Source organism: Enterobacter sp. SM3 (genome assembly GCF_009811935.2).
Lineage (GTDB): Bacteria > Pseudomonadota > Gammaproteobacteria > Enterobacterales > Enterobacteriaceae > Enterobacter > Enterobacter asburiae_D.
In genome coordinates this window covers 1,497,367-1,554,565 of the sequence record NZ_CP099971.1, presented here as the reverse complement: position 1 = coordinate 1,554,565, position 57,199 = coordinate 1,497,367, and the positions used below count along the sequence as shown (strand labels likewise).

General features: G+C 56.7%; 56 protein-coding genes and 3 pseudogenes (2 of these 59 running past the window's edge). 24 read left to right on the top strand and 35 right to left on the bottom strand.

Annotated features, from left to right (window positions below):
* Together hcp and hcr are read left to right on the top strand one after the other, a co-directional pair.
* Positions 1–1,635: the 3' portion of a hydroxylamine reductase gene (hcp, locus tag GVO84_RS07225; protein WP_159513760.1), read on the top strand. It extends 18 nt beyond the left edge of the window; 1,635 of the gene's 1,653 nt are visible here — the last part of the coding sequence; the start codon falls outside the window, past its left edge; its stop codon occupies positions 1,633–1,635.
* 10 nt (positions 1,636–1,645) lie between these two features.
* Positions 1,646–2,614 (top strand): NADH oxidoreductase, encoded by a 969-nt coding sequence (gene hcr, locus GVO84_RS07220; RefSeq protein WP_159513759.1) that lies wholly within the window; start codon positions 1,646–1,648, stop codon positions 2,612–2,614.
* Between the two features lie 114 nt (positions 2,615–2,728).
* On the opposite strand, the gene GVO84_RS07215 is transcribed toward hcr, so the two are convergent.
* Positions 2,729–3,163 (bottom strand): DoxX family protein, encoded by a 435-nt coding sequence (locus GVO84_RS07215; RefSeq protein WP_159513758.1) that lies wholly within the window; start codon positions 3,161–3,163, stop codon positions 2,729–2,731.
* A gap of 151 nt (positions 3,164–3,314) precedes the next feature.
* Between GVO84_RS07215 and poxB the strand changes: the two genes are divergently transcribed.
* The 4 genes from poxB (at position 3,315) to GVO84_RS07195 (ending at position 8,740) form a co-directional block, all read left to right on the top strand.
* A complete protein-coding gene (gene poxB / locus GVO84_RS07210; protein ID WP_047346936.1) occupies positions 3,315–5,033 on the top strand; it encodes a ubiquinone-dependent pyruvate dehydrogenase in 1,719 nt (572 codons plus the stop codon).
* 153 nt (positions 5,034–5,186) lie between these two features.
* Entirely contained in the window at positions 5,187–6,188 is a 1,002-nt protein-coding gene (gene ltaE, locus GVO84_RS07205; RefSeq protein ID WP_159513757.1) for a low-specificity L-threonine aldolase, read from the top strand.
* A 10-nt stretch (positions 6,189–6,198) separates the two neighbouring features.
* Positions 6,199–7,635 carry an SDR family oxidoreductase gene (locus GVO84_RS07200; RefSeq protein ID WP_159513756.1) on the top strand — a complete coding sequence of 479 codons (1,437 nt, stop codon included), beginning with the start codon at positions 6,199–6,201 and terminating at the stop codon, positions 7,633–7,635.
* Positions 7,636–7,726: 91 nt separating this feature from the next.
* Entirely contained in the window at positions 7,727–8,740 is a 1,014-nt protein-coding gene (locus GVO84_RS07195; RefSeq protein ID WP_121425722.1) for an NAD-dependent epimerase/dehydratase family protein, read from the top strand.
* 138 nt (positions 8,741–8,878) lie between these two features.
* On the opposite strand, the gene GVO84_RS07190 is transcribed toward GVO84_RS07195, so the two are convergent.
* The 15 genes from GVO84_RS07190 to gspC form a co-directional block, all read right to left on the bottom strand.
* Positions 8,879–10,705 (bottom strand): glycoside hydrolase family 19 protein, encoded by a 1,827-nt coding sequence (locus tag GVO84_RS07190; RefSeq protein WP_159513755.1) that lies wholly within the window; start codon positions 10,703–10,705, stop codon positions 8,879–8,881.
* A 131-nt stretch (positions 10,706–10,836) separates the two neighbouring features.
* Positions 10,837–11,232, bottom strand: a complete 396-nt coding sequence (iagB, locus tag GVO84_RS07185; RefSeq protein ID WP_236545928.1) for a type III secretion system invasion protein IagB — start codon at positions 11,230–11,232, stop codon at positions 10,837–10,839.
* 155 nt (positions 11,233–11,387) lie between these two features.
* Positions 11,388–14,093, bottom strand: coding sequence for a glycosyl hydrolase family 18 protein (locus GVO84_RS07180; RefSeq protein ID WP_159513754.1), 2,706 nt, complete (start codon positions 14,091–14,093; stop codon positions 11,388–11,390).
* A gap of 255 nt (positions 14,094–14,348) precedes the next feature.
* A complete protein-coding gene (locus GVO84_RS07175) occupies positions 14,349–15,146 on the bottom strand; it encodes a prepilin peptidase (protein ID WP_159513753.1) in 798 nt (265 codons plus the stop codon).
* Positions 15,143–15,628, bottom strand: a complete 486-nt coding sequence (gene gspM, locus GVO84_RS07170; RefSeq protein WP_159513752.1) for a type II secretion system protein GspM — start codon at positions 15,626–15,628, stop codon at positions 15,143–15,145. The genes GVO84_RS07175 and gspM overlap by 4 nt, the downstream gene beginning before the upstream one ends.
* On the bottom strand, positions 15,625–16,758 hold the full coding sequence (gene gspL / locus GVO84_RS07165) for a type II secretion system protein GspL (protein ID WP_159513751.1): 1,134 nt from the start codon (positions 16,756–16,758) through the stop codon (positions 15,625–15,627). Before gspL ends, gspM begins: the two co-directional genes overlap by 4 nt.
* Positions 16,759–16,773: 15 nt before the next feature.
* Positions 16,774–17,784, bottom strand: a complete 1,011-nt coding sequence (gene gspK / locus GVO84_RS07160) for a type II secretion system minor pseudopilin GspK (protein WP_159513750.1) — start codon at positions 17,782–17,784, stop codon at positions 16,774–16,776.
* A complete protein-coding gene (gene gspJ / locus GVO84_RS07155; RefSeq protein ID WP_159513749.1) occupies positions 17,781–18,416 on the bottom strand; it encodes a type II secretion system minor pseudopilin GspJ in 636 nt (211 codons plus the stop codon). The genes gspK and gspJ overlap by 4 nt, the downstream gene beginning before the upstream one ends.
* Complete coding sequence (gene gspI, locus GVO84_RS07150; RefSeq protein WP_159513748.1) at positions 18,413–18,793, bottom strand: type II secretion system minor pseudopilin GspI; 381 nt, start codon at positions 18,791–18,793, stop codon at positions 18,413–18,415. Before gspI ends, gspJ begins: the two co-directional genes overlap by 4 nt.
* On the bottom strand, positions 18,786–19,271 hold the full coding sequence (gene gspH, locus GVO84_RS07145) for a type II secretion system minor pseudopilin GspH (protein WP_159513747.1): 486 nt from the start codon (positions 19,269–19,271) through the stop codon (positions 18,786–18,788). Before gspH ends, gspI begins: the two co-directional genes overlap by 8 nt.
* Complete coding sequence (gene gspG / locus GVO84_RS07140; RefSeq protein ID WP_014169334.1) at positions 19,271–19,720, bottom strand: type II secretion system major pseudopilin GspG; 450 nt, start codon at positions 19,718–19,720, stop codon at positions 19,271–19,273. The genes gspH and gspG overlap by 1 nt, the downstream gene beginning before the upstream one ends.
* Positions 19,721–19,723: 3 nt before the next feature.
* A complete protein-coding gene (gspF, locus tag GVO84_RS07135) occupies positions 19,724–20,932 on the bottom strand; it encodes a type II secretion system inner membrane protein GspF (RefSeq protein ID WP_159513746.1) in 1,209 nt (402 codons plus the stop codon).
* A complete protein-coding gene (gene gspE, locus GVO84_RS07130) occupies positions 20,932–22,410 on the bottom strand; it encodes a type II secretion system ATPase GspE (RefSeq protein WP_121425710.1) in 1,479 nt (492 codons plus the stop codon). Before gspE ends, gspF begins: the two co-directional genes overlap by 1 nt.
* A 15-nt stretch (positions 22,411–22,425) precedes the next feature.
* On the bottom strand, positions 22,426–24,351 hold the full coding sequence (gspD, locus tag GVO84_RS07125) for a type II secretion system secretin GspD (RefSeq protein WP_159513745.1): 1,926 nt from the start codon (positions 24,349–24,351) through the stop codon (positions 22,426–22,428).
* Between the two features lie 13 nt (positions 24,352–24,364).
* Positions 24,365–25,096 carry a type II secretion system protein GspC gene (gspC, locus tag GVO84_RS07120; RefSeq protein ID WP_159513744.1) on the bottom strand — a complete coding sequence of 244 codons (732 nt, stop codon included), beginning with the start codon at positions 25,094–25,096 and terminating at the stop codon, positions 24,365–24,367.
* Positions 25,097–25,396: 300 nt separating this feature from the next.
* On the opposite strand from gspC, the gene GVO84_RS07115 reads away from it, so the two are divergent.
* Together GVO84_RS07115 and GVO84_RS07110 are read left to right on the top strand one after the other, a co-directional pair.
* Positions 25,397–26,962, top strand: coding sequence for an ExeA family protein (locus GVO84_RS07115; protein ID WP_159513743.1), 1,566 nt, complete (start codon positions 25,397–25,399; stop codon positions 26,960–26,962).
* Complete coding sequence (locus GVO84_RS07110) at positions 26,962–27,591, top strand: hypothetical protein (RefSeq protein WP_159513742.1); 630 nt, start codon at positions 26,962–26,964, stop codon at positions 27,589–27,591. The genes GVO84_RS07115 and GVO84_RS07110 overlap by 1 nt, the downstream gene beginning before the upstream one ends.
* Here the strand turns inward: GVO84_RS07110 and GVO84_RS07105 are convergent, their stop codons facing one another.
* From GVO84_RS07105 to GVO84_RS07095, 3 genes are all read right to left on the bottom strand, one after another.
* The gene (locus tag GVO84_RS07105; protein WP_159513741.1) at positions 27,592–28,215 is read right to left on the bottom strand and encodes a helix-turn-helix domain-containing protein; all 624 of its coding nucleotides are present in this window, start codon (positions 28,213–28,215) and stop codon (positions 27,592–27,594) included.
* 270 nt (positions 28,216–28,485) lie between these two features.
* On the bottom strand, positions 28,486–29,316 hold the full coding sequence (locus GVO84_RS07100; protein ID WP_159513740.1) for an N-acetylmuramoyl-L-alanine amidase: 831 nt from the start codon (positions 29,314–29,316) through the stop codon (positions 28,486–28,488).
* Positions 29,313–29,636, bottom strand: coding sequence for a heavy metal-binding domain-containing protein (locus GVO84_RS07095; protein ID WP_023310944.1), 324 nt, complete (start codon positions 29,634–29,636; stop codon positions 29,313–29,315). The genes GVO84_RS07100 and GVO84_RS07095 overlap by 4 nt, the downstream gene beginning before the upstream one ends.
* Positions 29,637–29,733: 97 nt before the next feature.
* Between GVO84_RS07095 and GVO84_RS07090 the strand changes: the two genes are divergently transcribed.
* From GVO84_RS07090 to artJ, 6 genes are all read left to right on the top strand, one after another.
* Complete coding sequence (locus GVO84_RS07090; RefSeq protein WP_159513739.1) at positions 29,734–30,252, top strand: lipoprotein; 519 nt, start codon at positions 29,734–29,736, stop codon at positions 30,250–30,252.
* A gap of 226 nt (positions 30,253–30,478) precedes the next feature.
* Positions 30,479–31,207 carry an arginine ABC transporter ATP-binding protein ArtP gene (gene artP / locus GVO84_RS07085; protein ID WP_023310942.1) on the top strand — a complete coding sequence of 243 codons (729 nt, stop codon included), beginning with the start codon at positions 30,479–30,481 and terminating at the stop codon, positions 31,205–31,207.
* A 19-nt stretch (positions 31,208–31,226) separates the two neighbouring features.
* Entirely contained in the window at positions 31,227–31,958 is a 732-nt protein-coding gene (gene artI, locus GVO84_RS07080; RefSeq protein WP_008500032.1) for an arginine ABC transporter substrate-binding protein ArtI, read from the top strand.
* 6 nt (positions 31,959–31,964) lie between these two features.
* Positions 31,965–32,681, top strand: a complete 717-nt coding sequence (gene artQ / locus GVO84_RS07075; RefSeq protein ID WP_025756069.1) for an arginine ABC transporter permease ArtQ — start codon at positions 31,965–31,967, stop codon at positions 32,679–32,681.
* Positions 32,681–33,349, top strand: coding sequence for an arginine ABC transporter permease ArtM (gene artM / locus GVO84_RS07070; protein WP_023310940.1), 669 nt, complete (start codon positions 32,681–32,683; stop codon positions 33,347–33,349). Before artQ ends, artM begins: the two co-directional genes overlap by 1 nt.
* Before the next feature lie 173 nt (positions 33,350–33,522).
* Complete coding sequence (gene artJ, locus GVO84_RS07065; RefSeq protein ID WP_021240923.1) at positions 33,523–34,254, top strand: arginine ABC transporter substrate-binding protein ArtJ; 732 nt, start codon at positions 33,523–33,525, stop codon at positions 34,252–34,254.
* Between the two features lie 79 nt (positions 34,255–34,333).
* On the opposite strand, the gene GVO84_RS07060 is transcribed toward artJ, so the two are convergent.
* The 11 genes from GVO84_RS07060 to nfsA all read right to left on the bottom strand — a co-directional run bounded on the left by GVO84_RS07060 (position 34,334) and on the right by nfsA (position 45,159).
* Positions 34,334–35,803 (bottom strand): sensor histidine kinase, encoded by a 1,470-nt coding sequence (locus GVO84_RS07060; protein WP_159513738.1) that lies wholly within the window; start codon positions 35,801–35,803, stop codon positions 34,334–34,336.
* Positions 35,787–36,494: a response regulator transcription factor gene (locus GVO84_RS07055; protein ID WP_159513737.1), complete on the bottom strand. Its 708-nt coding sequence runs from the start codon at positions 36,492–36,494 to the stop codon at positions 35,787–35,789. The genes GVO84_RS07060 and GVO84_RS07055 overlap by 17 nt, the downstream gene beginning before the upstream one ends.
* A gap of 174 nt (positions 36,495–36,668) precedes the next feature.
* Positions 36,669–37,799 (bottom strand): 23S rRNA (uracil(747)-C(5))-methyltransferase RlmC, encoded by a 1,131-nt coding sequence (rlmC, locus tag GVO84_RS07050; RefSeq protein ID WP_159513736.1) that lies wholly within the window; start codon positions 37,797–37,799, stop codon positions 36,669–36,671.
* A 40-nt stretch (positions 37,800–37,839) separates the two neighbouring features.
* On the bottom strand, positions 37,840–38,313 hold the full coding sequence (locus GVO84_RS07045; RefSeq protein WP_029739448.1) for a YbjO family protein: 474 nt from the start codon (positions 38,311–38,313) through the stop codon (positions 37,840–37,842).
* 65 nt (positions 38,314–38,378) lie between these two features.
* The gene (gene potI / locus GVO84_RS07040; protein ID WP_047648224.1) at positions 38,379–39,224 is read right to left on the bottom strand and encodes a putrescine ABC transporter permease PotI; all 846 of its coding nucleotides are present in this window, start codon (positions 39,222–39,224) and stop codon (positions 38,379–38,381) included.
* A complete protein-coding gene (gene potH / locus GVO84_RS07035; RefSeq protein WP_023335064.1) occupies positions 39,221–40,174 on the bottom strand; it encodes a putrescine ABC transporter permease PotH in 954 nt (317 codons plus the stop codon). The genes potI and potH overlap by 4 nt, the downstream gene beginning before the upstream one ends.
* Before the next feature lie 9 nt (positions 40,175–40,183).
* Positions 40,184–41,317, bottom strand: coding sequence for a putrescine ABC transporter ATP-binding subunit PotG (potG, locus tag GVO84_RS07030; RefSeq protein ID WP_024907855.1), 1,134 nt, complete (start codon positions 41,315–41,317; stop codon positions 40,184–40,186).
* A gap of 143 nt (positions 41,318–41,460) precedes the next feature.
* Entirely contained in the window at positions 41,461–42,573 is a 1,113-nt protein-coding gene (gene potF, locus GVO84_RS07025; protein WP_159513735.1) for a spermidine/putrescine ABC transporter substrate-binding protein PotF, read from the bottom strand.
* A gap of 351 nt (positions 42,574–42,924) precedes the next feature.
* The gene (locus tag GVO84_RS07020) at positions 42,925–43,401 is read right to left on the bottom strand and encodes a YbjN domain-containing protein (RefSeq protein ID WP_032658273.1); all 477 of its coding nucleotides are present in this window, start codon (positions 43,399–43,401) and stop codon (positions 42,925–42,927) included.
* A 63-nt stretch (positions 43,402–43,464) separates the two neighbouring features.
* Positions 43,465–44,367, bottom strand: coding sequence for a 30S ribosomal protein S6--L-glutamate ligase (rimK, locus tag GVO84_RS07015; RefSeq protein WP_159513734.1), 903 nt, complete (start codon positions 44,365–44,367; stop codon positions 43,465–43,467).
* A gap of 69 nt (positions 44,368–44,436) precedes the next feature.
* A complete protein-coding gene (gene nfsA, locus GVO84_RS07010) occupies positions 44,437–45,159 on the bottom strand; it encodes a nitroreductase NfsA (RefSeq protein ID WP_159513733.1) in 723 nt (240 codons plus the stop codon).
* A 184-nt stretch (positions 45,160–45,343) separates the two neighbouring features.
* Between nfsA and GVO84_RS07005 the strand changes: the two genes are divergently transcribed.
* Positions 45,344–45,613 (top strand): GrxA family glutaredoxin, encoded by a 270-nt coding sequence (locus GVO84_RS07005; RefSeq protein WP_006809455.1) that lies wholly within the window; start codon positions 45,344–45,346, stop codon positions 45,611–45,613.
* A gap of 30 nt (positions 45,614–45,643) precedes the next feature.
* Here GVO84_RS07005 and GVO84_RS07000 read toward each other — a convergent pair whose 3' ends face one another.
* Positions 45,644–46,018: an inner membrane protein YbjM gene (locus GVO84_RS07000; RefSeq protein WP_121425695.1), complete on the bottom strand. Its 375-nt coding sequence runs from the start codon at positions 46,016–46,018 to the stop codon at positions 45,644–45,646.
* A 274-nt stretch (positions 46,019–46,292) separates the two neighbouring features.
* Here GVO84_RS07000 and GVO84_RS06995 point away from each other — a divergent pair, with 274 nt between their 5' ends.
* Positions 46,293–47,978, top strand: a complete 1,686-nt coding sequence (locus GVO84_RS06995) for an aspartate:alanine antiporter (RefSeq protein ID WP_014169303.1) — start codon at positions 46,293–46,295, stop codon at positions 47,976–47,978.
* A 255-nt stretch (positions 47,979–48,233) separates the two neighbouring features.
* Here the strand turns inward: GVO84_RS06995 and GVO84_RS06990 are convergent.
* A pseudogene (locus GVO84_RS06990) lies at positions 48,234–48,443 on the bottom strand (hypothetical protein); the annotation flags it as partial.
* Between the two features lie 387 nt (positions 48,444–48,830).
* Here GVO84_RS06990 and GVO84_RS06985 point away from each other — a divergent pair.
* Positions 48,831–49,844, top strand: coding sequence for a GTP pyrophosphokinase (locus GVO84_RS06985; protein WP_159513732.1), 1,014 nt, complete (start codon positions 48,831–48,833; stop codon positions 49,842–49,844).
* Positions 49,845–49,884: 40 nt separating this feature from the next.
* Here GVO84_RS06985 and GVO84_RS06980 read toward each other — a convergent pair.
* Positions 49,885–50,052 (bottom strand): annotated as a pseudogene (locus GVO84_RS06980) (capsid portal protein); the annotation flags it as partial.
* Positions 50,053–50,142: 90 nt separating this feature from the next.
* Between GVO84_RS06980 and GVO84_RS06975 the strand changes: the two are divergent.
* The 5 genes and pseudogenes from GVO84_RS06975 to GVO84_RS06955 form a co-directional block, all read left to right on the top strand.
* Positions 50,143–50,485: pseudogene (locus GVO84_RS06975) on the top strand (tyrosine-type recombinase/integrase); the annotation flags it as partial.
* 184 nt (positions 50,486–50,669) lie between these two features.
* The gene (locus GVO84_RS06970; protein WP_159513731.1) at positions 50,670–50,990 is read left to right on the top strand and encodes a metalloregulator ArsR/SmtB family transcription factor; all 321 of its coding nucleotides are present in this window, start codon (positions 50,670–50,672) and stop codon (positions 50,988–50,990) included.
* Positions 50,991–51,030: 40 nt separating this feature from the next.
* Positions 51,031–52,320, top strand: a complete 1,290-nt coding sequence (locus tag GVO84_RS06965) for an arsenic transporter (protein ID WP_159513730.1) — start codon at positions 51,031–51,033, stop codon at positions 52,318–52,320.
* A 12-nt stretch (positions 52,321–52,332) separates the two neighbouring features.
* A complete protein-coding gene (gene arsC / locus GVO84_RS06960; protein ID WP_159513729.1) occupies positions 52,333–52,764 on the top strand; it encodes a glutaredoxin-dependent arsenate reductase in 432 nt (143 codons plus the stop codon).
* 118 nt (positions 52,765–52,882) lie between these two features.
* Positions 52,883–53,653 carry an SDR family NAD(P)-dependent oxidoreductase gene (locus GVO84_RS06955; RefSeq protein ID WP_159513728.1) on the top strand — a complete coding sequence of 257 codons (771 nt, stop codon included), beginning with the start codon at positions 52,883–52,885 and terminating at the stop codon, positions 53,651–53,653.
* Here the strand turns inward: GVO84_RS06955 and GVO84_RS06950 are convergent.
* On the bottom strand, positions 53,650–54,201 hold the full coding sequence (locus GVO84_RS06950; RefSeq protein WP_047061468.1) for a TetR/AcrR family transcriptional regulator: 552 nt from the start codon (positions 54,199–54,201) through the stop codon (positions 53,650–53,652). The two genes, GVO84_RS06955 and GVO84_RS06950, sit on opposite strands and share 4 nt — an antisense overlap.
* A gap of 81 nt (positions 54,202–54,282) precedes the next feature.
* On the opposite strand from GVO84_RS06950, the gene GVO84_RS06945 reads away from it, so the two are divergent.
* Both GVO84_RS06945 and GVO84_RS06940 read left to right on the top strand, forming a co-directional pair.
* Entirely contained in the window at positions 54,283–55,497 is a 1,215-nt protein-coding gene (locus tag GVO84_RS06945; protein ID WP_159513727.1) for an MFS transporter, read from the top strand.
* Complete coding sequence (locus GVO84_RS06940; RefSeq protein WP_121425689.1) at positions 55,487–56,299, top strand: Cof-type HAD-IIB family hydrolase; 813 nt, start codon at positions 55,487–55,489, stop codon at positions 56,297–56,299. Before GVO84_RS06945 ends, GVO84_RS06940 begins: the two co-directional genes overlap by 11 nt.
* Positions 56,300–56,366: 67 nt before the next feature.
* Here GVO84_RS06940 and GVO84_RS06935 read toward each other — a convergent pair whose 3' ends face one another.
* Positions 56,367–57,199, bottom strand: the 3' portion of a protein-coding gene (locus tag GVO84_RS06935) for an MFS transporter (protein ID WP_159513726.1). Its footprint extends 400 nt past the window's final position; the window shows 833 of its 1,233 coding nt (coding positions 401–1,233); the start codon falls outside the window, past its right edge; the stop codon is at positions 56,367–56,369.

Here is a 57,199-nt window from a genome sequence, read left to right as displayed (position 1 = left end):
GAACAAACCATCCGTACCCCGGCAGGCAATGGCTGCTCTTACGCACAGGGTATGTGCGGCAAAACCGCAGAAACATCTGACCTGCAGGACCTGCTGATTGCCGCCCTGCAAGGCCTTTCCGCATGGGCGTTCAAAGCCCGCGAATACGGCATTGTTGACCACTACGTCGACAGCTTCGCCCCGCGCGCGTTTTTCTCCACGCTGACCAACGTTAACTTCGACTCCCCGCGCATTGTCGGCTATGCCCGCGAAGCGATTGCCCTGCGTGAAGCGCTGAAAGCACAGTGCCTGAAGGCAGACGCCAGCGCCCGCGTGGAAAACCCGATGTCTGAACTTCAGCTGGCCAGCGACGATTTGGGCGACCTCCAGCGTCAGGCGGCAGAATTCACCCCGAATAAAGACAAAGCGGCGATTGGCGAGAACATTCTCGGCCTGCGCCTGCTGTGCCTGTACGGCCTGAAAGGCGCTGCGGCCTATATGGAACACGCGCACGTGCTCGGGAAGTCAGACAACGACATCTACGCCCAGTACCACAAAATCATGGCGTGGCTGGGCACCTGGCCTGCCGATATGAACGCGCTGCTGGAATGCTCAATGGAAATCGGTCAGATGAACTTCCGCGTGATGAGCATTCTGGATGCCGGTGAAACCAGCACCTACGGCCACCCGACGCCGACTCAGGTCAACGTCAAGGCGACCGAAGGCAAGTGCATCCTGATTTCCGGTCACGACCTGAAAGATCTCTACAACCTGCTGAAGCAAACCGAAGGTACCGGCGTTAACGTCTATACCCACGGTGAAATGCTCCCGGCGCACGGCTACCCGGAGCTGCGTAAATTTAAGCATCTGATCGGCAACTACGGCAGCGGCTGGCAGAACCAGCAGGTGGAGTTCGCCCGCTTCCCTGGCCCTATCGTGATGACCTCTAACTGCATCATCGACCCTACCGTGGGCGCGTATGACGACCGCATCTGGACCCGCAGCATCGTCGGCTGGCCGGGAGTGAGCCATCTTGAAGGCGACGATTTCGGTCCGGTTATCGCCCAGGCGCAGCAGATGGCGGGCTTCCCGTACAGCGAAATCCCGCACCTGATCACCGTCGGCTTTGGTCGTGAAACCCTGCTCGGCGCCGCTGATTCGCTGATCGATCTCGTCAGCCGTGAAAAGCTGCGCCACATCTTCCTCGTCGGCGGCTGCGACGGCGCGCGCGGCGAGCGTAACTACTTCACCGATTTCGCCACCAGCGTGCCGGAAGACTGCCTGATCCTGACCCTGGCGTGCGGCAAATACCGTTTCAACAAGCTGGACTTCGGCGACATCGAAGGTCTGCCGCGCCTGATCGATGCGGGCCAGTGTAACGATGCTTACTCGGCCATCATTCTGGCGGTCACGCTGGCGGAGAAACTGGGCTGCGGCGTGAACGACCTGCCGCTGTCTCTGGTGCTGTCGTGGTTTGAGCAGAAAGCGATCGTCATCCTGCTGACCCTGCTCTCATTGGGCGTGACCAACATCGTGACCGGCCCGACCGCGCCAGGCTTCCTGACGCCGGACCTGCTGGCGGTGCTGAACGAGAAATTCGGTCTGCGTTCCGTGACCAACGTTGAAGATGATATGAAGCAGCTGCTGAGCGCGTAAGGAGGTATTCATGACCATGCCAACCTCACAATGTCCGTGGCGGATGCAGGTTCATCACATCCATCAGGAGACGCCGGATGTGTGGACGCTGTCGCTGCTGTGCCATGACTACTATCCGTACCGTGCAGGTCAGTATGCGCTGGTTAGCGTTCGCAACTCGGCAGACACCCTGCGCGCCTACACGATCTCCTCAACGCCGGGCGTGAGCGAGTACATTACGCTCACCGTCCGCCGCATTGATGACGGCGCGGGCTCGCAGTGGCTGACGCGGGACGTGAAGCGCGGGGATTATATCTGGCTGTCCGACGCGCAGGGGGAATTCACCTGTGACGACAAGGCAGACGATAAATTCCTGCTGCTGGCGGCGGGCTGTGGCGTGACGCCGATCATGTCGATGCGCCGCTGGCTGGCGAAGAACCGCCCGCAGGCGGACGTGCAGGTGATTTTCAGCGTACGTTCACCCGAGGATGTGATTTTTGCCGATGAGTGGCGTGATTATCTGGTGACGCTGGTGGCGGAGCACAACGCGACCCACGGCTTTGTGCCCGGTCGCCTGAGCCGCGAGCTGCTGCAAAGCGTGCCGGATATCGCAAACCGCACCGTGATGACCTGCGGCCCGGCGCCTTACATGGATATCGTCGAGAAAGAAGTGAAGGCGCTTGGCGTGACCCGCTTCTTCAAAGAGCAGTTCTTCACGCCGGTGGCGGAAGCGGCAACCAGCGGCGTTAAGTTCACCAGGCTGCAGCCAGCGCAGACCTTCTTTGGCCGCGTGGGTACCACGCTGCTGGAGGCGCTGGAAAGCAACAAGGTGCCGGTAGCGGCGGCCTGCCGCGCTGGCGTGTGCGGCTGCTGTAAGACGAAGGTGGTTTCCGGGGAGTATACCGTCACCAGCACGATGACGCTGTCCGACGCGGAAATTGCCGAGGGTTACGTGCTGGCGTGCTCGTGCCACCCGCAGGGCGATCTGGTGCTGGCGTAATGTGATGCGGTGCCACCATTTTTGCCGGGTGGCACTGCGTTTACCCGGCCTACGTTGTACGTGCGGCTCTTCGTAGGCCCGGTAAGCGCTAGCGCCACCGGGCTTTTGTTATCCTCACCGCCACGCAGGACCTTTCCCTACCGCAAACCGCCCTGCGCCTAAAAACGCGATAGCCAGCGAGCCGATAAAGAAGTACACCAGGCTTTCAATCGCCCATGCGCCTACCTTATCGAGGGCGAGCGTTTCACCCATTCCCACCATCAGCCACGCCACGATCATCGTAAACGCCAGCACCAGCGCGGCCGGGCGCGTAAAGAGCCCAACAATAATCAGGATCGGTGCCACCACTTCGCCAACCAATACGCCGTAGGCGATAGACCCCGGCAACCCTTTCTCCACCAGCATGCCGCTGATAAAGCCCACGCCGCCAAAAAGCTTGTGCAAACCGTGAAAGAGCATCAGTCCGCCGACGGCAAGTCGTAACAAGAGTTTGCCAAGATCGTCGCACGATAGCTTTTCATTAACAGCAATTAACAATGATTTAACCATTTGAAATGAATCCTGTTTTCACCGAGGTATAGCCACATTATGCCGAATAATTGCGCGTGAAAAGCACCTTTTAATTAGGGGGAGATAACGGGCAATACGGAGACTTTCTTCTAAGCTTGTAAGCGATATCACAAAAAGGAGACGGACAACCATGAAACAAACCGTGGCTGCATATATTGCGAAAACGCTCGAACAGGCTGGCGTGAAACGTATCTGGGGCGTAACCGGCGATTCCCTGAACGGACTCAGCGACAGCCTCAACAAGATGAAGACTATCGAATGGATGCCCACCCGCCATGAAGAGGTTGCCGCCTTCGCTGCAGGCGCGGAAGCACAGCTCACGGGGGAACTGGCCGTGTGTGCGGGCTCGTGCGGTCCCGGCAACCTGCATCTGATCAACGGACTGTTCGACTGTCACCGTAACCACGTGCCGGTGCTGGCCATCGCCGCCCATATCCCCTCTTCCGAAATCGGCAGCGGCTATTTTCAGGAGACGCATCCGCAGGAGCTGTTCCGTGAATGCAGCCACTATTGCGAGCTGGTTTCATCCCCGGAGCAGATCCCGCAGGTGCTGGCGATCGCCATGCGCAAGGCCGTGCTGAACCGCGGCGTTTCTGTGGTCGTTATCCCGGGCGATGTGGCCCTCAAGGCCGCGCCGGAAGGGGCCAGCACCCACTGGTATCACGCCCCACAGCCCGTGGTGACGCCTGCTGAAGAGGAGCTGAAAAAACTGGCGCAGCTGCTGCGGTACTCCAGCAATATCGCCCTGATGTGCGGCAGCGGCTGCGCGGGCGCGCACAAGGAGCTGCTTGAATTTGCCGGTAAGCTGAAATCGCCGATTGTCCACGCCCTGCGCGGCAAAGAGCACGTCGAGTACGACAACCCTTACGACGTGGGGATGACCGGGCTGATCGGTTTTTCTTCCGGCTTCCACACCATGATGAACGCCGACACGCTGATCCTGCTCGGCACCCAGTTCCCGTATCGTCCGTTCTATCCAGCGGATGCCAAAATCATTCAGATTGATATCAACCCGGCCAGCATCGGCGCGCACAGCAAGGTCGATATGGCGCTGGTGGGCGACATTAAATCGACCCTTGCCGCCCTGCTGCCGCTGCTGGAAGAAAAAACGGATCGCAAGTTCCTTGATAAGGCGTTGAGCGACTATCGCGATGCCCGCAAGGGGCTGGACGATCTAGCCAAACCGAGCGACAAAGCCATTCACCCGCAGTATCTGGCGCAGCAGATCAGCCATTTCGCTGACGACGATGCCATCTTTACCTGCGACGTGGGCACGCCAACCGTCTGGGCGGCCCGCTATCTGAAGATGAACGGCAAGCGCCGCCTGCTCGGCTCGTTCAACCACGGCTCGATGGCCAACGCCATGCCGCAGGCGCTGGGTGCAAAAGCGACGGCGCCGGAGCGTCAGGTGGTGGCAATGTGCGGCGACGGCGGGTTCAGCATGCTGATGGGGGATTTCCTCTCGGTGGTGCAGATGAAGCTCCCGCTGAAAATCGTGGTCTTTAACAACAGCGTGCTGGGCTTCGTGGCAATGGAGATGAAGGCCGGTGGTTACCTGACGGACGGCACTGAGTTGCACGACACCAACTTCGCGCGCATTGCCGAGGCCTGCGGCATCACCGGCATTCGCGTGGAGAAAGCTTCAGAGGTGGATGAAGCCCTGCAGCGCGCCTTCTCCATTGACGGACCGGTGCTGGTGGATGTCGTCGTCGCCAAAGAGGAGCTGGCGATCCCGCCGCAGATCAAGCTCGAGCAGGCCAAAGGCTTTAGCCTGTATATGCTGCGCGCCATCATCAGTGGGCGCGGCGATGAAGTGATCGAACTGGCAAAAACCAACTGGCTCAGGTAAAAATATCCTTTTAAAGTCATACGCAAAACCATTCATGTCGCATCAAGGCGGCAAGTCCGAAATCCCCAGGAGCATAGATAACTATGTGACTGGGGTTTGAGGGCGAAGCCAACGCCGAGGCGGCGTGAAGGGTGAAGCGTATAAGGATATGACGTGATTGATTTACGTAGTGATACCGTAACACGCCCGAGCCGTGCCATGCTCGAAGAGATGATGGCCGCCCCGGTCGGGGACGACGTCTACGGCGATGACCCGACGGTCAACGAACTGCAGCGCTACGCGGCGGAACTGAGCGGCAAGGAGGCCGCCCTGTTCCTGCCAACCGGCACGCAGGCCAACCTGGTCGCGCTGCTCAGCCACTGCGAGCGCGGGGAAGAGTATATCGTCGGCCAGGGCGCGCATAACTATCTGTATGAAGCAGGCGGTGCCGCGGTGCTCGGCAGCATTCAGCCGCAGCCGATTGACGCCGCGCCAGACGGCTCCCTGCCGCTCGATAAGGTCGCGGCGAAAATCAAAGCCGACGATATTCACTTCGCCCGCACCAGGCTGCTCAGCCTCGAAAACACCCACAACGGCAAAGTGCTGCCGCGCGAGTACCTGAAAGCAGCGTGGGAATTCACCCGCGAGCGCGGGCTCGGCCTGCACGTGGACGGCGCGCGTATCTTCAACGCCGTGGTGGAGTACGGCTGCGAGCTGAAAGAGATTACGCAATACTGCGACTCGTTCACCATTTGCCTCTCTAAAGGTCTGGGCACGCCGGTCGGCTCTCTGCTGGTCGGTAACGCAGACTACATCAAGCGCGCCAACCGCTGGCGTAAGATGACCGGCGGCGGCATGCGCCAGGCGGGTATTCTGGCAGCTGCCGGGCTGTATGCCCTGAAAAACAACGTGGCGCGCCTGAAGGACGACCACGACAACGCCGCGTGGATGGCTACGCAGCTGCGCGAAATTGGCGCCGAAGTGATGCGTCACGACACCAACATGCTGTTTGTTCGCGTGGGCGATGACCACGCCGCCGCGCTGGGTGAATGTATGAAATCATGTGGCGTGCTGATCAACGCCTCACCTGTCGTGCGCCTGGTCATGCACCTTGACGTGAGTCGCGAACAGCTGGCGGACGTGGTGAAACACTGGCAGGCGTTTTTACAGCGATAAGGAGCATCACGTGCCGCAACGCATTCTGGTGCTCGGCGCCAGCGGGTATATCGGTCAGCATCTTACCGCGGCGTTAAGCCAGCAGGGACACCGGGTGCTGGCTGCGGCACGTAACACCGAACGGCTGCAAAAACTCAGTTTGCCAGGCGTCACCTGCCACAGCGTTGACCTCAACTGGCCGAAGGAGCTTCCCGCGCTGCTCGAAGGGGTCGACACGCTTTACTACCTTGTGCACAGCATGGGTGAAGGCGGAGATTTTATCGCCCACGAGCGTCAGGTGGCGATGAACGTCCGCGATGTTCTGCTGCAAACGCCGGTGAAGCAGGTGATTTTTTTAAGCTCGCTCCAGGCGCCCGAGCATGAGCAGTCCGATCACCTGCGCGCCCGCCAGCTGACGGGGGACACCCTGCGCGACGCCGCTATCCCTGTTACCGAACTGCGCGCCGGCATTATCGTCGGCGCGGGTTCCGCCGCCTTCGAAGTGATGCGCGATATGGTCTACAACCTGCCGGTACTCACGCCGCCGCGCTGGGTTCGTTCGCGCACCACGCCGATTGCGCTGGAGAATTTACTGCATTATCTGGTGGCCCTGCTGGAACATCCGGCGGAGCAACACCGCGTGCTGGACGCTGCGGGCCCTGAAGTCCTGAGCTATCAGGAGCAGTTCGAACATTTCATGCGCGTCAGCGGCCGCCGCCGCTGGCTGATCCCCATCCCCTTTCCAACCCGCTGGATTTCGGTGTGGTTTTTGAACGTCATTACGTCAGTGCCGCCAACCACGGCAAAAGCGCTGATTCAGGGGCTAAAACACGATCTGCTGGCGGACGATCGCGAGCTGCGGGCGCTCATTCCCCAGGACCTGATCCGCTTTGACGACGCCGTGCGCAATACGCTGAAAGAGGAAGAGCAACTGGTGAACTCCAGCGACTGGGGTTACGACGCCCAGGCGTTTGCCCGCTGGCGGCCGGAGTACGGCTATTACCCGAAACAGGCGGGCTGCACGGTGAAGACCTCCGCCAGCCTTGCAGATTTGTGGGAGGTGGTGAACCAGATTGGCGGCAAGGACGGTTATTTCTTCGGTAATATCCTCTGGCAAACGCGCGGGGCGATGGATCTGCTGGTGGGGCACAGGCTGGCGAAAGGTCGTCCGGCACGCCCGTATCTTGAGGTGGGCGATGCGGTCGACAGCTGGAAGGTGATCATCGTCGAGCCGGAAAAACAGCTGGCGATGCTGTTCGGTATGAAGGCCCCGGGGCTGGGCCGGCTCTGCTTTACCCTCAAAAACAAAGGCGATCATCGTGAACTGGACGTTCGCGCCTGGTGGCATCCCCACGGAATGCCGGGTCTGTTCTACTGGCTGTTGATGATCCCCGCCCACCTGTTTATCTTTCGGGGGATGGCGAAACGCATTGCGCAACGGGCAGAACAAAAGATGAAAATTAGTTAATAAAACCCTTTTTCTTTCACCTTTCCCATTGCATAGCGTCGTAATTCACGAAAGAATGCGCACGAAATTCTTTTCAACACAGTGGATAGATATGAAGGTACTGGTTACCGGGGCGACCAGCGGCTTAGGCCGAAATGCGGTCGAATTTCTGCGCAACAAGGGCATCAGCGTCAGGGCTACCGGTCGCAACGAAGCGATGGGAAAACTGCTGCAAAAAATGGGCGCAGAGTTCGTCCATGCTGACCTGACGGAGCTGGTTTCCTCTCAGGCGAAAGTGATGCTCGCCGGTATCGACACGCTGTGGCACTGCTCCAGTTTTACCTCCCCGTGGGGTACCCAGGAAGCCTTCGATCTCGCCAACGTGCGGGCCACCCGCCGTCTGGGCGAATGGGCCGTCGCCTGGGGCGTGCGTAACTTTATTCATATCTCGTCACCGTCTCTCTATTTTGACTATCACCACCATCGTGACGTGCAGGAAGATTTCCGCCCTGCTCGCTTTGCCTGTGAGTTTGCCCGCAGCAAGGCGGCCAGCGAAGAGGTGATTGACCTGCTGGCACAGTCGAACCCGCATACCCGCTTTACCGTGCTGCGTCCGCAGAGCCTGTTCGGGCCGCACGACAAAGTGTTTATTCCGCGCCTGGCGCAGATGATGCACCACTACGGCAGCGTGCTGCTGCCGCGCGGCGGCGATGCGCTGGTGGATATGACCTATTACGAAAACGCCGTTCACGCCATGTGGCTGGCGAGCCAGCCGGACTGCGATAAGCTCATTTCCGGTCGCGCCTACAACATCACTAACGGCGAACCGTGCACGTTGCGCAGCATTGTGCAGCGGCTGATCGACGAGCTGCAGATCGACTGCCGTATCCGTTCCGTGCCCTACCCGATGCTGGACATGATTGCCCGCAGCATGGAGCGTTTTGGCAGTAAATCGGCCAAAGAGCCTGCGCTGACGCATTACGGCGTATCGAAGCTTAACTTTGATTTCACGCTGGATATTTCGCGGGCGGAGAACGAACTGGGGTATAAACCGGTTGTGACGCTGGATGAAGGGATTGAGCGCACGGCGGCGTGGTTACGGGATCACGGGAAGCTTCATCGCTAGCCTTTTTGCCCGGTGTCGGCTTCGCCTTACCGGGCCTACAACTGCACCGTACTGTTCCCTCGCCCCTTTGGGGAGAGGGTTAGGGTGAGGGGAAAGAGCAAACACTAAAACGGCAACCTTTCGGTTGCCGTTTGCTGTTTATAATGCCGTCCAGGCGTCAGACCATGCCAGGCCTGCACCCGGTTCATAGTATGCCGGGGCACTGTTACACCAGCCGCTGTACGGGAACGGTTTGCACTGGAACAGTTTACCGTGGTTATTCACGATATCACCTGCGTTGTACTTGCTGTTCGCGCTCCACGCGGCGTAAGAGCCGGAAGTGCCTTCGTCCTGAGACGGTGCCGCTTTCGCCTTCACGTTCAGCAGGTAAGAGGTGGTGCTGCTCAGTTCACCATCGCTAACGGTCAGACTCACTTCAACCTGCTGAGCCGTCGCCGCTTCTGGCGCCTTGAAGGTCACAACCGCTTTATCCTGACCGGTGACGGTCTGACCATCCTGTGAACGCCAGGTGTAGGTCAGCTTGTTGCCATCCGCATCCGTAGACCCTTCCGCGCTCAGAGAAACCTGCGCACCGGCGTCAACCGCACCGATTGGACCCGCGATATGCGCAACCGGAGCGTGGTTCACCGCCACTGGCTCAGCCGGGGTTTCATCCGGCGTTGGCGCAGGTGCCGGAGTCTGATCTTCCGCTGGTGTCGGCGCTGGCGTTACCGGAGTTTCATCCGGGGTGGTGGCAGAGCCGTCGTCGTTCACGATGTTAACTTTGAAGAACTTCTGCACGCACTTGCTATAGTCACCGTCTTTAAAGGCGCTGAACGGCGTCTGGTAGCCCACCAGCTGGCAAGAGTAGGTTTCGCCGCTTGGCGTATCCGCGCTCCATCCCCAGTCCTGTTCCCAGTAAATCTTCAGGGCACCGGCACCGCCTTCGTCGAACTGCTTCATGTTGGCACAGCCAAGCACTTCATTCGCCAGAACGGGCACTTTCAGGTAGTTCGCGAACTCTTTGTAGTACTTGATACGGTTCTGCGACTGGGCAATTTCAGTCGGGCCGCCGCACTCAACGCCTCCGTTGATGATCTGGGTGGTCACCCCAAAGCCCGGTACCAGGCCGTTGGCCTTATCGTGATCGTTCGGCTGCCACGTGCCGTCGATAACCTGCAGCATGCTTGGTTTTGGCGGCTGCGGATAGGCGAAGAAGAAGATTGCGCTCGCCAGGTTCAGCCAGGTGTCCGCCACCAGCTCAGGTTTGTCGAGCAGGGTACGCACGTCGCCGTACATCGCTTCAGAGAATGGACCGTAGTTGTAGTTGTAGGACAACTGCTTCGCACCGCGACCGAAGTAGCTCAGGAAGTCACCGTCTTTATCTTTACCGCACGGCCAGGTCTGCCCCTGCCAGACGTCCGGGTTACATTCGCCGTTATAACCGCCCTTCTGGCCTTCGGTCCAGCCCATTTCACGCACATGAACCAGCGCCTGACGCCATTCGGCTTCCGGACGCCAGCTTTCGTGGCCGCCGGTTTCCTGGGCAAAGTGGGCAAACATGGTTGCCAGCTCTTTACGGCAGATGGCGTCGCTGTCGCGACCGTCGTTGTAGGTCTTACACAGCGCCGGGAATTTACCCACCGCTTTCAGGAAGTTGCTGTAGGTATATGCCTGCGCGCGCATCGGGAACAGGTATTCCCAGTCGCTGGCCTTCACGATCCCTTCTACGCGCTTCACGTTTTCCGGGTTCGCCGCACGGCCTGGCTCAATCATTTCTACCTGAGCATTGTCCAGCGTCTGGATGGTCTCTTTTACGGAGGCCATCAGCGGGAAGCTGGTCAGCTCTTTTTCCTTCTTCGCCAGATCGCTGGCTTTCATGGTGTACGGCTCACTGGTGGTCGCTTGCAGCGACGCAGCCTGTGCCATAAAGGGGGCTACGCACGCGCCGGCAACCAGTACACTCAGTAACGTCCTTTTGTTCATTTCAGTATTCCTGTTAATTGAAGTTAAAGTTAAATCCCGGCTTATGTATTAATCCATTAATAAATAAACCACAGACAGCGGTTTTCATTTTTCGAAGAACACCCTCAGGAATTCTTCAAAAATAAAAAACCTTAATAACGTGCCGCTAATTTCAACTGCTGATATTTTTTCCAGACCTTGTGGGCATATATCATTCGCTGCGGATAATTCTCTTTTTTTAACCCGGCGTTATAGGCGCCTACCGCCTCCCAGTTATAGCCATAGACTTTAATCATTCCGGAGAGGATGGACGCCCCCACCATGATTGAGGTACAGGGCTCGGTCATCAGTCGGTATTCATCAATCCCCCTGCTCTCCAGCTCCGTAAAATGAGAGCTGTTTATCTGCATCAGACCGACATCGCGGGTGCCGTCGTGGTTTTGCCCAACCGCATACGGGTTCATCCCGGATTCAACGTTAGCAATGGCATACAATAAATAGGGATCGACATGATAATAATGCGCGGCTTTATCCCAACAGTTTGCCAGTGCGCTTTAACTTATTATCAGTAACAATAATATTAATTTTTTCATTTTTACCTGCTGACAGTTTCGGTTATTTCTCCTTGCCCACATCCTGTAAAATGAATTTTTGAATCGCTCACCACCCTCACAAGAGAGCGGTGAGCGTTTATCGGGTTAGATTATTTGCAGTCTGCTGCTGCGCCTTCTTTTACCCATACGTCGCTGTTAGCTGGGTTATCTCCGCGGGTCCACCATTTGGCACGGTAAACGTTGCCCTGGTAAGTGGTGGTTTCGCCGCCGTTGTAAACCAGGTCAGAACGCCAGTTCATCTTCACGTTGCTCACCAGTTCCCATGCATCCACACCGAAGCCAGGCTTGTTGCCCTGCGTCCAGTACTTCGCTTTCCACACCAGATGATCGGCACTTACGGTGTCGCCATTGTTGTAGATTTTGCTGGAATCCCACGCAGCATATTTGCTGGCGTTAGCATCGACAGGCGCGTCGCAGCTGCCCGTTGCTGTGCCTTCGTCAGATGGCGGAGTCACCTCGTCAGACGGAGGAGTCACTTCATCAGACGGTGGGGTCACCTCATCAGCAGGCGGCGTTACGTCTGCAGGTTTCGGATTTACCGTTACCTGCACGTTTGACTGCACGCTGGTTTTGCCGTCGGTCACGACAACGCTCAGGGTGTAGGATGAGGTGTTGTTAACCTCTGGTGCAGTGATGCGAACGTTAGCGGTATCGGTACCCGTTGCGTTCATATCCGCCGGTACGCTCCAGCTATAGGTCAGCGCGTCGCCGTCTGGATCGGTTGCCTGTGCATGTAGGGAAATCGCTTCACCGGATTCAACGGTGACGGCTTCCATGGCATTAATCACCGGAGCCTGGTTCGCTTTCGGCGCTTTGTTCACAACCTGAACATCAATCGCGTTGCTCAGACCCTTCGCGTCAGTCACGGTCAGACGGAAGACCAGATTCTGGTCGCTGGCGACGGCCGGTACGCTGAAGCTGGCTTTCGCTTTGGTGCTGTTCGCCAGCGTCACGGTCGTGCCGGACACCTGCGTCCATTTGTAGGTCAGCGCGTCGCCGTCCTGGTCGCTGGATGCAGAGCCGTCCAGGGTGACGGTTGCCGGGCCGGTTACCGTCATATCGGTAGCAGAAGCCACAGGCGCATGGTTGGTCGCAACAGGCTCAACAGGCGTTGAACTGCCGCCCAGCAGGCTTTCGTTCATCGCGTTCAGGATATCGCCGTTGTCGGATTCGATAGACCATGCGAACAGACCACCGAGGTTTTTGTTCTGTACGTATTTGCCTTTCGCCATCACGGAACGGGCGTTGTCGTAAGTCACCAGTTCGCCGGTAGACTTGTTGAACACGTACGGCGCTTCAGCCGCTTCATCGTATTTGTATTCCCAGCCTGGTTTGCCCAGCATCTGGTTCACAATCTGACGATAGTCGACAATGCCGTTTTCCCATGTGCCTTTGATTGGTCCCGTTGCCGTACCGGTGAACGGATTATCGCCGGTATAGCCGTGAACACCCGTCCAGCCGCGGCCGTACATGCCTGCACCCACCACGATCTTGCCAGGCTTAACGCCCTGCTCCAGCATCGCTTTCACGGCGTTATCGGTGGTGTAGTTGGTATCCGGTTTCCAGGACGCACCGTACAGCGCGGTCTGGTGGCCGAGATCGGTATTGCTCCACGCGCCGTAGAAGTCATAGCTCATCAGGAAGATATGGTCGATGTACTGCTGCGCGGTGTTGTAATCCACGTCTTCGATCTTATCTTTGCCCGCACCGATTGCGGTGGTCAGCTCGTAGGTACGGCCCGTTTCTGCAGAGAGTTCGTTCAGCATCTGACGCAGGTCGTGCATCAGCGCGGTATAGGTCGCTTTATCGGTCTGAGGGTTACCCAGTTTGGCGTTCTCACCGCCGCCGCCCGGGAATTCCCAGTCGATATCCACGCCGTCGAACACCTTCCAGGTCGTCAGGAAGTCTTTCACAGAGGCCACGAAGCGATCGCGCAGCACTTTATTATCCATCTGATAGAACGGGTCAGACAGCGTCCAGCCGCCTACGGATGGCAGAATTTTCAGGTCAGGATGGGCTTTTTTCATCGCCATCAGCTGGCCGTAGTTGCCTTTGTACGGGTCGTCCCAACCGGTCACGCCCTGCTGCGGTTTCTGCAGCGCAGCCCACGGGTCGTGGATCGCCACGGTGTAGTCCGGACGGCCCTGGCAGGCGCGTTTCAGGGATTCCAGCGCGCCGGAAGATTTAGCGCTGTCGTTAATGCCGTCGCCGCCGCAGATTGGAATGAAGCCGTACAGCAGGTGGTTAATGTTCGCCACCGGGATTTTGTCCGCTGAGAAGTTACGGTCATACACGCCCCACTCAGGGAAATAAGCACCGACCACTTTGTCGGTGTGCTGCGCGAAGGCTTTGTTGTTTTCCAGCAGCGGGGTATTCAGCGGCAGCAGGTGGCTACCGTCGGTATCCGCAACGATGATCAGCTTGCTGGCGCTTTTGGTGCAGCCGCTGTCGTTACAGAGCTCAACCTGCTCCTGATAACGGCCACCTTTTTTCACTTTAAAGGTCGCAGAGCCTGCGGCGCTGCCCGCGCCGGTCCAGACGGTCTGGCCGTCCAGCAGCACTTTTGCAGACGTTGGCGCATCGCCGCTCCAGACATTCCACTCAACCTTCACATCCACGCCATCTTTGTGCACCTTGACGAGGTTGTTATAGTCCTGCGCAGCCTGATCAACTTCCACCAGCGCAAATTTGTCATTGCCCGATGTAATAGAAGGCGTACCCGGTGCCGCTGCAAATACTGAGCTTGTTGCGGCTGCAACAAAAAGCGCCAGATATTTAGGCTTCATAAATTTCATTTTATATCCTGATAAATTTATTCGTAACATTAATAACCCATGTCTTCCGTGAGCACATGGATGCGTTTCGCGTAATGCGTATTTAACCAATCTGAAAACCGTGACAAAAAAACGTATTGCTGCGTTGTATTCCTCCATAAAAAGATACAAGCCCAAATTCCGTGTAGCTTATATCCCTTACGATACACTGAGCGCAAAGAGACGTCCTTCTCTTCCACCGTCGAAAAAATTTATAAAAAATCTTGACCTGAATATTTAAAATATGAAAGCAAACTGCTGCCCAATAAACACCACTATTCCAGCAAATGAGAGGTAGGGACCGAAAGAAATAGTGAGGTTATTTTTATTTAAATTATTTAGCGCGAAATAGCCGATAATACCGCCTAGCGCGGCGATTAATTCCAGCGAAGGCAATGCCTGCCAGCCGCACCAGGCGCCTAAGGCCGCCAGCAGCTTAAAATCACCATATCCCAGCCCTTCGCGTCCGGTGGTCAGTCGGAATGCCCAGTAGAGCACCCAGAGCGAGAGATAGCCCGCCACGGCGCCGAACAGCGCATCGCACAGCGGCAGCGTATGGTCAAACGCATGGAGCAATAATCCCGCCCACAGCAGGGGTTGCGTCAGGCAGTCCGGCAGCAGCTGGTGCCGCCAGTCGATCATCGCAAGGGGCAATAAAAACGCCGCCAGCAGCCACAGGGAGAACAGTGCCTGGACGTCCGGCATGCACCACGCGGTGACGCCAAAAAACAGGGCGGAAAAAAGTTCGATTAAAAATATCCGCAGCGGGATGGCGGTGCCGCAACGGCAGCAGCGCCCGCGTAAAACAAGCCAGCTGACCAGCGGGATATTCTCCCAGGCGGCCAGCGTATGCTGGCATACCGGGCAGTGCGAGGCCGGAAAGAGCAAATTGCCGCCGCCCTCTTCGTCCATCACCATGCCCGGTACGCGCTCGGCAACGACGCCCAGAAAGCTCCCCACAATGCCGCCCAAGATCGCACTCATCACCGGGAACCCCACCGGGTAAACCTCCCGCATCAGCGCGAAGGTGTTCATGCGGTTTTGCTCCAGGAGAGCTGTACTTCCGCTTTTACATGACTGAGGTGATCGACCGGCGTGAGGTTCATTTTCTGCAGCCGAACGCCGGAAGTCTGGTTGATTTCGCGCAGCCAGTTCTTTAATTCATACACGTTAACGCGGTTGACCACGAACGATAAGGTTTGCCCATCCTGACGAACATCCGTCAGGGGCAGATGAATTTCCTGCGCGCTGTTCTCTACCACCGTGCGTGGATTATCCGTTTTGACAATCTGAACCTGGAGGTGATTTTTATCTATTTCGCTGCGCATCCAGTTTAGCGTCTCTTTTTGTCTGGTCAGCGTGGCTTTACTATTTTGAATCATATTATCCAGCGGGATCATGCCCGCGTAATAAACGACCGCCCCCAATAGTGCGGCGGCACATATTTTCAGAATAACTTTTTCCCTGGCGCTGTAATTCTGATAACGAGACTTAAGCTGCGCGATTCGCTCTTTCATTTATATTTCCCTGCGATCATGGCGGTATAAGGTGCAGCGGTGGAAACAGGCTGCAGGCTGAAGTCAAAATTCTCCCCGGCCTGATTCACAAACGTCTGCAACGCGGTTTGGTTTTGCGAACTGACGCTCAGCGTCAGCGTGTTCTGCTGGGCGTCGTATTCCAGCAGATCGATTTCCATTGCCGGCACGGCCTGTCTGGCTTTCTCCAGCTCTTCAAGCTGCAAAAAGACCCCTTTGGTCTGCTTCTTCATGTTTTGACCAAAGTGATATTTGATGTTGGTCTGCTGGCGCATGCTGGGGAAATGGTGCTGGTAAACCTGAAGGATCTCCTGCTGAACCTGGTTTTCCTGCTGCACGAGCATCCAGGCCATGGCGACGCGCGGCCCCAGCAACAGGCCGAGAGAGAGCAGACCCGCCGCGGCGATTGCCGCTTTGATTCCCTTCGACGCTTTACCCGAGCCCGCTTTCGCGCTGAATTCGCCGTGCAGGAGCGTGACGCGGCAGGCGTGCCACTGGGGCTGGATCAGGACCAGCGGATGCTGCCAGGGGTGCCCGACGTCAACGTCGACGCCAGCAGGCGCGTCGCCGTAGCAGCACACGTCCCCCTCTCCGGCTTTCTGCATCAGCAGCGGCAGCAGGCTCGCCTCCATTTCGCTGGCAACATGCGGCGATAAACGCAGCCAGTAGCCGTCGTCCAGGACGACAAGCGTGCTTCCGCCCGCCGTCACGGGCAGCAGCCACGCATCCGGCAGCGCCTGAATCACCTTTAATCCGGCCTCCTGACAGCGGCTTAACCACCTGCGCAGGCAGTCAGCGTCGATGGCCACCGCGTCAACTTCGGCGCCCTTTTTGTTGAGCACCGTCCAGTGGAGATTATCCACGTCGCCAATCAGCGTCTCTTCCGCCATCCACGAGAACGCCGTCGCCTGCGAGGCAACTTTCTTCGGCAGCGTAAAGTGGCGGAAGATCATGCTGCTGGCGGGCAGCAGCAGGCAAACACGGGCGGCCAGAGGATGGTCCGCCAGCGCGTCCAGGCTCTCCAGCACCTCAACCTGCTCGCTGCCGGAGACACACCACATTATTTTCCCGCCCTCGCGGCTGTCGGGACGAACAAAAAGGACCTGTTTCATAGCGTTCTACTTTTCTTATTCAATCATTCGGTAACGACGTTGCCACGTCACGATCTCACCGGCTTCGTTATTCACCTGAAGCTGGCTCACCACGCGAAGCGTTAATTCATCGGTATTGCCGGTATAGTTCACGCGGAAATACCGGCTATTAATGGAGAGATAATCGGCCACCTGCGGGAGGTCGTCTTTTAACTGCGGGAAGGTCTGCTCCAGCGCTTTGCTGAAGGTTTCCATATTTTCCCAGCCGGTTTCAGGACGCGATTCAATCAGGCGAGCGGCATCATCTTCATTAAGTTTTCCGGGGAACAGGGCGGCCAGTAAGGCGGCCTGTTCCGGTTTAAGGGTATTCACATCCACCCTGCTGGCGGAGTCCGGCAGCGCGCACAGCAGCTTGCTCACCTTCGGATAAGCGGCAGCCGGAAACGCAGGCAGCATCTTGATCTCGGCAATGGTGCGCATCATCTGGTTCGCCGGCTGGCGAGCGGGGACCACACCTGCCCAGGCATCGGTCTCTGCCCCCTCTTTGGCCGTGGTCGTGTCGCCATCGAGATAGTCCACCAACTGCAGATACACCTCTTCCGCGTTGGTCTGGCTCAGGCCGCTCTGCGTCAGAAGCTGTTCAACAATCTGCTCTCTGCGGGGCTTTTCCGGCACCGCCGGGGCGGTTTGTCCCTGGGCAATTTTTTCCACCGCCAGCAGGTTGTTGACGTTAAAGCAGTCCTGCGCGTCCTCCACCTGGCTGACCACCGTGTAGTCTTCGCCGCGGGTTTCCAGCGGCTGATGCCAGTCGCCATCGAGGGAGAGCGCTTTGCTTTCCCCGCTGGCGTCAGCCTGCAGACGGTCTTTCACCACCTTTTCCTGGGCCTGCATCGCCCAGCGCAGCTGCTGCTGGCTCACCTGGTAATGCGTTTTTTGCAGGTTGCGGCAGAACTGCTGGCTGATTTTGGCGGCCAGCGCCGACATCATCACCAGCAGGATCAGCACCACCAGCAGGGCAACGCCTTTCTGTTTCTGTAATCGGCTCATGGCTTCACTTCCGGTGCAGGCTGCGGCGCAGGCGCGGCCTCTGGCGCTGCGGCAGGTGCTGGTATGGCCGCGTCAGGCAGATCGCCCGGCGTCGTAAACACCCAGCGCCAGGTGTCGCCGTTTTCCATGGTCAGCGTCAGCTCCACGCCGTTCGGCAGGTGCGCCGGGTCGCTCCAGCTTTTAAGCCAGCCCTGACGGTAAAAACGCCACTCCAGCGATTTCACCTCGCTGACAATCGGCACCTCGTCGGGTTTGGCGTCCGCCGGGCCGTCAATCACCGGCCAGACGTCGCGATACAATCGCCCCGCTTCCAGCCGCCAGCGCACGCGCTCCAGCTGGACCGTTCCGCTCACGCCGTTCAGCGTGGTCAGTTCAAGCGCATCGTCCGCCTGGCGAAACAGTTCCGGCTCGTTGCGCGGCGCGCGCGCCTGCAGCTGGTAGAAATCGCGCTCCATCAGGTTCCAGGCCCGCTGGAGCTGATTGAGCTTCGCCGCGCTGGCATCGGTGGCCGAACTGGTGCGCATCGCGCCGTCCAGAATTTGCCAAGCCAGGGTGCTGATCACCGCAAAGATGGTCAGCGCAATCATGATCTCCAGCAGGGTAAAACCGCGCTGGCGTCGGGTGTTCTTCACTTGCTCTCTCCCGGCGGAGCGATCTGCAGCGAAATAACCGGCTGGCTGTCGTCGCCTTCGGCGTAAACGCGGATGGCGTTAGCCCAGCCGCTGTCGGCGGTTTTGATCCGCTGCTTTCGCCAGTTCCAGCTGCGCCCGCCCATGATTTCCGTTCCCTGCTGCTCAGCATCCGGGAAGTCGGTTTTCGCGAGCTGCGCTTCTGCCAGCTGATTTTCCGCCACCCAGCTCGCCTGCAGCGTGTCGGCCAGACCGTGGGTAAAACGCACGTTCAGGGACACCGAGTTCATCAGCGCCAGCGCGGCGGTGGAGAAGATCACCAGCGCGACCATCACTTCCAGCAGGGTCATGCCCGTTTGCTTGTTTTTGCCGTTAGCCATCGTTTTCTACCGATACCGGGGCCGCGCCTTGCGACACCACGCGGAAATGGTGCTGTTTGTCGTAGCTTTGCAGCGTCAGCGTGAAGCGGCTGATTTCGCCGTCAGGCAAAAAGAGCACCTGCGGGTCGGACGTTACCGTGGCGGCCAGGCGCTGGGGAGAGAGCGAAACGTGCATCTCCTCCGGGAAATCGCCTTTGGTGGTAATACGCCCCGCGGATAACGGCACCCAGCGGTGCTCGCCGTTTTTATCTTCAAGCGTCACAAGCTGATAGCTATCCGTGGTCAGCACCAGCCCCACAATATTGCCGTCCATCACCGCGCGGTCTGAACCATAATCAACGAGGGCTTTTAATTGCTGTCCAAATATATCCGCACCGCTGCGCGAAGGTATTGTTGACACCACCATCATGGCGCAGCTGGCAAATATCACCAGCGCCAGAATAATTTCCAGCAACGTAAAGCCGCGTTGGCGTTTCATTATTTCTCTTTCTTATCCAGAGACCAGTTCGTAATATCGTCAGCGGTATTGGCTTCACCGTCCGGACCGGCAGAGAAGACGTCAACCGCACCATGTTCGCCCGGGCTCACCAGGATATAATCCCCGCCCCACGGATCCTGCGGCAGGCGGCGGATATAGCCATCGGCGCGGTAGCCGTTCGGGATGGGCGCGATTTCAGGCTTGGTCACCAGCGCCTGTAAACCCTGCTCTGTTGTCGGGTAGCGGTGGTTATCCAGCTTGTACATATCCAGCGAGCCTTCGAGCGCGACAATATCGCTGGTCGCTTTTTGCGTATCCGCTTTTTCTTTATTGCCCATTAAGTTTGGCACCACCATACTCGCTAAAACGCCGAGAATAACGATCACCACCATTAATTCGAGCAACGTGAAGCCCGCCTGGCGAGCCAGGTGTTTTCTTTTTATAGCCATGATTTAACCTACCATATTATTAAGTTGCAGAAGCGGTTGTAATATTGACAGCACGATGAATAAAACAATCGTCGCCATGGATACCACCAGCGCCGGTTCAAATACCGACAGCGTTAACGTAATGCGATGTTGTAATGCCGATTCCTGGTTTTCCGCCGCGCGGTCCATTAAATTGCCCAATTCCCCGCTCTCTTCGCCGGAGGCAATCATGTACAGCATGGTCGGCGGGAATAGCTTCGCCTGTTCAAGCGCCGCGTAAAGCGATGCCCCCTGGCGCACGGTATCCGCGGCCTGCTCCAGCACCTGCCGGGCGTAGAGGTTTTCGATACCGTCCATCGCGATATACATCCCCTCCAGCAGCGGCACGCTGCTGGCCTGCAGAATGCTCAGGGTGCGGATGTAGCGGGCGCTGTTGATGGCGCAAACCAGCTTTTTAATCGGCGAGCCGTTCACCAGCCAGCGGTTCCAGCGAAAACGGTTTTTGGCATTTCTGAGCCAGGTTTTAAAACCGACAAACCCACCGCCAAGGATCCCGACAATATAGATGCCGTAGGCCTGCAGGAAATCGCTCACCGCAATCAGCGTGCGGGTGGTGATCGGCAGCTGCTGCTTCATGTGGGTGAACTGCTCGATCACCTGCGGCACCACCGCCACCAGCAGAATGCTGATGACCGCGATGGCCACCACCGTCAGGGTGATCGGGTAGACCATCGCCTGCGTCAGCTTGCTTTTCATCTTCTGGCGCTGCTCGTTGTACTCCGCCAGCTTCTCCAGCACGTCGCCCAGGTGGCCGGTCTTTTCACCGGCCATCACCAGCGTGCAGTAGAGCTTGTCGAAGGTGCGCGGAAACTGGCTGAAGGCGTCAAACAGCGTGTGCCCTTCCACCACCTTTTCACGAATTTCCACCACCATCGCCGCCAGCTTTTTGTCTTCCGTCTGCTTCGAGATGGCCTTCAGCGCGCTCTCCAGCGGCAGCGCGGCGTTGACCAGCGTGGAGAGCTGGCGGGTAAACATCGACAGCACCGGCGTGGAGAGCTTTGCCCCGGTTTTTGCCTTACCGGACGCCGCCGCCTCGCGGGTTTCGGTGATGCTGACGGGCATCAACTTTTGCTCGCGCAGCATCTGGCGAACCTGCTTTTGCCCCTCGGCCTGCAGGGTGCCGCGCTGGGTTTTGCCCACCGCATCCGTCGCCGTCCAGGCGTAGAAGGCCATTACGCATCCCCCCCGCGCTCGGCGGTGACGCGCATCACCTCTTCCAGAGAGGTTACGCCGCTAATCACCTTCAGCAGCCCGTTTTCGCGCAGGCTGTAGGCCTGCTTAAAGAGCTGCGTTTCGATGGACATTTCATCCTTATCTTCATGGATGGCGCGGCGCATGGTGCTGTCCACCACCAGAAATTCATGAATACCGGCGCGGCCCTGATAGCCGCTCTGGCGGCAGTGCTCGCAGCCCACCGCGCGGTAAATCGCTTTGGGCGGCGCGTCCATAAAGCTGAACAGCGCTTTTTCATTGGCGTCCAGCGGACTGGTGGTCCGGCAGTGCGTACACAGCCGACGCACCAGACGCTGGGCAATGACACCGAGCAACGATGAACCGATTAAAAAAGACTCCAGCCCCATGTCCCGCAGACGGGTAATCGCCCCTGCGGCACTGTTGGTGTGCAGCGTAGACATGACCAGGTGACCGGTGAGCGACGCCTGCACCGCAATTTGCGCGGTTTCGCCGTCGCGGATTTCCCCGATCATCACCACGTCCGGGTCCTGACGCAGAATGGCACGCAGCCCGCGGGCAAAGGTCATGTCCACGCGCGGGTTAACCTGCGTCTGTCCCACCCCTTCCAGCTCGTATTCAATCGGGTCTTCAACGGTCAGAATGTTGCGCTCGTGGCCGTTCAGCGCCGAGAGAATGGCGTACAGGGTGGTACTTTTACCGGAGCCCGTGGGCCCGGTGACCAGGATGATGCCGTGCGGGCGGTCAATCAGCCCTTTTAACTTCTCCAGCTCTTCATCAATCAGCCCCAGCTTGTTGATGTCGGGCTTCAGGTTGCTTTTGTCGAGCAGGCGCATGACCACGCGCTCGCCGTACTGGGACGGAATGGTCGACACGCGAACGTCGATCGCCTTGCGGCCAATGCGCAGGGAGATACGGCCATCCTGCGGCAGGCGCTTCTCGGCGATGTCGAGTTTTGACATGACCTTGATGCGCGACACCAGCAGCGGCGCGAGCTTACGCGCAGGCTGCAGCACCGGGCGCAGCACGCCGTCGACGCGAAAGCGGATACTCAGCGTGCGCTCGAAGGTTTCGATATGGATATCCGACGCGCCGTCTTTCACCGCCTCGCCGAGAATGGCGTTGATCAGGCGGATCACCGGGGAGTTTTCGTCGTTATCGAGCAGATCCTCGTTGTCCGGGATCTCCTCGGTTAACGCCATCAGGTCGATATCCGCGTCCATGTCGTCCACCAGCTGCTGCGATACGCCGCTGCTCTGCTGCCAGATTTTGGCCAGCAGCTCATCAAAGGCTTCCGGCGTCAGGGTCACCGGGACGAACGCGCGTCCCAGCACCCGGCGCACCTCCAGCAGTGCAAACGCCGGGGTGTCTTCACGGATATAGACGTCGTTGTTGTAAAACAGAACGCCGTTATCTTTCGCGTAGCTGCTGCTACACAGGGTTTTAGTCAGTTCGTCCACGGTGCCCTCTCCGCCTTAGTGTTTAAACGGATTGCGCGGTGCGCTGGCGCTGGTTTTTACCGGCGCGGCGCTGGCGTCAACGGGAAACGCAGGCAGTACCGCGTTATCCGTGGGTTCGATAATGCCGAGCTTTTTCTCTTCCAGGCGCTGCTGCTGGCGGGCGCGGATCTGGTCATATTTCTCTTTCGACGCCGCGCTGTAGTTGTCGTCGTCACGCAGAACGGTGGTATGGATAAACACCATCAGGTTGCGTTTCGACGTATCCTGCGAGGTGTAGCGGAACAGCTGGCCGACCAGCGGGATATCGCCCAGCAGCGGCACTTTGGAGACCGACTGCTTGGTAACGTTTTCCATCAGGCCGCCGAGCACCACCGTCTGCCCGCTGTGCACCATCACTTCGTTATTGATGGTGCGGGTGTTAAAGGTTGGGCCGAGGCTGGCGTCTTCCGTCGCGCTGTTGTCGACGCTGGAGACTTCCTGCTCAATCTTCAGGTGGATCATGTCGCCGTCGTTGATTTGCGGCACAATTTTCAGCTTGGTACCGACGGTCTTACGCTCGACGGAGTTAAAGACGTTGTCGCCGCTGGTGGTCTGGGAGCCGGAAAGCACCGGCACGTCCTGACCGACGTTGAACGACGCCTCTTTGTTATCCAGCGTCACCACGCTTGGCGTGGAGAGAATGTCGTTTTTGCCGTCGGTGGAGAGCGCGGTCATCAGCGCCCCGAAATCGCCGTTAAAGAAGCCGGTCGCCAGGCCAGTGAAGCTCGCCCCCTTCATGGTGCCGTTCTTAATCTGGCTGATTGGCAGGCCGGTGGAGCCGAACTGCACGCCGCCGTGCTTGCTGGTCCACTGCACGCCGAGATCCAGGCCGTTACCGTCCTGCACTTCAGCAATGATCGCTTCCACCAGCACCTGCGGACGGCGGATGTCGAGCTTGTCGATCACCTTCTCCAGAGAATTCATCACGTTAGGCTGGGCGGTGATCACCAGCGAGTTGGTTGACTCGTCGGCGCTGATGTTCAGATCGCTGGACGCGGTGGCGGTTTTCGCCTTCGGCGTGCCGGCCTTGTCTTTCAGCTGTTCGCCAATCCCGGTGAGCACCGGAACCACCTTCGTGGCGCTGGCGTATTTGAGATAGAAGACGCGGGTATTCCCCTCGTTGTTCTGCTCGCGATCCAACTGATGGATCAGGGAGCGGGTACGCATGCGCGCATCCTCCGAGCCGCTGATCACCAGGCTGTTGGTTTCGTCATCCGCCACCACTTTGGTCGCCAGCTGCGGCGCGTTCTGCCCCTTCTGCTCTTCGTTGTTGAGGTTGTTCAACATGTCCGAGAGCTCTTTGGCGGAGGCAAAGCGCAGCGGCACGATCTCGCGGCGCTGAACACCGTCCTTATCGACGCGCTGCACCAGATCCACCAGGCGGTTCACCACCGAGGCTTTACCGGTCAACAGCAGCACGTTGGACGGCTCGAAGTGCACCACGTTGCCGATGCCGGTGGCATCGTTGAGCTGGCGCAGCAGCGGAGCGAGTTCGCGTACCGGCACGTTTTCCATGCGCACCACGCGGGTGATGATCTCATCGCCTTTGCCCGGGTTTTTGCTGTCCGCCAGCGGCGCGCCGGCGGTGCGGGCCACGCTTGAGCGCACCACTTTCACCATGCCGTTGTCCATTGGGATCACCGACAGGCCGTACAGGTCCAGCACGCTCAGGAAGAACTGGTAGTACTCATCTTCCGTCAGCACGTTGTAGGTTCGCACCGACACCGAGCCCTGAACGGACGGGTCGACGAGAATGGTTTTATTCAGATTGCGGCCTACCGTATCGATAAACTCGCGGATATCGGTATTTTTAAAGCTCGCGCTAAAGTTGGCTGCAAGCAGCGAACTCGAATATAACGACAATGCGGTCAGCGCCACGCACGCCCAAGGAAATTTCTTCATGTCTGTACACTTGTTAATTGTTTAGAACATTAACCCGAATATTTTCAAGGTGAGCGTGACGTCTGACGACGACCTCCGCTTCTTTCATTTTCGACCAGCTGGCAATAATACTTTTTGCCTTTGCTTCGTCGGTCATATCGACAGAGTTGACTTTTACTGCCACGTCACCCTTTTTCAGCCCTGAATGGCTGTAGAAGGAGGAGGCATTCCTTGGATTAATGTTGTAGCCTTCCAGTTGGCCCTTTTCGATTAACGGCTTTAACACCAGATAATCATTCAGATGCACGCTTTCCGCGCCTGCATCTTTCGTCGATTTGGTTACCGGGCCGCTGTCAACGCCGCCCTTAAAATAATCAGGCTTATTTAACGCCAGTACCTGCGTAGCACCTTCGTAATTAACCACCACATTGTCTTTGTTTATTTCCTGAATAAAAGCATCGTTAAAACCGGTCAGCGGCTCGCCTTCACGGTAGCTCTTCTGGCCGCCCGGCGTTTTGATAACCGCGAAGGAGAGCCAGGCGTCATCGCTGCGCACGATCCCTTCGATCTCCGCTGCCAGCGGGGCTTTTACCGCCGTCGGAACGTTATCCTGACGAACTGCTGCGGTAAAAAGCGTGAATGTCTTTTCGTTACGAGGCGTTTTCAGCGGCTGCGCATCAGAATTAGCCAACTTATTCGTAACTTTTTTATAATCTTTAAACGTCAGATACCCTTGCTGGCCGCAAAAAATTAACAGCACGAACATAATGCAAGGCGTTATCCACCGTGACAGAAATGAGAACCTCATTTTTCATCTGGCCTTTAACAAAGCGAAAATAAGCAGCGTCGTGCTGCGCCAATATGTGAGCAAAGAGTAATTTCCCGCTGTAAAAACAACCACTGACTTTGCCGCTAACTTTCATACAGAAAAATATTGACCGTATAAAATCCAGATGTTAGGCCTCACCGGCAGGATATTTTTACCCTGTGCGCAAATTGACCACCCTATAGCGTTGCTTTACTTTCTCGTCCTGTTGCTATTCCTAATCAGAGACGGTAAGTCGTTATGTATCAGAGCCACTTTAATTTTAAAAATCCGCCCTTTCGGAAAATAACCCGTGTATCCGGGGATTTTCTGGTGCCTTATCATCAGGACGTGTTCAACCTGCTGAAAGAGAAAACCCAACGGGCGGGGATTACTGGGCTCTTTGCTGACGATGCTCCGCTGCTGGGCCAGTTCAGCGATGCCCTGAAGTCCGCGAGTCCTGGCGTGCTTGCCATCAACGCGTTCCCAAAACTGAGTGCCAGTAGCCTGCTGTACAAACTCAACCCGGGAACGAAAGAGAGCAAGAACCGGCTTCAGGCGGTGGATGCCGTACTGCACCAGTGGCAAGGGGGAAAAACCCGGTCAAAAGTGCTGGTGATTAACCATACCGAAGCCATGAAGGACACCTGTCGGGAAGTGCTGGCGATGCTGCTGACGCGCGCGCAGGAGCTGGAGTTTCGCCTGTCCATCGTGCTGATGGGGGCTGCGGATCAGGACACCGTTCTGATGCAGCAACCTGAGCTGCGCGAATATGCTCACACCCGTCACACCCTGCGTCCCCTTACCTGCCGGGAGTTTCTCGGCTACGTGCAGGCGCAGTGTGAAGAGCACGGGTGCGAGAACGCGCCGCTCACACCGGCGCGCGTGCGCAAGATGCATGCGCTAACCAGGGGGAATATCAGCAAGCTGAACGAGCTGGCGCACCTGTCGATGCTGGCCGCCTGGACCGAACGCGCAGCCCAGGTCAGCCCGCGTCATTTACGGCTGGCGGCAGGCGAGACGCTGCCTGCGAAAAAACACGGCAAGCGCCTGGCTACCGTCGGTTTATTCGCGTCCGTGCTGTTTGCCGCCTGCGGCTGGTATTTCACCTCCTCGATCGGAGCAAAACTTCCGGTTCAGCTCCCGGTTCCCGCGAGCTGGAAACAGCAGACGCCGCGCGTTCAGGCCCCGGTGGTGCCGGTTATCGACAACGAGGTGGTGAATCAGCCGGATGCAATGCATCAGCTCTATCTGATGTGGGGGTATGACGCCTCGGCGGACGATGCCCTGTGTCAAAACGCCGCGAAGGTGAACCTGATTTGTAAGCAGGGGAACGCCTCACCGGAGGCGCTGGCGCAGGAAGGCTATCCGTGGGTGAGCGAGCTGAAAACCGGCAACCACCTCAACTATGCCGTGGTCGCCCGCGTCGGGGATAACTCGCTCGACCTGCTGATGAACAACCGCACCTGGCAGGTAAGCCGCAGCTGGTTTAACCAGCATGCCACCGGGAACTACACCCAGCTGCACCGCCTGACGCCGGATGGCAAAGACGCCATCAGCGCCGCCAGCGATGCGAAAGACATGGGCTGGCTTGACCAGCAGCTGAGCGTGGCCCTTAACCAGCCGGAAACCCATGCCCAGACCTGGACGGCGGAGATGATGAAACGCACCCGTGAGTTCCAGCAAAAAATGCATCTGCACGTGGATGGCATTCCAGGGGAAGATACGCTGATGCAGTTAATGCGTGAAACCCATTCCACGCCGAGCGTATTAATACAGGCCTCGCGCTCCACACCGGACGCTAAAAAGCAGGAGAAGCATTCCTGATGTCTACCATCTGTCTTGCTGCCCAGCGCAGCTACACTACCGGGGAAGCGGTCTGGTTTTCGTACCGCCTTCCCAGCCTGAGAAAAGTCTTCGGCAACGCCTTTTTATGGACGTTGGGCCTGTGCGCCATGCTGATGGCGGGGGGGTACGCGCATACTTACTGGAGCCTGCGTCATCCTGCGCCGGAACCGGTAAAAAAAGCGAGCGTCGCGAAACCCGAAACGCAGCTTTCCGATATGCACTACGTGTATGTGAGCAAGCCGTTCCCGCATCCTCATCCGAAACCGGCGCCGGTGCAGGCCGAGATCCCCGCCATGCAGGATCTGCCGATTAACAGCGACGATGCCGACTGGCAGCAGGCCCCCGACGGTGCCGAACCGCACGATACGTCGCGGGATACGTTACCCGGCACCGAAGCGCATGATGTCGCTCCCGCCAGCGCAGGCAGTGAGGATACCTCGTTAACAGAGTTGTTTAAGCAGGCGTTAAAAGAACAGGAGCAAGATTATTCGCAAGGCAAAATTCCTGCGCCGCCGGTGGACGAAACGCAGGATAATTCACAGTCGAGAGTGTTACATAAGGTGGATGACCGATCGCCTTTAAGTCAGAAAGGCGACCGGCTGGAGTAATTAATATTTCTCAGGCAACGTTGTCAGGTTAAGGAGTCGTCCTTTTTCCACAACAATATATTGACCTTTTTTCAGATCGGAGAGGATTTTAATAATGGTACTGCGCGCCAGGTTGGTGTATTCCTGAATATAATCGTAAATATTAATATCACGCTGATGATGAACGATCAGTTCATTAATCTCGTACAGGAATTCACGCACAACGGCGTAAGCGCTGCGGGCAACCAGCACATCGTCACGTTTGCTCAGCATGCAGATGTACCAGGAGAGCACTTTGGTCAACTCAGGCCATAAGTGTTTATCGGTCATCAGCTGCGCGAAGACCTCTTTCTTGATCGAGCGCACCACGGTGTTGGCGCGAACCAGCCCGTACATATGGGTTGAATTGTAGTACATCGACGAGAGACCAAAGATGCACTGGCCCGTTACTGTGAACATGCACAGCTCGTCGGATTCGCGTCGGAATTCCACTTCGCCGCTGACGATAATATGAATATATTGTGAATCAGACGTGGATATTTTCTGCCATTTCTTTAAGGTTTTTTCTTCTAAGCCTGAGGTTGCAGAAATAATGGCTTCCATTTCATGTTGCGGACGTAATTTTTTCGCATAGATGCTTAACATTGTTATACCCGATTTAAGATGTGAAATTTAAAAATGCAGGCACAAGGCAAAAAAAGCCTTAACCTTTGAATATTTTCCTGATGGCGTTCTCAAGGAGAAAAATAAAGAATAACTGCGATATATTTATTTGCCGCATTACTTAGCAAGCTATGTGTCTATCTTAAATCCGGATAATTTTAAGTCAATTAACTAAAAATGAATTGAGTTTGTACTTAAGATTAATCTGAAGAGAGTCAGGATGAGCTAAGGCATTCGGGGGCGACCGTAGGATCACCCCTGCCCGTATTTCTCCAGAAGGGCTTCGGCAATGGCCATCGTTTCGACGTCCGCGACGCCGTTCCACAGGTCAGGCCGGAAATGCATCTGGAACGCCGTGATAATGCGCTTTTGCTGCGCCGGGGTGCTGTCAGCCGGCACCTCATAGCCATACCGCGCGAGGAGATCGAGTAATGCTCCGGTATCCACCTGCTGATAGCGCGGACGCCCGTTTATATAGAACGCGACGCGCGCAGGATCGGGCCAGGCGCCAATGCTCTGCAAAGCAAGCTGGTGCCACGGGAACAGCGGACCGGGATCGTCTTTGCGCTGCGGAGCGATGTCCGAATGGGCCACCACGTTTTCAGGCCTGATGTTGTAGCGGGTAATAATGTCTCTGGCGAGCGGCACCAGCGCCGCAATTTGCGCAGGCTCAAACGGGGTAAAGTGCTTAACGCCCGACGTTTTTTGCCAGCCGCGGTTCTCCAGCTCAATGCCGACAGACGTATCGTTGATGCGGTTGGTGCCGCGCCAGAAGCTGATGCCTGCATGCCAGGCCAGTTCGCTCTCGGGTACCAGCTGCCAGATGCGCGGCTTACCGTCCGGGGCCGGGGGTTTCGCCGGGATCAAATAGTGAGAGCTGACGTTCTTATCCGTCAGCGTGGCCAGCGAGCTGTCAAAATCATCCGCGGTGTAGTGGATAACCAGCACCTTGATGCGCGGGTAAGCTGCCTGCGCCTGATGACGCGTATCCAGCTCGTAGGCGCCTTTGTCGATGATCCCTTTTTCGGTGGCACACCCTGCCAGCAGCAGCGCCAGCAGGAGTGTTGCAAACGAACGTCTCATCGGAGGGTTTTCACCGCCGTACCGCTTACGCTCACCATCAGCATGCTGGCATCTTTCCCGACCGTTTCGTAGTCGATATCAATCCCCACGACCGCATCGGCTCCGAGGGCTTCCGCCTGCTCGCCAAGCTCTTTAAAGGCGATTTCGCGCGCTTTACGCAGCTCTTTTTCGTATGCGCCCGAGCGGCCGCCAACGATGTCGCGGATACCGGCAAAAAAGTCGCGGAAGATATTGGCGCCGAGAATCGCTTCGCCGGTAACCACACCGCAATACTCGGTTATTGTCTGCCCTTCCAGGGTTGGCGTTGTTGAAAACTGCATGGTTTCTCTCCTTCTTTAGCGTTCAATGCCTTAGGCACAGCATTATCGGTTCGTTACGCTATGATTGAAAGGATAGTTAATAAATAAGGAAATCAACATGCGCTATTCTGCTTTAACACTTTTGGTGCCCTGCGCGCTGGTGCTCAGCGCCTGTACCACCACGGTCACGCCAGCCTTTAAGGATATCGGTACCCGCAGCGGCCCCTGCATCGAGGGCGGCCCGGACACCGTGGCGCAGCAGTTCTATGATTATCGCATTCAGCACCGCAGCAACGATCTCACCGACCTGCGCCCGTATCTGAGCGACGGCCTGGCAAAACTGCTTAACGACGCCACCCGCGATCCGCAGCATAACGCCCTGCTGAAATCCGATCCGTTCTCCAGCCGCGCCACGCTGCCGGACAGCGCCGAAGTGGCCAGCGCGTCAACCATCCCGAACACGGATGCCCGCAATATTCCGCTGCGCGTGAAGCTGACGCAGGGCACCCAAACGTGGCAGGATGAAGTGCTGATGATCCGTGAAGGACAGTGCTGGGCGGTAGACGACGTACGCTACGTTGGCGGCAGCGTTCATGCCCCGGCAGGCACGCTTCGCCAGTCGATTGAGAATCGCTAAACCCGCCGATACCACCTGGTTACCCCCGTAAAATGTGCGGCATTTCATGCGGAATGCCGACATTTATACTCGCCGACCATACCGTTCGCTATTTTGTGCTATGTTTAAGAGGAAACGCGGGTTATATTTAACTTTTAACGCATAAATATTGCATAACTATTCTGTCAACGGTACTATCTGCGGCCTCAATTGCTATAGATTGCCTGGATGAGTAAAGACTGCCCCGATGAGTATTAAACTAAACGGCATTAACTGCTTCTACGGCGCACACCAGGCGCTGTTTGACATCACGCTGAACTGCCCGGAAGGCGAAACGCTGGTTTTGCTTGGCCCAAGCGGTGCAGGCAAAAGCTCCCTTCTGCGCGTCCTTAATCTGCTTGAAATGCCCCGTTCAGGTACGCTGGCGATTGCCGGTAACCATTTTGACTTCGCGAAAACCCCGTCTGATAAAGCGATTCGCGAACTGCGTCAAAACGTCGGCATGGTCTTCCAGCAATACAATCTCTGGCCGCATCTGACCGTCCTGCAAAACCTGATTGAAGCGCCGTGCCGCGTGCTGGGGTTAAGCAAGGATCAGGCGATCGCCCGTGCTGAAAAGCTGCTGGATCGTCTGCGTCTTAAGCCTTACAGCGACCGCTATCCGCTGCACCTTTCCGGCGGTCAGCAGCAGCGCGTGGCCATTGCCCGCGCGCTGATGATGGAGCCTGCGGTACTGCTGTTTGATGAACCCACCGCGGCGCTGGACCCGGAAATCACCGCCCAGATCGTCAGCATTATTCGCGAGCTGGCGGAAACCAATATTACGCAGGTTATCGTCACCCACGAAGTGGAAGTGGCGCGTAAAACCGCCAGCCGTGTGGTCTACATGGAAAACGGTTATATCGTTGAGCAAGGTGATGCGAGCTGCTTCGCGAACCCGCAAACCGATGCCTTCAAAAACTATTTATCTCATTGATTGTGTCAGGGGAAATATAATGAAAAAAGTATTACTTGCCGTGCTGCTTGCTGGCGTTACCCTTTCCGCTACCGCAGCCCAGACCATTCGTTTTGCCACGGAAGCCTCTTACCCTCCGTTTGAGTCGATTGATGCGAACAATAAAATTGTTGGCTTCGACGTGGACCTGGCTAACGCCCTGTGTAAAGAGATCGACGCGACCTGTACCTTCAGCAACCAGGCGTTCGACAGCCTGATCCCAAGCCTGAAGTTCCGCCGTATCGACGCCGTGATGGCCGGTATGGACATCACCCCGGAGCGTGAAAAGCAGGTGCTGTTCACCACCCCTTACTACGACAACTCCGCCCTGTTCATTGGTCAGAAAGGTAAATTCACCTCTGTCGACCAGCTGAAAGGCAAAAAAGTCGGCGTGCAGAACGGCACCACGCACCAGAAATTCATCATGGATAAACATCCGGAAATCACCACCGTTCCGTATGACAGCTACCAGAACGCGAAGCTGGATCTGCAAAATGGCCGTATCGACGGCGTATTTGGTGATACCGCGGTCGTGACCGAGTGGCTGAAGGCCAACGACAAGCTGGCGCCAGTGGGCGACAAAGTGACCGATAAGGATTACTTCGGTACCGGTCTTGGGATTGCCGTTCGTCAGGGCAACACTGAGCTGCAGCAGAAATTCAACGCTGCGCTGGAAAAAGTGAAGAAAGACGGCACCTACGAAACCATCTACAAAAAATGGTTCCAGAAGTAATTCCTGATGAATGAAATTTTTCCTTTAGCAAGCGCCGCCGGGATGACCGTCGGCCTTGCCGTTTGCGCACTGATTATCGGCCTCGTGCTGGCGATGTTCTTTGCGGTGTGGGAATCCGCGAAATGGTTCCCCGTCGCCTGGACAGGCTCCGCGTTGGTCACCGTGCTGCGCGGGCTACCGGAAATTCTGGTGGTCCTGTTTATCTATTTCGGCTCTTCACAGCTGCTGCTCACGCTGTCTGACGGCTTTACCCTCAATCTCGGCTTTGCGCAGATCCCGGTGCAGATGCAGATTGAAAACTTCGACGTCAGCCCGTTCCTGTGCGGCGTGATTGCTCTCTCCCTGCTCTACTCCGCGTACGCGTCGCAAACGCTGCGCGGTGCGCTGAAAGCCGTGCCGCAGGGTCAGTGGGAGTCGGGTCAGGCGTTAGGCCTGTCGAAGTCAGCCATCTTCTTCCGTCTGGTTATGCCGCAGATGTGGCGCCATGCCCTGCCGGGCCTAGGCAACCAGTGGCTGGTGCTGCTGAAAGATACCGCACTGGTAAGCCTGATAAGCGTTAACGATCTGATGCTGCAAACCAAAAGCATCGCCACCCGTACCCAGGAGCCCTTTACCTGGTACATTGTGGCGGCGGCTATCTACCTGGTGATCACGTTGCTCAGTCAGTACATCCTCAAGCGTATTGACCTGCGTGCGACGCGCTTTGAACGGAGACCAGGCTGATGCTTGAATATTTCCCCGAGCTGATGAAAGGGCTGCACACCAGCCTGACGCTGACCGTGGCGTCCATTATCGTGGCGCTGATCCTGGCCCTTATCTTCACCATCATCCTGACGCTGAAAACGCCGGTGCTGGTGTGGATTGTGCGCGGTTACATCACCCTGTTTACCGGTACGCCGCTGCTGGTGCAGATCTTCCTGATTTACTACGGCCCGGGCCAGTTCCCGTCGCTGCAGGAGTATCCGGTTATCTGGCATCTGCTCTCTGAACCGTGGCTGTGTGCCCTGATTGCCCTTTCGCTCAACAGTGCGGCCTATACCACCCAGCTGTTCTACGGGGCGATCCGCGCCATTCCTGAAGGTCAATGGCAGTCCTGCGGGGCGCTGGGCATGAGCAAGAAAGACACGCTGGCGATCCTGCTGCCGTACGCCTTTAAGCGCGCGCTCTCCTCTTACTCCAACGAAGTGGTGCTGGTGTTCAAGAGTACCTCTCTGGCCTACACCATCACTCTGATGGAGGTGATGGGTCACGGACAGCTGCTCTATGGACGCACCTATGACGTGATGGTGTTCGGCGCGGCGGGCGTGGTCTACCTGGTGGTTAACGGTCTGTTGACGCTGATGATGCGCCTGATCGAGCGTAAAGCGCTGGCGTTTGAGCGCAGAAATTAACCACGCGAATGCATAAAACGGTATCTATGGAGCGGGTAACCTGATGGGTTATCCGCTTTTTTTTTGCCATTCCATAATACTTAATCATTTTTATTGCATATAAATTCATTAAATGGCATTGTACATCCATGCCGCAGACACGGCGCATAAATAAGACAGACGGGAGCATTACAATGAAAAAGTTAGTTCTGGCCGCATTACTCGCCACCTTCGCCGCTGGCGCATCCGCAGCAGATAAAATCAATTTTGGCGTTTCCGCCACCTATCCGCCGTTTGAATCGCTGGATGCCAGCAACCAGATCGTCGGTTTCGACATCGACCTGGCGAAAGCGCTGTGCAAACAAATGCAGGCCGACTGCACCTTTACCAACCATGCCTTCGACAGCCTGATCCCGTCACTGAAATTTAAAAAATACGATGCGGTGATCTCAGGGATGGACATCACGCCTGAGCGCAGCAAGCAGGTCGCGTTTACCGACCCGTACTATGCCAACTCTGCGGTCGTGATTGCGAAGAAAGGCGCTTATACCTCTTTCGATCAGCTGAAAGGCAAACGCATCGGCATGGAAAACGGCACCACGCACCAGAAGTACCTCCAGGACAAGCATCCTGAAGTGAAAACCGTAGCCTATGACAGCTATCAGAACGCGATTATCGACCTGAAAAATGGCCGTATCGATGGCGTATTCGGCGATACCGCCGTGGTGAACGAATGGCTGAAAACCAATCCGCAGCTGGGCACCGCTACCGAGAAAGTGACCGATCCACAGTACTTTGGTACAGGCCTCGGCATCGCGGTACGTCCGGATAACAAAGCCCTGCTGGAAAAACTGAACGGCGCGCTGAAAGCGATTAAAGCAGACGGTACGTACCAGAAAATCAGCGAGCAGTGGTTCCCGCAGTAATGTTTTTTGCCGGGTGACGCGGCCTACGGGGGTGGTAGTCTGTAGGCCGGGTAAGGCGAAGCCGCCACCCGGCACTCCCTCACAGCGGCACAAAGAACCTAAACCGTGCCCCGCTCGCCGACTCCATCAGCCTTATCCCGCCCCCGTGCAGCTCCAGCATCCGCTTAACGATTAACAGCCCCAGCCCGCCGCGATTCTCCCGCGATGCCTGGGTATTCAACGCCGATGGCCGCTGGAACAGATCGTCGCGCAGCGAGGCGTCCACGCCCGTTCCGCTGTCAGCCACTTCGACCTGCAGCCGTTCATTCTCCTGCCAGACCGCCAGACGAATTTCTCCGCCGCCAGGCGTATGGCGCATCGCGTTATCGAGCAGGTTGGTCACCACGCGTTCGATCATCGACACATCGGCGTTAATCAGCGGCAGCGGTCCCGGCACGTCAATATGCAGATTCACCTCGCGCGTGCGGGCGGTGAGCTCAAACTTCTGCGCCACGTCGGAAATCAGCTCCCCCATCGCGAAACGCTCGCGCTGCGGCTTAATGCCGCCGTGCTCAAGGCGCGCCAGCTCAAACAGCTGCTGCGACAGATGACGGACCTTTTGCCCCTGACGCAGCGCGGTGGCGAGATACTGCTGGTGCTCCTGCGGCGTCAGCGTGGCGGATTTTAGCGAAAGGGTTTCCAGATAGCCCAGCAGCGAGGTCAGCGGCGTACGGAGATCGTGCGAAATGTTGGCGATAAACTCCCGGCGCTGGCGATCGCTGTCGGCCAGTTGGTCCCACTGGCGGGTGATTTTACGCGCCAGCTCGATAAAGCTGTTGCGCAGGATCGCCACTTCATCCTTTGCCGCCGCGTCCGACGGCTGAACGGCCAGCTGCCTGATAGCGCTGATGCTGTCCTGCTCCAGCCCGGCGACTTCGACCGTCAGCTGTTTTACCGGGCGCGTGACCCAGTACCAGACCAGTAAACCTGCCAGCAGGCCAAACAGCGCAACCCACAGCAGTGACCACAGCACCGTGCTCCACAGCGCCTTGTGCCAGGCCATCTCCGCCAGCGCGTTGGACTCCTCGCCCTGCAAAATAATGTACAGGTAGCCTTTTAGCTCGCCGTCCTGCCGCAGCGGCGTGGCGCTAAAGACCTTTTTGTTTTGACTGCGCGGGTCGTCGCCCAGGATCGGTATAGCGGTACCGCTCAGGAAGGTCTGCACCGGGGCCAGATCGATTTTTTGCCGCTGAATGTGCCCCGGCGGTGCGGCGTCGGCCAGGATATCGCCGTCCGGGGAGACGACATACAGCTCAACGCTCGGATTAAAGGTCATCAGCCGGTCAAACAGCGGCTTGAGTGCCGTCCGGTCGACCCTGCCCTGCGCGTCCAGAATCGGTTCACGCTGAACGATCTGCTGCGCCAGCCCACCCGACAGCCGCTGCACCATCGCGTTACCGTACTGCGTACTGGTGTAGAGCTGTACCGCGCAGGCAACGGTGGCGCAGAGCATCATCAGCAGAATGAACAGCAGCGTCAGGCGCTGGCTCAGGCTAAAGCGGCGCATCATAATTTGGCTCCGCAAATTTATAGCCCTTGCCCCAGACGGTGCGAATAATCTCCGGCTCGGCGGCGTCCTTCTCAATCTTGATGCGCAGGCGGTTGATATGGGTGTTAACGGTGTGCTCATAGCCTTCGTGCTGGTAGCCCCAGACCTGCTCCAGCAGCGCCAGACGGGAAAACACCTCGCCGGGATGACGGGCAAAGAAGTAGAGCAGCTCGAACTCGCGCGGGGTGAGATCCACCACCTGGCCGTGAAGCAGCACGCTGCGCGCCAGCGGATCGATGGTCAGACCGTGGGCCTGAATTTGGCCGTCGGTTTGCGCCTGCCCCATCGCCTGCTGGCGGCGGAATAGCGCCTTGATGCGCGCAATTAATTCCTGCACCGAGAACGGCTTAGCCAGATAATCATCGGCGCCGGTTTCCAGCCCGGTAATGCGGTCGGTTTCGCTGCTGCGGGCGCTGATGATGATCACCGGCAGGTAACGCGTCATCTGACGGATGCGGCGACAAATCTCCAGACCGTCAACGTTGGGCAGCATCAGGTCGAGGATCACCGCGTCCCACGGCTGTTTTTCAAGGCGCAGTAAGGCATTGCCCCCGTCGGGCTCGTGGGTGATGGCGTAGCCTTCGTCTTCTAAATTGAGTCGCAGAAGCGCCGCGATATCGTGGTCGTCTTCCACCAGCAGGATCTGCTTCATGGGTAAGCCTTCAATCATTTCTTATGACGTAAGCTTACCTGATTTCGAGCGGGGGAAGAGTTCACATTTTGTTGAACATTGTGCGGGATTCATGCCGGGTGGCGGCTACGCCTTACCCGGCCTACCCGAACTCGTAGGCCCGGTAAGCGCAGCGCCACCGGGCGATGTTTAGGATTAGCGCGTTTTCACCAACAACGTCAGCACTTCATAATGCGCGGTATGCGGGAACATATCGAAAAGCTGCACGCGTTCAATGCGGTAGCCCGGTAGATGAGCGATATCTTTCGCCATGGTCTGTGCGTTACAGCTGGAATAGACGATGTACTCCGGTGCCATCTGGCTCAGGTAGTCGCACAGCGTGTTCCCGATGCCGCGGCGCGGCGGGTTGACCAGCACCAGCTCCGGCACGTTGCCCTGGCCGGTCGCAAACTGCGTGGAGTCCAGCGCCTGGAAGTGCAGATTCGTTAACCCCAGCCCGGCGGCGGACTGTTTCGCGCAGGCAATCGCTTCGGCGGAGATCTCAATTCCGGTGAGCTGCATCTCGGGCGTGGCGCAGTGCAGGCCAAAGCCGCCCACGCCGCAGAAGAGATCCCACATATGCTGGATGTTTAACGCACGCACCCAGTCGCGGGCGGTGGCGTACAGGCTGCTTGCCACGGTCGGGTTGGTCTGGAAGAAGCTTTGCGGGCGGATCCACAGCGGCACGCCGTTGAAGCTTTCGGCCAGCGCATGCGGCTCGGAGAAGAAAATCTCTTTCTCCCCTTCCATGATCGCCATATGCACCGGCTGAATATTCGCCGTAATGACCTTAAGCTGCGGGAGCTGCGCCTGCAGCCACGGCAGCGCCGCGCGCAGCTGCTCGAGCTTGGCTTCCGAACGCAGCACGAAGCGCAGCATCATGCCGCCGTCTTTCTGGCTTTCCGTCAGCAGAAGGTATTTTAGCTCGCCGCGCCTGCGGGCGACGTTATAAGGCGTTAACCCTGCACGCGCAATAAAGGGTTTCAGTGCGGCAAAGACGGGCTCAAATGAGGCGGGATACAGCGGGCAGTCGGTTAAGTCTTCCGGCGTGCCGTCGCGGTGCAGCATCCCCAGCAGCGGTTTTTCAACGCTGCCGCTGACCACCATTTTGGCTTTATTACGGAAACCCTGCTCCGGGCCGCTGACGGGTGCGCACCACTCGCCCACCGCGTGCGCTGCCAGCAGCTGTTGCAGGTCGGCCATTTTGGCGGTGAGTTGTTGAGAGACCGGCTGTTCTATCCACTGACAGGAGCGGCAGCGTCCGGCGTCATAGAGTGCGCACTGCATATGAAAACCTTAAGGATCACGAGGGCTGCGATTATACACATTATTGCAGGCGGAAGAACCGCCGACTGGAGGCGGGGATAAAAAGCAGGAACAGAACCAGCATGTCCGGGAGTTTTTGCATAAACAGCGCGCGCAGGATCTCGCGTTTGGATTCACCGGCAATGCTGAACAGCTCCGGGTAGCCGTATCCCAGCGAGGCGGCCCACAGATAGCTGGCGGCGGTAATTTGCGTCAGCAGATAGACCCAGCGCGCCCAGTTGCGCCCTTTGACCAGCGAAAACGCGCAGTAGATCTCGATAAACACCAGCACCAGGCTGCTCAAAAAGACCAGCGTCAGATTCCACGTCTGCACGCTGCGGTGAATGAATTCACCGATGCCGCGCACGCCCAGAGTGTTCAGAATCATCAGCACGTCCAGGCAGCGGATCATAATAATGGCGAGCGCCGCCACCTGAACCAGTGCAGGTACGTTAGGTCGCGCGTGCGTAGTACGTGATTTTTTTAATAATCCCAATGTTTTACTTCCCTGAAAAACAGTGCCGCGTCATGCGCGGCACATCACTGGAAATTTTAAATCCTTCAGCCGCGTCTTGCACGCTGGATATCGCGCACGCGCTGCTTTTCCGCGCGCGCCATCAAATACCAGGCGATAAATCCGACAATTCCGACCACGCCGAGGATGATAGAGGCCAGGGCGTTGATCTCCGGGTTGACCCCCATGCGTACGCTGGAGAAGACCAGCATCGGCAGCGTCGTCGCGCCCGGTCCGGAGACAAAGCTGGCGATAACCAGATCGTCCAGCGACAGCGTGAACGCCAGCAGCCAGCCGGAGATCACCGCCGGCATAATCATCGGCAGGGTGATGATGAAAAAGACCTTCAGCGGCGTCGCGCCAAGATCCATCGCCGCCTCCTCAATGGAGCGATCCAGCTCGCGCAGGCGCGAGGAGATCACCACCGCCACGTAGGCCGTACAGAAGGTGACGTGCGCCAGCCAGATGGTGAGCATGCCGCGATCCGCCGGCCAGCCTATGGCGTGCGCCAGGGCGACGAACAGCAGCAGCAGCGCGAGACCGGTGATCACATCCGGCATCACCAGCGGCGCGGTGATCATAAAGGCAAAGCCGTTGGAACCGCGAAAACGCCCGAAGCGCACCATCACCAGCGCGGCGATCGTGCCCAGCACCGACGCCATTGTCGCCGCCAGGGCGGCGATGGTCAGGCTCAGCCCCACCGCGCTCATCATCGCATCGTCGTGGAACAGCTCGCTGTACCAGCGCGTCGACCAGCCCGCCCAGACCGTCACCAGCTTGGAGCTGTTGAAGGAGTAAATCACCAGCATCAGCATCGGCGCATACAGGAAGGTAAAGCCGACAACGAGGATCGCTATCCGCCACGGGGAGCGTACTACCGGTAAGTTGTTCATCCGTGATCTCCCATCTGTTTCTGCTGATGCTTGTGGAACCACATGATCGGCACGATCAGCAGCAGTAACATCACAATCGCCACCGCCGAGGCCACCGGCCAGTCGCGGTTATTGAAGAACTCCTGCCACAGCACGCGGCCAATCATGATGCTGTCCGGGCCGCCGAGCAGTTCCGGGATCACAAACTCCCCCACCGCCGGGATAAAGACCAGCATTGACCCGGCGATAATGCCGCCTTTGGTCAGCGGGACAATGACGCTGAAGAAGGTTTTTAGCGGGCGGGCGCCGAGATCGAGCGACGCTTCCACCAGCGAGTAATCAATGCGCGTCAGGGCCGTGTATATCGGCAGCACCATAAACGGTAGATAGGCGTAAACAATCCCGATATAGACCGCAAGGTTGGTATGCAGGATGGTCAACGGCTGGTCGATCACCCCGAGCCACATGAGAAAGTTATTCAGCACGCCGTTGTTTTTCAGGATCCCCATCCAGGCGTAAACGCGGATCAGGAACGAGGTCCACGACGGCAGGATCACCAGCAGCAGCAGGATATTACGCGTCGACGGCTTGCTGTGCGCCACCGCCCACGCCAGCGGGTAGCCCATCACCAGGCAGCAGAGCGTCGAGATCGCTGCCACCTGAAGCGACTGCAGATACGCTTCGAAATAGAGCGGATCGTCGGTGAGCTGCAGGAAATTGCCGAGATTGAGCGTCAGCGTCAGCTGCCCGTCGGCCCAGTCCAGCAGGTTGGTATAGGGCGGGATCGCCCGCGCCATTTCCGCCAGGCTTATCTTGAAAACAATCAGGAACGGCAGCAGGAACAGCAGGATCAGCCACACGTACGGCATGGCGATCACCAGCTTGCGGCCGTGTTTCATCTGCATGCGCGTCAGAAAACCGGCAAAGGCGCCCGGCTTTTCTGCGCGGGCTGGAGGTTCAAGTGTGCTCATGATCGCTCCTTATACCGTCAGCACGACGCAGCTGTCAGCGTCCCAGCACAGGCGCACTTCGTCACCCCAGGTCGGCTGCCCCTTGCGATAGCGATGTTCGTTCTGTAGCTGCGCGCTGAGCATTTGTCCGCTTTTCAGACGCACATGGTAAATAGACAGATCGCCCAGATAGGCAATGTGGACCACTTCGCCCACGGCAAAGTTATAGCCATCGGCAGGCGGATCCTCACAGAGCATGATCTTCTCCGGACGCAGCGCGACGTAGACCGGCACGTTATCCACCACCGAGTTATCAGGATCGACCTTAAGCGGATGCTGCAGCCCCGGCGATTCGATGACCAGGCCATCCTCCTGACGATCTTTCAGCAGCCCTTCGAAAACGTTGACCGAGCCAATGAACTCCGCGCTGTAGCGGGTGGTCGGGTGCTCATAAATCTCTTCCGGCTCGCCGATCTGCACGAACTTCCCGCGGTTCATGATCGCAATACGCCCGGCCATGGTCATCGCCTCTTCCTGGTCGTGGGTCACCATCACGCAGGTCACCCCCACGCGCTCGAGGATATCCACCACTTCGAGCTGCATACGGTCGCGCAGCTTTTTATCCAGCGCACCCATCGGTTCATCGAGCAGCAGCAGCTTCGGGCGTTTCGCCAGGCTTCTTGCCAGCGCCACGCGCTGCCGCTGGCCGCCAGAGAGCTGGTGCGGCTTACGCTTCGCGAACTCCTGCATGTGCACCAGGCTCAGCATTTCGGCCACGCGCGCGGTAATTTCGGCCTTCGGCAGCTTGTCCTGCTTCAGGCCAAAGGCGATGTTCTGCTCCACCGTCATGTGCGGGAACAGCGCGTAGGACTGGAACATCATGTTAATCGGGCGCTGATACGGCGGCACGCTGGAGAGATCCACGCCATCGAGCATGATCTGCCCGGCGGTGGGCTGTTCAAAACCGGCCAGCATGCGCAGCAGGGTCGATTTACCGCAGCCAGATGCGCCCAGTAGCGCGAAAATTTCGCCTTTGTAGATAGTCAGGCTGACGTCGTCCACGGCATGCTGGCCATCGAAAGATTTGGTGAGGTTACGAATTTCAAGAAGCGGGGTCAGCGCTTTACGGACTTTCGCCTGCGGGCGGGGGATCGCGTCATTCACGGGGTGTTCTCCGGCATAGATCAATACTGGTGCAAACGCACCGTCAGGGTGCGCATCGCCGGACGGCGCTAACGCCTGCCCGGCCTACGGGTTTTGTAGGCCCGGTAAGCGATAGCGCCACCGGGCAACAACACCAAACGCCGTTATTTACCGCTTTTCACCTTGGTCCACGCGCGGGTACGCACGCGGTCAATTTTTGGATCCTGAACTTTAAGGGTGAAAAGCTTGGCGAACACATCCGCCGGCGGATAGATAGCCGGGTTATTGCGGATTTCTTCGCTTACCAGCGGCACGGAGGCCTTGTTACCGTTCGCGTAGTAAACGTGGTCGCTGATGTGGGCGATTACGTCAGGGCGCATCAGGTAGTTGAGGAACTGATACGCTTCGTCTTTATTTTTTGCATCAGCCGGCATTGCGAAGACGTCGAAGAACGCCAGCGCCCCCTCCTTCGGAATGAAGTAAGAGACGTTCACGCCGTTCTTCGCCTCTTTCGCGCGGTTAGCCGCCTGCCACACGTCCCCTGCCCAGCCGATCGCGACGCAAATGTCGCCGTTCGCCAGGTCGTTGATGTACTGAGACGAGTGGAAGTAACGAATATTTGGACGCAGCTTCAGCAGCAGATCGGTCGCCGGGCCGGTGTAATCATCGGCTTTACTGCTGTTCGGGTCTTTGCCCAGGTAGTTCAGCACGGTCGCGAAAATCTCTTCCGGCGCATCGAGGAAGGAGACGCCGCAGCTTTTCAGCTTCTCCAGGTTTTCCGGTTTCAGCACCACGTCCCAGCTGTCCAGCTTGACGTCCGGGCCCAGCACCGCTTTGACTTTATCAACGTTGTAGCCGATGCCGGTGGTCGCCCACAGGTAAGGCATGGCGTATTTGTTGTCCGGGTCATGCTTCGCCACCAGCTTCAGCACTTCCGGATCGAGGTTTTTCCAGTTTGATAACTTGCTCTTGTCCAGCGGCTGGAAGACGCCTGCCGTCAGCTGACGCTCCAGGAAGCTTGCAGAAGGCACCACGAGATCAAACCCGGTGCTGCCCGCCATCAGTTTTCCTTCCAGCACTTCGTTGGAATCGAAAACGTCGTAGACCACTTTAATGCCGGTCTCTTTTTCAAAATTTGCCACCGTGTCCGGCGCGATATAGTCAGACCAGTTGTAAACGTGCAGCGTTTTTTGTTCCGCAGCGAGCGTGCCGGCAGAGACGGCCATCAGAGCACCCGCAACCAGACCCGATAACCATTTTTTATTCAAGGCGATCATATCTTTATTCCTTCTGAAAGCTCGTTAACAAACGAACTAAAACTGTGCAATCTGAAGATATGCAATAATCATGCATAGTTTGTCGCTCTGCCCAAAATAAAAAGAAACCTCTTTACCCGGCAGTTTCCGCTCGCTTTTTTAAGCACCGCAAGAATAACTGTAGCCCGTGTCTCCGGCTATAGCCCAGACGAAAAAACGCCTTTTATCAATTTTTTATGCAGGTTATGTCTACGTGATAAGCCGAAACGGCCTTAGGGGAGGTGAAAAATTCTTTAAAGAAAGGTTAAAAGCAGCAGAAAAAATGGCCTTCTGCAGCCGCTATGGCAGCGACTGCGCAAAAGTCAGACAGGCTTAGTGGAGAAAATTGGGAGATGCATCATTATTCTCTGCATCATCTTCCGCGCTATACAGCAGATGGTGTGCATTGGCTTCCATCATGACCATGGAAATTTGCTCTTCACTCAAGCGCATAAACGCGGAGAACTGCTTGAATGACAGCCCGGCACCGGAGAATAAAGACTGGCAAACGACCAGTTTTGGCAGATTATCATCCTGTATGTCGAGAAATGCTTTCACCGTCAAAGAACTGGCGTTAATCGCCGACAGGTCGGAGGCCAGCGCCAGCAGCGCGGACGGCTTCACTTCGGCCAGCGCGGAGAAAAGGATCACGTCGTTAATGAGATCGATTTTGGCATCGAAAATGCCGTCGAAATTCTGCATATGAGGCAGATGCAGCGCCTGGCAGGAATCGCATTCGAAGAACGTAATTCCGGCATCATCAAGCCATTGACGTAACGTATCCAGTGTAGGTACGACCTGTAAATCCATCGCTGTGCAGCCTCTTTAGTAAAAACTTCGCATAGGGTACTCAAAAAGCGCGCGGTAATCCATTTAACCGCCCGTTTTCAGACAGTAACCCGGCGTGGCATGACGCTCGATCCATGAGATCATTTTACCCGCAATATCGACACCTGTGGTTTTTTCCACGCCTTCCAGCCCCGGCGAGGCATTCACCTCCATGACCAGCGGCCCGCGCGTCGCCCGCAGAAGATCTACGCCCGCCACGTCCAGCCCCAGGGTTTGCGCCGCTTTGACGGCAATTTCCCGTTCGCGATCGCTGATATCAGCGATTCTTGCAATGCCGCCCCGGTGAAGGTTAGAGCGGAAATCTCCCTCTTTCGCCTGGCGCTCAATGGCCGCCACTACTTCATTTCCGACCACGAAGCAGCGAATATCGCGCCCTTTCGCCTCTTCGATGTACTCCTGCACCAGAATGTGGGCATTCAGTCCCCGAAAGGCGTCAATCACGCTCTCCGCCGCCTGGCGCGTTTCCGCCAGCACCACGCCAATGCCCTGCGTACCTTCCACCAGCTTGATGACCAGCGGCGCACCGCCCACCATGTCGATAAGATCGCTGGTGTCGTCAGGTGAATGGGCAATACCCGTGACGGGGAGATCGATCCCCTGACGGGCGAGCAGCTGCAGCGAGCGCAGCTTGTCGCGGGCGCGGGATATGGCGACGGATTCGTTGAGCGGATAGCTGCCCAGCATCTCGAACTGGCGCAGCGCGGCGGTGCCGTAATAGGTGATCTGGGAGCCGATGCGCGGGATCACCGCATCAAAGTGCGGCAGCTTGCGGCCTTTGTAATGAATCGACGAGGCGGACGGGTCGATGTTCATATAACAGGACATCGGGTCGAGGATCTCAACCTGATGCCCGCGTTTCGCCGCCGCCTCACGCAGGCGTTTACATGAATAGAGCGTTCCATCCCGGGACAATATGGCAATTTTCACCCTGCACCTCTCTGAAGACATGGAAAAAGCCTGCGTATCATATACGCAGGCAAGCGCAGGAGGAATGGACTATCGCGTCGCCCATCCCTGTTTGTGCAGGTAATCAAGAATAAACGGGCGATTTTCTTTAATGATGGTGCGACGAATATGGTCAGTCCAGGTATCGCGACGGTTATTGCTGCCGCGCGTCATGTAGTAGTTCGCCAGCTCTTCATCATATTGATCCAGAACGTCCTGATCGACCGGCTGGTAGTGGTTTTCGTGTACCAGCATCGCGGCAGGAATGCGCGGCTTTAGATCCGGGTTATCCGCAGGCCAGCCGAGGCACAGGCCGAACAGCGGCAGCACGTGTTTTGGCAGCTTCAGCAGCTCGGTCACGTTTTCGATGTTGTTACGCAGACCGCCGATGTAGACGCCGCCTAACCCCAGCGACTCCGCCGCCGTGAAGGCGTTTTGCGCCATCAGCGCGGTATCCACCACGCCCAGCAGCAGCTGTTCGGCCAGCCCCAGCTCGGCCTCAGGGCAGATCTGCAGGTGGCGGTTAAAGTCGGCGCAGAACACCCAGAACTCCGCCGCCTGAGCCACGTGCTTCTGCCCGCCGGTCAGCGTGACCAGCTGCTCGCGCATGGCCGGGTCGGTGATGCGGATAATGGAACTGCACTGCAGAAAGCTGGAGCTGGAGGTCGCCCTGGCGCTGTCAATTATCGCGGCACGCTGAGCCTCGGTAATCGGCTCATCGGTGAAGTGGCGAATGGAACGGTGGGAACGGAGCAGGTCAATCGTTGGTGTCATCTTGTCTCTCTTTGTCTTGCTTAAACCTTATGCCAGCCAGTATAGGCAATGATTTACGTGATGTAATTGGCGAAACATAGCCTGACTGTATCAAAGCGACAGGCGAAACCTTCTTTAATGGCGGCAGGTTATCGGGCACTATATGTCCTATTCGCCGTCAGGCTTGTTTTTTGAGGAGAGAGAAATGTTTGCAGTAATTTTTGGTCGTCCAGGGTGCCCTTACTGTGTGCGCGCGAAAGAGCTGGCTGAGAAACTGACCGAAGAGCGCGATGACTTCAACTTCCGCTACGTGGATATCCACGCGGAAGGCATTACCAAAGCGGATCTCGAAAAAACCGTCGGCAAGCCGGTTGAAACCGTACCGCAGATCTTCCTCGATCAGAAACACATCGGCGGCTGCACTGACTTTGAAGCTTATGCCAAAGAACATCTGGGCCTGTTTGCCGCTCAGTAATGCTAAGACGCCCTCACCCTGAGGGCGTTTTTAATTGTGGTGCCGTCGATGCTTAATCAGGCTGCACACAAACAAATAGCACAGCGCGCCAAGGGCGCACCAGAAGACGCCGCTCAGCAACCACGCCAGCTCCTGCCAGAAACTTCTCGTCGACACATACAGCAAGCGCATCAGCAGCAGACACAGCGGTGCGGCCAGTATGGCGCCCAGCAGCGGTTTCGCCACCTCCCCTTTACGGGAGAGAAAACTGGCTGCGGCACCCGGCAGCGTAAAAAAGAGCAGCCCCAGCTCCGGATGGCCCGACGCCCTGAATGCCCCTTTCACATTAAAAGCGAGCGACATGCACACGACGGTAAACAGCAAAAAGCAGCTGATCACCCCCGCCCAGTTTCGTTTAATGTTCAAACTATCCTCCTGACTTATCTCTATCAAATATACCTTCGTCGGGTAGACGCCCAGTCAGATAAAGCTAATGCGGCAATCCTTGCCAAAGTACGCACAGGGTGATGCGATAATCAGTAGCTGTCAGTAGCTAATGCGATTAAACTACACGCCAGCTAATGTTTTAGGGAATAAAGCAGGAAACAGGGAGCGTTAACGCCTTTCCCTGACCCAGAAAACAGTAGCCCAAATAGTCCTTTCATTCAACAACTTACTGGTAAACAAGAAGTTAGCCTCCGTGAATATAAACGTCGCAGACTTGTTAAATGGGAATTACATCCTGTTATTATTTGTGGTACTGGCGCTGGGCCTTTGCCTGGGTAAATTGCGCCTGGGTTCAGTTCAACTTGGTAATTCCATTGGCGTTTTAGTCGTCTCCCTATTATTAGGCCAGCAGCACTTCAGCATTAACACGGACGCGCTCAACTTAGGTTTTATGCTGTTTATTTTTTGTGTTGGCGTGGAAGCAGGACCGAACTTTTTTTCAATTTTCTTCCGCGACGGCAAAAATTATCTGATGCTGGCGCTGGTGATGGTCGGCAGCGCGCTGCTGATCGCGTTAGGGCTGGGTAAACTGTTTGGCTGGGATATCGGGTTAACGGCCGGTATGCTGGCAGGCTCCATGACCTCCACCCCCGTGCTCGTGGGCGCCGGTGATACCCTTCGCCATTCCGGCATGGCTGGCGCGCAGCTCTCTACCGCGCTCGACCACCTGAGCCTGGGCTATGCCCTGACCTATCTGATTGGTCTGGTGAGCCTGATCGTCGGTGCACGCTACCTGCCAAAACTGCAGCACCAGGATCTGCAGACCAGCGCCCAGCAAATCGCCCGCGAGCGCGGTCTGGATACCGATTCCAAACGTAAAGTCTATCTTCCGGTGATCCGCGCCTACCGCGTCGGACCGGAGCTGGTGGCATGGGCAGACGGCAAAAACCTGCGCGAGCTGGGGATTTACCGCCAGACGGGCTGCTATATCGAACGCATCCGCCGTAACGGCATTCTGGCGAACCCGGACGGCGACGCGGTGCTGCAGATGGGCGACGACATCGCGCTGGTGGGTTACCCGGATGCGCACGCCCGTCTCGACCCGAGCTTCCGTAACGGCAAAGAGGTGTTCGACCGCGACCTGCTCGACATGCGTATCGTTACCGAAGAGATCGTGGTGAAAAACCATAACGCCGTTGGCCGCCGTCTGGCGCAGCTGAAGCTGACCGACCACGGCTGCTTCCTCAACCGCGTGATCCGCAGCCAGATTGAGATGCCTATCGACGATAACGTCGTGCTCAACAAAGGCGACGTTCTGCAGGTCAGCGGCGACGCACGACGCGTGAAAACCGTTGCCGACCGCATCGGCTTTATCTCCATTCACAGCCAGGTCACCGACCTGCTGGCCTTCTGCGCCTTCTTTATCGTCGGCCTGATGATCGGGATGATCACCTTCCAGTTCAGCAACTTCAGTTTCGGCATCGGTAACGCCGCCGGGCTGCTGTTTGCCGGGATCATGCTGGGCTTCCTGCGTGCCAACCACCCGACTTTCGGCTACATTCCCCAGGGTGCGCTGAACATGGTGAAAGAGTTCGGTCTGATGGTCTTTATGGCGGGCGTCGGCTTAAGCGCGGGCAGCGGGATTGGTCACAGCCTCGGTGCCGTCGGCTGGCAGATGCTGGTTTCCGGACTTATCGTCAGCCTGGTACCGGTGGTGATCTGTTTCCTGTTCGGCGCCTACGTGCTGCGCATGAACCGCGCCCTGCTCTTCGGGGCGATGATGGGGGCGCGTACCTGTGCCCCGGCCATGGAAATCATCAGCGATACCGCGCGCAGCAACATCCCGGCGCTGGGGTATGCGGGCACCTATGCTATCGCTAACGTGCTGCTGACGCTGGCGGGTACGCTGATTATCATCATCTGGCCGGGACTCGGATAACTCCTAAGTTTGCGCGTGGTGGAAAATATTTTCGTTACGCGCAGAACTTTTTTATCAGGGGGCAGTCATAACTAGTGCCACTGCTTTTCTTTGATGTCCCCAATTTGTGGAGCCCATCAACCCCGCCGTTTTGGTTCAAGGTTGATGGGTTTTTTGTTGTCTGAAATTTACCACCCATTAAATCAACCACTTATATAACCAATTTCCTATGTATGCCGACAGAGTGGCGGCAGCGCTTTTGCTATGGCGACAACAAGCCGCATTTCGCTTTGAATGAGCTTTTTGCCACTTTATTTCATCGCTACATTTATGCTTTTCCTTAAGCTCACGAATGATGTGCACTAAGTCTCCACGCCTCTAATACTTCACCCACTGACTACCAAATCCATAAAATCATTGACCATCTATGTCCAATTCATCACAGGCTGCATGCCATATCAGCTTTCTAGGTTCATTCGCTTCCATGCTTTTCCTTCATGAGTGAAATTTCAGGTGCAGATTTTGATTTAACCACATCACTAAGCAGTTGATAAGAAACATTTTTAATTTGTATATGAGAATGCTGTTCAACGCTAATTTGTGACTTGCCTCAATGGGGCTTCCTGAAGGCTGTAGCTGGGTTACTATGCATCGTAAGCGCCGAATTGCACATGGATTCGCATGATCTAAATAGGATCGCAGCGGGTCGGAACAGTCAGTGCTCGCACAGTCTCGGGTCCGTCATGCACCTACATGAAAACCACTGCATAAAGTGGGCAGGCATGGCGGGGATACGAACGCGCGCAAAGGCCTTTAAACCTGACCTATTTATCGGATAAGATATAAAATTCACTATTATTTATGGATGATTATATGAACGAAGAAGAATTAGAAAGTGAATATAAAAAAACGATCGGTGCTATAGATGATTTTAGAAAAAATGTACTTGAGCAACTAAGTAATCTCATTATTTCATCGCAAGTACCTCTTGGTATCAATCTAGAGTCAAGAGTTAAGGATTGGTTGTCAATACGTAATAAAATAGAAAGAAAAGAATTAAAAATAATCACAATTCATGATATTAGTGATTTAATTGGCTTTAGGATTATACTTTTATTTAAAAGAGATTTGGATGTTGTTTCAGATATTATAAAAAAACATTTTGACGTCATAAGTGAAGAGGATAAATTTGATTCTTTAGAGGATAATAAATTTGGCTATCAATCTAGGCATTATATAATTAAAGTTCCAAGCGCGTGGTTAAAAGTTCCATCATTCAAACCCTTCAAAAACTACAAAGCTGAAATTCAACTGAGAACCCTATCTCAACATATATGGGCAGCAACTTCGCATAAACTTCAATATAAGAATGAAGATAGTGTTCCAATCTCTTTAAGACGAGCATTGAATCGTGCGTCAGCTCTATTGGAAGTTGTTGATCTTGAATTTGAAAGGATATTAATAGGCAGAGAAGGTTATGTTGAAACCCTCAACGAAAAATCAAAGAGCAATCTGACTCAAGATGAATTTCTTAATGTTGACAGCCTTAAGTTTATTGCTGATAAACATCTTCCAAAAGAAAATGCTAAAAGAATAGAGCCTTATGATGAACTTTTGAAAGAGTTATTATTGAATGATATCACTAAGGTCGATCAGTTGGCTAAAATACTCGATGAAAATAAAGAATTCTACCGTAAAAAAGAAATGGCTAGATTGCATGATGCGATGAACTCTTCCGGTGAGGATTGGTGGACTACCGGGCAAGATGAAGATGATACTGACGTCAGAGTAAATCGTGGGGTGTTTTTCTCACATGTAGGATTGATTCGGGTCGCAGTTGAAGAACATATCAAAAATTTAGGAGGTAAATATCGTCGTGTAGAATAGTTTTATTGTGAATGAGGCTGAAAATACAGCCTCATTCACATTACAATGTGTATTCATGGAATGTAATTAAACATTCCCCTAGCCATGTATTCAGCTCACCGATCCTTTTCTGTAAAGGTAGTAGTTCATTTCGAACAAAAACATTAGCCGCCTTCTCTACATTTTCCCCAACATTGCTCCGCATAATCCCCATCATCTGCGGCGGTACAGGGGGGCCATCATGTTGACCTGCTCCCCATTGATTAATACGCCACGATGTTAGTAATGTCTTCATAAATCACATGAGGACATCCCCATGAAGAACCGCAGTATCCCGATCAGCAAAGAGCTGTTGAGGAAATCATGCCCTAGACGGCTTCAAGTTTTTTACAGATTGCTACTTCCAGTTTTTTGTATATGTTGGACAAAACCCCCATAGTGCTTTCGCGCGGCCAGCTTACCCACGTTCTGCGCCTTACGTTCGCAGCACACTTAATGATGTCTGGCGGCAATATCCTAGCCATGCAGAAAATCTTCGGCCATGGCGACATAAAATGATCATACACTATGCTCACCTGGCTCCTGACCACCTTGAAACAGCCCTGCACTTCATTTCATTAGCTACATTAAAAAGTGGCGGCAGCGGTTGCATTCCCCCGTAATCTTCACTTCTCGCCACAAAAATAAAATATTGATTTTCTTAAAAATAATTATTTTTGCTAACCAATTTACATAAATGGTTTTTTTGTTGCCTGAAATTCCCCTTCCTCTAATCTCACCTTTTCTCTTGCCATCAAAACATATATGATTAAACGCATATAAAAAATCACACCTGCAGGAACACCCATGCTCCATCCGCTCCAGCTCTTCAAAACCCTCTCCGACGAAACGCGGCTCGCCATCGTCATGCTGCTCCGTGAAGCAGGCGAGCTGTGCGTCTGCGATCTCTGCTCCGCGACCGCCGAGTCGCAGCCTAAGGTCTCACGCCACATGGCACTGCTGCGCGAGTCCGGGCTGGTTATCGATCGTCGAGAGGGGAAATGGGTCCATTACCGTCTCTCCCCCAACATGCCTGCGTGGGCGGCAACCGTTATCGACAACAGCTGGAACTGCCTGCGGGAAGAGACGCGCATGAAGCTTAAAAACCGACTTCCGGGCTCGTGCTAAGCAAAACACATTCACAAAAACAGATATAACGGAGTAGAAGATGTTTCTGGCAGGGGCTATTTTTCTGTTTACGCTGGTACTGGTCATCTGGCAGCCCAGGGGGCTCAGTATCGGCTGGAGCGCGACCATCGGTGCCGTGCTGGCACTGGCCAGCGGTGTGATTCACATTAACGATATTCCTGTGGTGTGGAATATCGTCTGGAACGCGACGGCAACGTTCATTGCCGTCATTATCATCAGCCTGCTGCTGGATGAGTCCGGCTTTTTCGAGTGGGCGGCGCTGCACGTTGCCCGCTGGGGAAACGGTCGCGGGCGATTGCTGTTTACCTATATCGTGCTGCTGGGCGCAGCCGTGGCGGCGCTGTTTGCCAATGACGGTGCGGCGCTGATCCTGACGCCTATCGTTATCGCCATGCTGCTAGCGCTGGGGTTCAGCAAGCAGGCCACGCTGGCGTTTGTGATGGCAGCAGGTTTTATCGCCGATACCGCCAGCCTGCCACTGATTGTGTCCAACCTGGTCAACATCGTGTCGGCAGACTTCTTTAAGCTGGGGTTCAGCGAATACGCCTCGGTGATGATCCCGGTAGATATCGCCGCGATTGCCGCAACGCTGGTGATGCTGCATCTCTTCTTCCGCAAGGAAATCCCCCCGGAATATGACCTGGCAAAACTTCGCGAGCCCGCGCGGGCCATTCACGACCTCCCGACGTTAAGAACGGGCTGGATCGTCCTGCTGCTTCTGCTCGTTGGTTTCTTCGTGCTGGAACCTCTCGGCATTCCGGTCAGCGCCATTGCGACCGTCGGCGCGCTGATTTTATTCGCTGTCGCAAAACGCGGACATGCGATAAACACCGGAAAAGTTCTGCGCGGCGCGCCGTGGCAGATCGTTATCTTTTCGCTGGGGATGTATCTGGTGGTGTATGGCCTGCGCAATGCCGGGCTGACGGAATATCTCTCAGGCGTACTGGATAGCCTAGCCGGACACGGGCTATGGGCCACCACGCTGGGAACCGGGTTCATCACCGCGTTTCTGTCATCCATAATGAACAATATGCCCACGGTGCTGATTGGCGCGCTCTCCATTGATGGCAGTACGGCGACGGGACTGATCAAGGAAGCGATGATTTACGCCAACGTGATTGGCTGCGACCTGGGGCCGAAAATCACGCCTATCGGCAGCCTCGCCACCCTGCTCTGGCTCCACGTGCTGGCGCAGAAAAACATGACGATTACCTGGGGCTACTATTTCCGGACGGGCATCATTATGACGCTGCCGGTCCTGTTTGTGACGCTCGCCGCGCTGGCGCTACGTCTCTCCTTCACACTGTAATGAGCCACTGATATGAGCCACATCACCATTTATCACAACCCGGCCTGCGGAACCTCGCGCAACACGCTGGAGATGATCCGCAACAGCGGCACGGAGCCAGAGATTATCCTTTATCTGGAAACCCCGCCGTCGCGCGATAAGCTGACCACCCTGATTGCCGATATGGGCATTTCGGTGCGGGACCTGCTGCGTAAAAACGTGGAGCCCTATGAACAGCTCGGCCTTGCCGACGATAACTTCACCGACGACCAGCTTATCGATTTTATGCTGCAACACCCGATCCTGATTAACCGTCCGATCGTGGTGACGGCGCTGGGCACCCGCCTGTGTCGCCCTTCTGAAGTCGTTCTCGACATCCTGCCCGATGTGCAGAAAGGGGCGTTTACGAAAGAGGATGGCGAAGCCGTGGTGGACGCCAGCGGGAAAAAAATCTCGCCAAAGTAACCCGTTGATAATGGCGCAGTAAGGCCTGCCAGCCGCATCCCCCACCCGCCGGACAGGTTGCATCAGCCGAAACCCGGCACATACTTTTGAGGGTTGATCCTGGTGAGGGTATGCAGGTATGGGCTTTACAAACAAAACCGCCGTCATCTTCGGCGGCAGCGGCGCCATCGGCAGTTCAGCGGCGCACGCTCTGGCGCGTGAAGGGGCGGATGTGTACCTCGCCGCGCGTGACCACGCCAGGCTGGAGCAGGTCGCCAGCCGTATTCGCGCCGCCGGAGGGTCTGCCAGCACGTTTATGTTCGATGCGCTCAATGACTCCTCGCAGCTTCCGGACCTTGCCCGCATTGATGTCGTCGTCAACGCCACGGGCTTTATGCACGATCAGGGTAAACGCCTTGAGGCGTTAACGCTCGGCGAGTTCAGGCAGGGTTTCGACCCCTTCCTGGCCGCGTACTTTAACATTGCAAAAGCAGCGTCGCCCCGCATGGGCGGAGAGCATGGCGGGACCATAATTACCGTCGTCGCCCCCGCCGCCAACATGACAATGGCGGGCCACCTCGGGCATATCGTCGGCTGCGCGGGAACGGAGGCCTTGACCCGGGCGCTTGCAGCTGAGCTGGGGACACACAATATTCGCGTGCTGTGCGTGCGTTCGCACGCGATAGCCGACGCGGTGCAGGCGGGTTCGTATGTGGGGACCATTTTCGCCGCCAAGGCGCAGGCGATGGGGATCACGGTTGAGCAGTTTCTCGGCGGTGCCGCGCAAAGTCCCCTGACGCATCGCCTGCCGACGCTGGCACAGGTGGCAGACACGATTACGTTTCTGGCCTCAGATGCGGCAGGCGCTATCACGGGAACCACGGTCAATATGACAGAGGGCGCAACCTAGCGGCCGCTCTCGCCCGCAATCCTGCCCACCATCGCCCGGATCTCTTCGCGGGTTAACGGCGCCCGGTCTGTGACATAGTGCAGCGTCATCCCTTCGATAAACGCGTCCAGCGCGCGGGTGGTGACCGGGTCGAACCACTGCTCCAGCGTGGTCTGGCTCATCTTCATCCAGTCCTGCATCACCGTTTTCAGCGCCGCGCTGCGGTGCATAAAGGCGTAGAGCTGATACATCAGCGCCATGTTGTGCGGCGTGGTCACCTGCGAGCTGTGGATCAGCGTGGTGATAGATTCGCACGCCATTTCCGGCCCGGTGACGCCGGCAAAGAAATCCCGGTACTGCTGCGACATCTGCCGGGTAAACCACGTGAAGGCCTCCTCCAGCAGCGGCTCCATGCCGTCGAAATAGTAGGTCATCGACCCCAGAGGCACGCCCGCACAGGTGGCGATTTTACGGTGCGTGACGGCGTGAATACCGTGTTCAGCGATGGTATCGAGCGTTGCCTGCAGGATCTTCTCCCGTCGATGCGGATCGTTCGGTGGTCTGCTCATAAATTCCTCACGTGGTTTGTGTACAAATGTACACAAACTTGCTAGTGTTGTCGCTATTGTTGTACTTCTGGTGCTACCCCAATGACGCTGACCTCTCCCCGTAAAGCCCTGCAGCGACGCCTGTGGGCGCTGTTTATGTTCTTCTTTATTCCCGGCCTGCTGATGGCCTCCTGGGCCACGCGCACCCCCGCCATTCGCGATATTTTGTCCGTTTCTACCGCCGAGATGGGCATCGTGCTGTTCGGCCTGTCGATAGGCTCCATGAGCGGCATTCTCTGCTCCGCGTGGCTGGTTAAGCGCTTCGGTACTCGGGCGGTGATCCGCACCACCATGTGCTTTGCCGTGTTCGGGATGGGGATACTGAGCGTGGCGCTGTGGTTTGCCTCGCCGGTGCTGTTCGCCCTGGGCCTGACGGTATTCGGCGGCAGCTTCGGTTCGGCTGAAGTTGCCATCAACGTTGAAGGGGCGGCGGTCGAACGTGAGATGAACAAAACCGTGCTGCCGATGATGCACGGTTTTTACAGCCTCGGCACGCTGGCCGGTGCGGGCGTGGGGATGGCGCTGACGGCCACCGGCGTGAGCGCGAACCTGCATATCCTGCTGGCGGCGCTGGTGTGTATCGTTCCGATTCTGACCGGCATCCGGGCCATCCCGGACGGTACCGGCAAAAACTCCGCTGACGAACAGCACTCAGCCGAAAAAGGGCTGCCCTTCTACCGCGATTTCCAGCTGATGCTGATCGGCGTGGTGGTGCTGGCGATGGCATTCGCGGAAGGTTCTGCCAACGACTGGCTGCCGCTGCTGATGGTAGACGGTCACGGCTTTAGCCCAACCTCCGGCTCGCTGATTTACGCCGGGTTTACGCTGGGGATGACCGTGGGTCGCTTCACCGGCGGATGGTTTATCGACCGCTACAGCCGCGTGGCGGTGGTGCGCGCCAGCGCCCTGCTGGGCGGCCTGGGTATAGCGATGATCATCTTTGTCGACGTCGACTGGATTGCCGGGGTCTCGGTGATCCTCTGGGGACTGGGCGCGTCGCTCGGCTTCCCGCTGACCATTTCAGCCGCCAGCGATACCGGCCCGGATGCCCCGACGCGCGTCAGCGTGGTGGCAACCACGGGCTATCTCGCCTTCCTGGTCGGGCCGCCGCTGCTCGGCTTCCTCGGCGAGCACTACGGGCTGCGCAGCGCCATGCTGGTGGTGTTAGGGTTGGTCATCATCGCGGCGCTGGTGGCGCGCGCGGTGGCAAAGCCGGAAACGAATCAAACGACACTGGAGAAGGGATATGAGCGTTAAACTGATCGCCGTCGACATGGATGGTACTTTTCTGAGCGATGCCAAGACCTATAATCGGCCGCGCTTTCTGGCGCAGTACGCCCGCATGAAGGCGCAAGGCATTCGCTTTGTGGTCGCCAGCGGCAACCAGTACTACCAGCTGATCTCGTTTTTCCCGGAGATCGCGCATGAAATTGCCTTCGTCGCCGAAAACGGCGGCTGGGTCGTGAGCGAAGGTGAGGATGTCTTTAACGGCGAACTGTCGAAAGCCCATTTCGAGACCGTCGCGACCGTCTTAAACGACGTTCCGGGCATTGAGATCATCGCCTGCGGGAAGAGCAGCGCGTACACGCTGAAATGCTATGACGAGGGCTTTAAGGATATCGCGGCGAAGTACTATCACCGTCTCGAAATGGTGAGTGATTTTGACAACCTGAACGATATTTTCTTCAAGTTCGGGCTTAACGTGTCTGACGATGAAATTCCGCGGATTCAGGCGCTGCTGCATGAAAAGCTGAGCGACATCATGGTGCCCGTCACGACCGGTCACGGCAGTATCGACCTGATCATCCCCGGCGTGCATAAAGCCAACGGTCTGCGGATCCTGCAAAAGCGCTGGGGCATTGACGACAGCGAAGTGGTGGCCTTCGGCGACAGCGGCAACGACGTGGAGATGCTGCGTCAGTCCGGGTTCAGCTTTGCGATGGCGAATGCCAGACCGCATATTAAAGCGGTGGCGCGTTTTGAAGCGCCGCACAATAACGATGAAGGCGTTTTAGACGTGATTGAGAAGGTGTTGAACGGGGAGGCGCCGTTTAATTGACCGCGGGCGGTCTGGTGCCCTCGCCCCTCACCCTGGCCCTCTCCCCAAAGGGGAGAGGGAAAAAAGATTATGGTTGCAGGGCGTTTCCGACGCGTTTGTCTTTCAGGAACACCACCATCAATCCAACCCACAGCACGCCGTTGGCGAGGTTAAACAGGCTGAACAGCCCGTTGCCGCCCATCGCGTAGGCATGCTTGCTCACTTCGATACCGACGGTAAAAATCAGCATCTGCAGCATCCCCATCGCCGCTGAGACCGTGCCTTTACTCATCTCGCTGGCAAACAGCGTCAGGCGCACCAGCCCGGCGTTAGCCACGCCAATTCCGAAGGCATAGAGGCTCAGCCCCGCCGTCATCCACAGGTAGGCGTGGGATGACGCGACGGTCGCCACCGCCGCCAGAATCAGCCCTGCCGCAATCGGCCAGCCGCCCATGATAATCAGTGAACGCACGGTGCGGCGTGACGTCAGACGTGCCAGCACCAGGTTCCCAATAATCAGCGCGCCAAAGATCGGCACCTGCAGCAGGCCATACTCGTAGCTGCTGAGCTTTTCACCGCTGATGATAATGACCGGCGACTGCGCGATCCACGCCAGCAGCGGCAGGCTAACGAACCCGGTCGCCAGCGCACCCGCCACAAAGCGGCCATTCTTCAGCACCTCTTTGTAATCCCGACCCAGCTCTTTCAGCGAGAGTTTCTCGCCGATGCGGGTGGCCGTTTCCGGCATCGCACGGTGCAGGCCAAAGAACGCGAAGGCGGCGAGAAGCGCAAAGAGCACAAACATCCCTTCCCACGGCGCAACGTGCACCCACGCGGCCCCCACCAGCGGACCGAGTAAGGGGGCGATCAGCGCGACGTTCGCCATCAGCGCGGTAATTTTGATACACACCGCCTCTTCAA

Coding starts and splice junctions, on each gene's coding strand:
- hcr (WP_159513759.1), top strand. CDS start 1,646: ATGACCATGCCAACCTCACAATGTCCGTGGCGGATGCAGGTTCATCAC.
- GVO84_RS07215 (WP_159513758.1), bottom strand. CDS start 3,163: ATGGTTAAATCATTGTTAATTGCTGTTAATGAAAAGCTATCGTGCGAC.
- poxB (WP_047346936.1), top strand. CDS start 3,315: ATGAAACAAACCGTGGCTGCATATATTGCGAAAACGCTCGAACAGGCT.
- GVO84_RS07195 (WP_121425722.1), top strand. CDS start 7,727: ATGAAGGTACTGGTTACCGGGGCGACCAGCGGCTTAGGCCGAAATGCG.
- GVO84_RS07190 (WP_159513755.1), bottom strand. CDS start 10,705: ATGAACAAAAGGACGTTACTGAGTGTACTGGTTGCCGGCGCGTGCGTA.
- GVO84_RS07180 (WP_159513754.1), bottom strand. CDS start 14,093: ATGAAATTTATGAAGCCTAAATATCTGGCGCTTTTTGTTGCAGCCGCA.
- GVO84_RS07175 (WP_159513753.1), bottom strand. CDS start 15,146: ATGAACACCTTCGCGCTGATGCGGGAGGTTTACCCGGTGGGGTTCCCG.
- gspM (WP_159513752.1), bottom strand. CDS start 15,628: ATGAAAGAGCGAATCGCGCAGCTTAAGTCTCGTTATCAGAATTACAGC.
- gspL (WP_159513751.1), bottom strand. CDS start 16,758: ATGAAACAGGTCCTTTTTGTTCGTCCCGACAGCCGCGAGGGCGGGAAA.
- gspK (WP_159513750.1), bottom strand. CDS start 17,784: ATGAGCCGATTACAGAAACAGAAAGGCGTTGCCCTGCTGGTGGTGCTG.
- gspI (WP_159513748.1), bottom strand. CDS start 18,793: ATGGCTAACGGCAAAAACAAGCAAACGGGCATGACCCTGCTGGAAGTG.
- gspH (WP_159513747.1), bottom strand. CDS start 19,271: ATGAAACGCCAACGCGGCTTTACGTTGCTGGAAATTATTCTGGCGCTG.
- gspG (WP_014169334.1), bottom strand. CDS start 19,720: ATGGCTATAAAAAGAAAACACCTGGCTCGCCAGGCGGGCTTCACGTTG.
- gspF (WP_159513746.1), bottom strand. CDS start 20,932: ATGGCCTTCTACGCCTGGACGGCGACGGATGCGGTGGGCAAAACCCAG.
- gspD (WP_159513745.1), bottom strand. CDS start 24,351: ATGAAGAAATTTCCTTGGGCGTGCGTGGCGCTGACCGCATTGTCGTTA.
- gspC (WP_159513744.1), bottom strand. CDS start 25,096: ATGTTCGTGCTGTTAATTTTTTGCGGCCAGCAAGGGTATCTGACGTTT.
- GVO84_RS07115 (WP_159513743.1), top strand. CDS start 25,397: ATGTATCAGAGCCACTTTAATTTTAAAAATCCGCCCTTTCGGAAAATA.
- GVO84_RS07110 (WP_159513742.1), top strand. CDS start 26,962: ATGTCTACCATCTGTCTTGCTGCCCAGCGCAGCTACACTACCGGGGAA.
- GVO84_RS07105 (WP_159513741.1), bottom strand. CDS start 28,215: ATGTTAAGCATCTATGCGAAAAAATTACGTCCGCAACATGAAATGGAA.
- GVO84_RS07100 (WP_159513740.1), bottom strand. CDS start 29,316: ATGAGACGTTCGTTTGCAACACTCCTGCTGGCGCTGCTGCTGGCAGGG.
- GVO84_RS07095 (WP_023310944.1), bottom strand. CDS start 29,636: ATGCAGTTTTCAACAACGCCAACCCTGGAAGGGCAGACAATAACCGAG.
- GVO84_RS07090 (WP_159513739.1), top strand. CDS start 29,734: ATGCGCTATTCTGCTTTAACACTTTTGGTGCCCTGCGCGCTGGTGCTC.
- artP (WP_023310942.1), top strand. CDS start 30,479: ATGAGTATTAAACTAAACGGCATTAACTGCTTCTACGGCGCACACCAG.
- artI (WP_008500032.1), top strand. CDS start 31,227: ATGAAAAAAGTATTACTTGCCGTGCTGCTTGCTGGCGTTACCCTTTCC.
- artQ (WP_025756069.1), top strand. CDS start 31,965: ATGAATGAAATTTTTCCTTTAGCAAGCGCCGCCGGGATGACCGTCGGC.
- artM (WP_023310940.1), top strand. CDS start 32,681: ATGCTTGAATATTTCCCCGAGCTGATGAAAGGGCTGCACACCAGCCTG.
- artJ (WP_021240923.1), top strand. CDS start 33,523: ATGAAAAAGTTAGTTCTGGCCGCATTACTCGCCACCTTCGCCGCTGGC.
- GVO84_RS07060 (WP_159513738.1), bottom strand. CDS start 35,803: ATGATGCGCCGCTTTAGCCTGAGCCAGCGCCTGACGCTGCTGTTCATT.
- GVO84_RS07055 (WP_159513737.1), bottom strand. CDS start 36,494: ATGAAGCAGATCCTGCTGGTGGAAGACGACCACGATATCGCGGCGCTT.
- rlmC (WP_159513736.1), bottom strand. CDS start 37,799: ATGCAGTGCGCACTCTATGACGCCGGACGCTGCCGCTCCTGTCAGTGG.
- potI (WP_047648224.1), bottom strand. CDS start 39,224: ATGAACAACTTACCGGTAGTACGCTCCCCGTGGCGGATAGCGATCCTC.
- potH (WP_023335064.1), bottom strand. CDS start 40,174: ATGAGCACACTTGAACCTCCAGCCCGCGCAGAAAAGCCGGGCGCCTTT.
- potF (WP_159513735.1), bottom strand. CDS start 42,573: ATGATCGCCTTGAATAAAAAATGGTTATCGGGTCTGGTTGCGGGTGCT.
- GVO84_RS07020 (WP_032658273.1), bottom strand. CDS start 43,401: ATGGATTTACAGGTCGTACCTACACTGGATACGTTACGTCAATGGCTT.
- nfsA (WP_159513733.1), bottom strand. CDS start 45,159: ATGACACCAACGATTGACCTGCTCCGTTCCCACCGTTCCATTCGCCAC.
- GVO84_RS07005 (WP_006809455.1), top strand. CDS start 45,344: ATGTTTGCAGTAATTTTTGGTCGTCCAGGGTGCCCTTACTGTGTGCGC.
- GVO84_RS06985 (WP_159513732.1), top strand. CDS start 48,831: ATGAACGAAGAAGAATTAGAAAGTGAATATAAAAAAACGATCGGTGCT.
- GVO84_RS06970 (WP_159513731.1), top strand. CDS start 50,670: ATGCTCCATCCGCTCCAGCTCTTCAAAACCCTCTCCGACGAAACGCGG.
- GVO84_RS06965 (WP_159513730.1), top strand. CDS start 51,031: ATGTTTCTGGCAGGGGCTATTTTTCTGTTTACGCTGGTACTGGTCATC.
- arsC (WP_159513729.1), top strand. CDS start 52,333: ATGAGCCACATCACCATTTATCACAACCCGGCCTGCGGAACCTCGCGC.
- GVO84_RS06955 (WP_159513728.1), top strand. CDS start 52,883: ATGGGCTTTACAAACAAAACCGCCGTCATCTTCGGCGGCAGCGGCGCC.
- GVO84_RS06950 (WP_047061468.1), bottom strand. CDS start 54,201: ATGAGCAGACCACCGAACGATCCGCATCGACGGGAGAAGATCCTGCAG.
- GVO84_RS06945 (WP_159513727.1), top strand. CDS start 54,283: ATGACGCTGACCTCTCCCCGTAAAGCCCTGCAGCGACGCCTGTGGGCG.
- GVO84_RS06940 (WP_121425689.1), top strand. CDS start 55,487: ATGAGCGTTAAACTGATCGCCGTCGACATGGATGGTACTTTTCTGAGC.